This is a genomic window from Leucobacter weissii (assembly GCF_017565745.1).
Lineage (GTDB): Bacteria > Actinomycetota > Actinomycetes > Actinomycetales > Microbacteriaceae > Leucobacter > Leucobacter weissii.
In genome coordinates this window covers 168,498-224,941 of record NZ_JAGDYM010000005.1, presented here as the reverse complement: position 1 = coordinate 224,941, position 56,444 = coordinate 168,498, and the positions used below count along the sequence as shown (strand labels likewise).

General features: G+C 71.3%; 51 protein-coding genes, 1 tRNA gene and 1 pseudogene (2 of these 53 cut by a window edge). 28 read left to right on the top strand and 25 right to left on the bottom strand.

Annotated elements, in window-relative coordinates; translation table 11 throughout:
- From J4H92_RS05555 to J4H92_RS05540, 4 genes are all read left to right on the top strand, one after another.
- Positions 1–778, top strand: the 3' portion of a protein-coding gene (locus J4H92_RS05555; protein ID WP_279550016.1) for an acyl-CoA thioesterase. 146 nt of this gene lie to the left of the window's left edge; only the last 778 of its 924 coding nucleotides appear in the window; its start codon lies off the left edge, out of view; it ends in the stop codon at positions 776–778.
- The gene (cofE, locus tag J4H92_RS05550; RefSeq protein ID WP_243752021.1) at positions 775–1,644 is read left to right on the top strand and encodes a coenzyme F420-0:L-glutamate ligase; all 870 of its coding nucleotides are present in this window, start codon (positions 775–777) and stop codon (positions 1,642–1,644) included. Before J4H92_RS05555 ends, cofE begins: the two co-directional genes overlap by 4 nt.
- Positions 1,641–2,636 carry a 2-phospho-L-lactate transferase gene (gene cofD / locus J4H92_RS05545; RefSeq protein ID WP_208096968.1) on the top strand — a complete coding sequence of 332 codons (996 nt, stop codon included), beginning with the start codon at positions 1,641–1,643 and terminating at the stop codon, positions 2,634–2,636. The genes cofE and cofD overlap by 4 nt, the downstream gene beginning before the upstream one ends.
- Before the next feature lie 184 nt (positions 2,637–2,820).
- The gene (locus J4H92_RS05540) at positions 2,821–3,351 is read left to right on the top strand and encodes a TetR family transcriptional regulator (protein WP_208096966.1); all 531 of its coding nucleotides are present in this window, start codon (positions 2,821–2,823) and stop codon (positions 3,349–3,351) included.
- A gap of 42 nt (positions 3,352–3,393) precedes the next feature.
- Here the strand turns inward: J4H92_RS05540 and J4H92_RS05535 are convergent, their stop codons facing one another.
- From J4H92_RS05535 to J4H92_RS05515, 5 genes are all read right to left on the bottom strand, one after another.
- Positions 3,394–4,029: a hypothetical protein gene (locus J4H92_RS05535; protein WP_208096964.1), complete on the bottom strand. Its 636-nt coding sequence runs from the start codon at positions 4,027–4,029 to the stop codon at positions 3,394–3,396.
- A 224-nt stretch (positions 4,030–4,253) separates the two neighbouring features.
- Entirely contained in the window at positions 4,254–4,946 is a 693-nt protein-coding gene (nucS, locus tag J4H92_RS05530) for an endonuclease NucS (RefSeq protein WP_208096962.1), read from the bottom strand.
- Positions 4,947–4,977: 31 nt separating this feature from the next.
- Complete coding sequence (locus J4H92_RS05525) at positions 4,978–6,273, bottom strand: MFS transporter (RefSeq protein ID WP_208096960.1); 1,296 nt, start codon at positions 6,271–6,273, stop codon at positions 4,978–4,980.
- Between the two features lie 36 nt (positions 6,274–6,309).
- Positions 6,310–7,674: an MATE family efflux transporter gene (locus tag J4H92_RS05520; protein ID WP_208096958.1), complete on the bottom strand. Its 1,365-nt coding sequence runs from the start codon at positions 7,672–7,674 to the stop codon at positions 6,310–6,312.
- 66 nt (positions 7,675–7,740) lie between these two features.
- Positions 7,741–8,022, bottom strand: coding sequence for a putative antibiotic biosynthesis monooxygenase (locus tag J4H92_RS05515; protein ID WP_208096956.1), 282 nt, complete (start codon positions 8,020–8,022; stop codon positions 7,741–7,743).
- A gap of 96 nt (positions 8,023–8,118) precedes the next feature.
- On the opposite strand from J4H92_RS05515, the gene J4H92_RS05510 reads away from it, so the two are divergent.
- Positions 8,119–8,697, top strand: a complete 579-nt coding sequence (locus J4H92_RS05510) for a TetR/AcrR family transcriptional regulator (RefSeq protein WP_208096954.1) — start codon at positions 8,119–8,121, stop codon at positions 8,695–8,697.
- Positions 8,698–8,803: 106 nt separating this feature from the next.
- Positions 8,804–10,891 (top strand): M13 family metallopeptidase, encoded by a 2,088-nt coding sequence (locus J4H92_RS05505; RefSeq protein ID WP_208096953.1) that lies wholly within the window; start codon positions 8,804–8,806, stop codon positions 10,889–10,891.
- Positions 10,892–10,910: 19 nt separating this feature from the next.
- Here J4H92_RS05505 and J4H92_RS05500 read toward each other — a convergent pair whose 3' ends face one another.
- Entirely contained in the window at positions 10,911–11,576 is a 666-nt protein-coding gene (locus tag J4H92_RS05500; protein ID WP_208096950.1) for an SRPBCC domain-containing protein, read from the bottom strand.
- 25 nt (positions 11,577–11,601) lie between these two features.
- Positions 11,602–12,000 (bottom strand): metalloregulator ArsR/SmtB family transcription factor, encoded by a 399-nt coding sequence (locus J4H92_RS05495; protein WP_208096948.1) that lies wholly within the window; start codon positions 11,998–12,000, stop codon positions 11,602–11,604.
- A 355-nt stretch (positions 12,001–12,355) separates the two neighbouring features.
- Here J4H92_RS05495 and erm point away from each other — a divergent pair, with 355 nt between their 5' ends.
- Complete coding sequence (erm, locus tag J4H92_RS05490) at positions 12,356–13,117, top strand: 23S ribosomal RNA methyltransferase Erm (protein WP_208096946.1); 762 nt, start codon at positions 12,356–12,358, stop codon at positions 13,115–13,117.
- Positions 13,118–13,288: 171 nt separating this feature from the next.
- On the opposite strand, the gene J4H92_RS05485 is transcribed toward erm, so the two are convergent.
- Together J4H92_RS05485 and J4H92_RS05480 are read right to left on the bottom strand one after the other, a co-directional pair.
- A complete protein-coding gene (locus J4H92_RS05485; RefSeq protein ID WP_208096944.1) occupies positions 13,289–14,227 on the bottom strand; it encodes a rhodanese-like domain-containing protein in 939 nt (312 codons plus the stop codon).
- A gap of 88 nt (positions 14,228–14,315) precedes the next feature.
- Complete coding sequence (locus tag J4H92_RS05480; RefSeq protein ID WP_208096942.1) at positions 14,316–15,098, bottom strand: FadR/GntR family transcriptional regulator; 783 nt, start codon at positions 15,096–15,098, stop codon at positions 14,316–14,318.
- Positions 15,099–15,232: 134 nt separating this feature from the next.
- On the opposite strand from J4H92_RS05480, the gene J4H92_RS05475 reads away from it, so the two are divergent.
- From J4H92_RS05475 to J4H92_RS05455, 5 genes are read left to right on the top strand one after another with little or no spacing between them, the layout of a single operon-like run.
- On the top strand, positions 15,233–15,790 hold the full coding sequence (locus J4H92_RS05475) for a YbhB/YbcL family Raf kinase inhibitor-like protein (protein WP_208096940.1): 558 nt from the start codon (positions 15,233–15,235) through the stop codon (positions 15,788–15,790).
- Complete coding sequence (hisC, locus tag J4H92_RS05470; RefSeq protein WP_208096938.1) at positions 15,790–16,860, top strand: histidinol-phosphate transaminase; 1,071 nt, start codon at positions 15,790–15,792, stop codon at positions 16,858–16,860. The genes J4H92_RS05475 and hisC overlap by 1 nt, the downstream gene beginning before the upstream one ends.
- Before the next feature lie 52 nt (positions 16,861–16,912).
- Positions 16,913–20,698, top strand: a complete 3,786-nt coding sequence (locus J4H92_RS05465) for an aldehyde dehydrogenase family protein (RefSeq protein WP_208096936.1) — start codon at positions 16,913–16,915, stop codon at positions 20,696–20,698.
- A 34-nt stretch (positions 20,699–20,732) separates the two neighbouring features.
- On the top strand, positions 20,733–21,518 hold the full coding sequence (locus tag J4H92_RS05460) for a M15 family metallopeptidase (protein WP_208096934.1): 786 nt from the start codon (positions 20,733–20,735) through the stop codon (positions 21,516–21,518).
- A 6-nt stretch (positions 21,519–21,524) separates the two neighbouring features.
- Complete coding sequence (locus tag J4H92_RS05455; RefSeq protein ID WP_208096932.1) at positions 21,525–22,769, top strand: CapA family protein; 1,245 nt, start codon at positions 21,525–21,527, stop codon at positions 22,767–22,769.
- A gap of 51 nt (positions 22,770–22,820) precedes the next feature.
- Here J4H92_RS05455 and J4H92_RS05450 read toward each other — a convergent pair whose 3' ends face one another.
- Positions 22,821–23,300, bottom strand: a complete 480-nt coding sequence (locus J4H92_RS05450; RefSeq protein WP_208096930.1) for a GNAT family N-acetyltransferase — start codon at positions 23,298–23,300, stop codon at positions 22,821–22,823.
- 160 nt (positions 23,301–23,460) lie between these two features.
- Here J4H92_RS05450 and J4H92_RS05445 point away from each other — a divergent pair.
- Together J4H92_RS05445 and J4H92_RS05440 are read left to right on the top strand one after the other, a co-directional pair.
- Positions 23,461–23,542 (top strand) — tRNA-Tyr (locus J4H92_RS05445).
- A 229-nt stretch (positions 23,543–23,771) separates the two neighbouring features.
- On the top strand, positions 23,772–25,022 hold the full coding sequence (locus J4H92_RS05440) for an IS256 family transposase (RefSeq protein ID WP_424960862.1): 1,251 nt from the start codon (positions 23,772–23,774) through the stop codon (positions 25,020–25,022).
- Positions 25,023–25,572: 550 nt separating this feature from the next.
- On the opposite strand, the gene J4H92_RS05435 is transcribed toward J4H92_RS05440, so the two are convergent.
- A complete protein-coding gene (locus tag J4H92_RS05435) occupies positions 25,573–27,000 on the bottom strand; it encodes an SNIPE associated domain-containing protein (RefSeq protein ID WP_208096927.1) in 1,428 nt (475 codons plus the stop codon).
- A 271-nt stretch (positions 27,001–27,271) separates the two neighbouring features.
- Between J4H92_RS05435 and J4H92_RS05430 the strand changes: the two genes are divergently transcribed.
- Entirely contained in the window at positions 27,272–28,384 is a 1,113-nt protein-coding gene (locus tag J4H92_RS05430) for a Fic family protein (protein ID WP_208096925.1), read from the top strand.
- A gap of 530 nt (positions 28,385–28,914) precedes the next feature.
- On the opposite strand, the gene J4H92_RS05425 is transcribed toward J4H92_RS05430, so the two are convergent.
- The gene (locus tag J4H92_RS05425; protein ID WP_208096923.1) at positions 28,915–29,268 is read right to left on the bottom strand and encodes a VOC family protein; all 354 of its coding nucleotides are present in this window, start codon (positions 29,266–29,268) and stop codon (positions 28,915–28,917) included.
- Positions 29,269–29,346: 78 nt separating this feature from the next.
- Entirely contained in the window at positions 29,347–29,562 is a 216-nt protein-coding gene (locus tag J4H92_RS05420) for a helix-hairpin-helix domain-containing protein (protein ID WP_208096921.1), read from the bottom strand.
- A 93-nt stretch (positions 29,563–29,655) separates the two neighbouring features.
- Here J4H92_RS05420 and J4H92_RS05415 point away from each other — a divergent pair, with 93 nt between their 5' ends.
- Genes J4H92_RS05415 through J4H92_RS05395 form a run of 5 tightly spaced genes read left to right on the top strand, consistent with a single transcriptional unit; the run spans position 29,656 to position 33,158 of the window.
- Positions 29,656–30,261, top strand: a complete 606-nt coding sequence (locus J4H92_RS05415) for a helix-turn-helix domain-containing protein (RefSeq protein WP_208096919.1) — start codon at positions 29,656–29,658, stop codon at positions 30,259–30,261.
- On the top strand, positions 30,254–30,967 hold the full coding sequence (locus tag J4H92_RS05410) for a B3/B4 domain-containing protein (RefSeq protein WP_208096917.1): 714 nt from the start codon (positions 30,254–30,256) through the stop codon (positions 30,965–30,967). Before J4H92_RS05415 ends, J4H92_RS05410 begins: the two co-directional genes overlap by 8 nt.
- Positions 30,964–31,905 carry an EamA family transporter gene (locus J4H92_RS05405; protein WP_243752019.1) on the top strand — a complete coding sequence of 314 codons (942 nt, stop codon included), beginning with the start codon at positions 30,964–30,966 and terminating at the stop codon, positions 31,903–31,905. Before J4H92_RS05410 ends, J4H92_RS05405 begins: the two co-directional genes overlap by 4 nt.
- A complete protein-coding gene (locus tag J4H92_RS05400; protein WP_208096915.1) occupies positions 31,902–32,243 on the top strand; it encodes a hypothetical protein in 342 nt (113 codons plus the stop codon). Before J4H92_RS05405 ends, J4H92_RS05400 begins: the two co-directional genes overlap by 4 nt.
- A 3-nt stretch (positions 32,244–32,246) precedes the next feature.
- Positions 32,247–33,158: a dihydrodipicolinate synthase family protein gene (locus tag J4H92_RS05395; protein WP_208096913.1), complete on the top strand. Its 912-nt coding sequence runs from the start codon at positions 32,247–32,249 to the stop codon at positions 33,156–33,158.
- A gap of 25 nt (positions 33,159–33,183) precedes the next feature.
- On the opposite strand, the gene J4H92_RS05390 is transcribed toward J4H92_RS05395, so the two are convergent.
- Positions 33,184–33,933: an NRDE family protein gene (locus J4H92_RS05390; protein ID WP_208096911.1), complete on the bottom strand. Its 750-nt coding sequence runs from the start codon at positions 33,931–33,933 to the stop codon at positions 33,184–33,186.
- Between the two features lie 98 nt (positions 33,934–34,031).
- On the opposite strand from J4H92_RS05390, the gene J4H92_RS05385 reads away from it, so the two are divergent.
- Both J4H92_RS05385 and J4H92_RS05380 read left to right on the top strand, forming a co-directional pair.
- Positions 34,032–35,309 carry a bifunctional phosphopantothenoylcysteine decarboxylase/phosphopantothenate synthase gene (locus J4H92_RS05385; RefSeq protein WP_208096909.1) on the top strand — a complete coding sequence of 426 codons (1,278 nt, stop codon included), beginning with the start codon at positions 34,032–34,034 and terminating at the stop codon, positions 35,307–35,309.
- Positions 35,310–35,393: 84 nt separating this feature from the next.
- The gene (locus J4H92_RS05380) at positions 35,394–36,605 is read left to right on the top strand and encodes a trans-sulfuration enzyme family protein (RefSeq protein WP_208096907.1); all 1,212 of its coding nucleotides are present in this window, start codon (positions 35,394–35,396) and stop codon (positions 36,603–36,605) included.
- A 19-nt stretch (positions 36,606–36,624) separates the two neighbouring features.
- Here J4H92_RS05380 and J4H92_RS05375 read toward each other — a convergent pair whose 3' ends face one another.
- Positions 36,625–37,782, bottom strand: coding sequence for an FAD-dependent oxidoreductase (locus J4H92_RS05375; RefSeq protein WP_208096905.1), 1,158 nt, complete (start codon positions 37,780–37,782; stop codon positions 36,625–36,627).
- Between the two features lie 155 nt (positions 37,783–37,937).
- Here J4H92_RS05375 and J4H92_RS05370 point away from each other — a divergent pair, with 155 nt between their 5' ends.
- The gene (locus J4H92_RS05370) at positions 37,938–38,792 is read left to right on the top strand and encodes a DUF1684 domain-containing protein (RefSeq protein ID WP_208096903.1); all 855 of its coding nucleotides are present in this window, start codon (positions 37,938–37,940) and stop codon (positions 38,790–38,792) included.
- A complete protein-coding gene (locus J4H92_RS05365; protein WP_208096901.1) occupies positions 38,789–40,177 on the top strand; it encodes an MFS transporter in 1,389 nt (462 codons plus the stop codon). Before J4H92_RS05370 ends, J4H92_RS05365 begins: the two co-directional genes overlap by 4 nt.
- A gap of 67 nt (positions 40,178–40,244) precedes the next feature.
- Here J4H92_RS05365 and J4H92_RS05360 read toward each other — a convergent pair whose 3' ends face one another.
- The 7 genes and pseudogenes from J4H92_RS05360 to J4H92_RS05335 all read right to left on the bottom strand — a co-directional run bounded on the left by J4H92_RS05360 (position 40,245) and on the right by J4H92_RS05335 (position 48,598).
- Complete coding sequence (locus tag J4H92_RS05360) at positions 40,245–42,314, bottom strand: FAD/NAD(P)-binding protein (protein ID WP_208096898.1); 2,070 nt, start codon at positions 42,312–42,314, stop codon at positions 40,245–40,247.
- On the bottom strand, positions 42,311–43,327 hold the full coding sequence (locus J4H92_RS05355; RefSeq protein ID WP_208096896.1) for an ABC transporter substrate-binding protein: 1,017 nt from the start codon (positions 43,325–43,327) through the stop codon (positions 42,311–42,313). The genes J4H92_RS05360 and J4H92_RS05355 overlap by 4 nt, the downstream gene beginning before the upstream one ends.
- A gap of 62 nt (positions 43,328–43,389) precedes the next feature.
- Complete coding sequence (locus tag J4H92_RS05350) at positions 43,390–44,235, bottom strand: amino acid ABC transporter ATP-binding protein (RefSeq protein ID WP_208096894.1); 846 nt, start codon at positions 44,233–44,235, stop codon at positions 43,390–43,392.
- A gap of 12 nt (positions 44,236–44,247) precedes the next feature.
- Positions 44,248–45,225 (bottom strand): amino acid ABC transporter permease, encoded by a 978-nt coding sequence (locus J4H92_RS15305; protein WP_341783015.1) that lies wholly within the window; start codon positions 45,223–45,225, stop codon positions 44,248–44,250.
- A 216-nt stretch (positions 45,226–45,441) separates the two neighbouring features.
- Positions 45,442–45,885: pseudogene (locus J4H92_RS15300) on the bottom strand (GNAT family N-acetyltransferase); the annotation flags it as partial.
- Positions 45,882–47,318 carry an NtaA/DmoA family FMN-dependent monooxygenase gene (locus J4H92_RS05340; protein ID WP_208096890.1) on the bottom strand — a complete coding sequence of 479 codons (1,437 nt, stop codon included), beginning with the start codon at positions 47,316–47,318 and terminating at the stop codon, positions 45,882–45,884. The pseudogene J4H92_RS15300 and the gene J4H92_RS05340, both read right to left, overlap by 4 nt.
- Complete coding sequence (locus J4H92_RS05335; protein ID WP_341783005.1) at positions 47,315–48,598, bottom strand: LLM class flavin-dependent oxidoreductase; 1,284 nt, start codon at positions 48,596–48,598, stop codon at positions 47,315–47,317. Before J4H92_RS05335 ends, J4H92_RS05340 begins: the two co-directional genes overlap by 4 nt.
- A 207-nt stretch (positions 48,599–48,805) precedes the next feature.
- On the opposite strand from J4H92_RS05335, the gene J4H92_RS05330 reads away from it, so the two are divergent.
- Genes J4H92_RS05330 through J4H92_RS05315 form a run of 4 tightly spaced genes read left to right on the top strand, consistent with a single transcriptional unit; the run spans position 48,806 to position 51,281 of the window.
- Positions 48,806–49,297, top strand: a complete 492-nt coding sequence (locus J4H92_RS05330) for a flavin reductase (protein WP_208096886.1) — start codon at positions 48,806–48,808, stop codon at positions 49,295–49,297.
- A 39-nt stretch (positions 49,298–49,336) separates the two neighbouring features.
- A complete protein-coding gene (gene cysK / locus J4H92_RS05325) occupies positions 49,337–50,302 on the top strand; it encodes a cysteine synthase A (RefSeq protein ID WP_279550000.1) in 966 nt (321 codons plus the stop codon).
- Positions 50,299–50,739: a thioredoxin family protein gene (locus J4H92_RS05320; protein ID WP_208096884.1), complete on the top strand. Its 441-nt coding sequence runs from the start codon at positions 50,299–50,301 to the stop codon at positions 50,737–50,739. Before cysK ends, J4H92_RS05320 begins: the two co-directional genes overlap by 4 nt.
- Positions 50,736–51,281, top strand: a complete 546-nt coding sequence (locus J4H92_RS05315) for a DUF4395 domain-containing protein (RefSeq protein ID WP_208096883.1) — start codon at positions 50,736–50,738, stop codon at positions 51,279–51,281. Before J4H92_RS05320 ends, J4H92_RS05315 begins: the two co-directional genes overlap by 4 nt.
- A gap of 725 nt (positions 51,282–52,006) precedes the next feature.
- Here J4H92_RS05315 and J4H92_RS05310 read toward each other — a convergent pair.
- From J4H92_RS05310 to panC, 3 genes are all read right to left on the bottom strand, one after another.
- Positions 52,007–55,315, bottom strand: a complete 3,309-nt coding sequence (locus J4H92_RS05310) for a thioester domain-containing protein (RefSeq protein ID WP_208096881.1) — start codon at positions 55,313–55,315, stop codon at positions 52,007–52,009.
- Between the two features lie 131 nt (positions 55,316–55,446).
- Positions 55,447–56,358, bottom strand: coding sequence for a 3-methyl-2-oxobutanoate hydroxymethyltransferase (panB, locus tag J4H92_RS05305; RefSeq protein ID WP_208096879.1), 912 nt, complete (start codon positions 56,356–56,358; stop codon positions 55,447–55,449).
- Positions 56,355–56,444, bottom strand: partial view of a pantoate--beta-alanine ligase gene (gene panC, locus J4H92_RS05300; protein ID WP_208096877.1) — the 3' end only. It continues 768 nt past the right edge of the window; 90 of the gene's 858 nt are visible here — the last part of the coding sequence; the start codon falls outside the window, past its right edge — the gene reads right to left on this strand; its stop codon occupies positions 56,355–56,357. Before panC ends, panB begins: the two co-directional genes overlap by 4 nt.

Below are 56,444 nucleotides of genomic sequence, written 5' to 3'. Positions count from 1 at the left end.
CGGCGGGGGCGGGAACGCTTACGGAGGCTCCCTCCTGGCTCACATGATCCACACAAGCGTTCGGGACGTCCGGGCGACCTTCCGCCTCCAGTCGGTTCACGCCCACTTCCACGCGCCGGCCACCGTCGACGACCCGGTGCGTTACGAGCCAACCACGCTTCAACGATCTCGGAGATTCTCCTCGTTCGGCATGGCAGCGATGCAGAACGAGCGACTGGTGGCATCGGGCACGGTCTCATTCCACGCAGATGAGGATTCGCACCAGCATGCGGCAGTCGGCCCCGCGGGCTGGAGCCGACCGGAGGCGTCCGCGCCTGCGCATGGCGCGATCTGCCCGGAACCGAATGCCCCGATACGCCGACCCTTCGACGTGCGCCGAGCCGTCTCGTCGATTCCGCAGCAGCAGGGCGGACGCCCGCTGCTCGGACTCTGGGTCCGCACGGTCCATCCGTTGATCGGATGGCACGAGATCCACAAGGCTGCGCTCGCGTGGGTCTCGGACTTCTCGCTCACCAGGGTGGTCGATCTCGGACACGAGCACGAGTCAGGCATCTGGTTCGCCGCGACACTGAACCACGCCATGTGGTTCCATCGACCCGTGGATGTGAACGAATGGATCTTCTACGAGTTGCACAGCCCGAGCTACCGCGCGGGCATCGCGCATTCGAGCGGGCGATTCTTCACGCAGAGCAACGAACTCGTGGCAAGCGTCTCCCAGGACTGCGTCGTACGGAAGCCGACGAACCGAGGCTCGCCCGAGCATGGAGGCCGAGTATGATCCTCCGTAACGGCAAGTTCTCCGAGAGCAGCGAAATGAGCACTTCAGGCAGTGACGCGGCGCGGCAGCTCCACGTGTTCCCGGTGCTCGGAATCGGCGAGGTCGAGGCCGGCGATGATGTCGCGGGTCTGATCCACGCCGCACTCGACCGGCCGGTCATGAGGGGCGACATCTTCGTCATCACCTCGAAGATCGTCTCGAAGGCCGAAGGGCGCGTGTTCGCCGGAGCGGATCGGGAGCAGGCGATCGACGCGGAAGCCATGCGCACGATCGCCTCGCGTCAGAATCCTGGCGGCTCCGTGACGCGTATCGTGCAGAACAGATTCGGTTTGGTCTCCGCGGCCGCAGGGGTGGACACCAGCAACTCGCCGGGCGGCCGGCTACTGCTGCTCCCGGAGGATCCGGACCGGAGCGCACGGGACATCGCAGCGACGTTGCGAACGATCTACCGCGTGGATGTGGGCGTCGTCATCTCAGACACTCTCGGTCGACCGTGGCGAGAAGGCCAGACCGACTGCGCCATCGGAGCCGGCGGCGTCCGAGTGCTCGAGGATCTGCGCGGCGACCTGGACACCGAAGGCACCGAGATGGCGGTCACCGTGCCGTGCGTCGGCGACGAGATCGCCGCCGCGGGAGATCTCGTCAAGAGAAAGACCACTCGCGTCCCCATCGCCGTCCTCAGAGGAAGAGGCGACCTCGTCGGTCCGCTCGACCTACCCGGTGCATCCTCGATCGTGCGTCCGCCCGACCGCGATATGTTCAGTCTGGGAGCGCGCGAAGCCTACGAGGAGGGCTTCGCAGCCGGCCTCGCCGCGGCTGATCCGGCCGCCGACCCGCCGCCATCCGACCCGCGGAGGTCCTCATGACCACGGTACCGCGCATCACCGTCCTGACCGGCGGGGTGGGGGGCGCGAAGTTCATCGTCGGACTGCGGAACGCCTTTGCCGCCCGCTTCGGAGAACGCCCCGATTCGGCCATCACGGCCATCGTCAACACCGGCGATGATCTGTGGCTCAGCGGCCTGCGTCTGCAACCCGATATCGACTCCGTCATGTATGCGCTTGCGGGAATCAACGATCGTGAGCGTGGGTGGGGGCGGAAGGGGGAGAGCGAGGTGGTCTCCGCCGAGCTTCGAGGATACGGTGCGGCTTGGCCGTGGTTCGTCCTCGGCGACCTCGATCTCGGAGCGCATATCGCCCGTACGGGTTGGCTGCGAGAGGGATGGACCGTCTCTCAGGTGGCTTCCAAGCTGGCCGCGCGATGGGATCTCGGAGCGCGCATTCTCCCCATGACCGACACCGAGGTGGACACCGAGGTCGTCGTCCGAGTTGACGGCACCGAACATTCTATGCACTTCCAGGAATGGTGGACCAGGTATCGCGGGAGCATGCCGGCACTCGCCTTTGAGAACCCCGGAATCGATCGCGCCGAGCCGTCGGCGGGCGTCATCGACGCGCTCAGCACCGCCGATGCGATACTTCTGGCGCCGTCCAACCCTGTCGTGTCGATCGGACCCATCTTGCGGACGCCCGGAATTCGCGAAGCTGTAGTCCACTCCGCCGCCCCCGTGCTGGGCATCTCACCGATAATCGGAGGGCGAGCGGTCCGAGGCATGGCTGATACCTGCCTGCGGACGCTCGGAGTCGATGTTTCCGCGGACGGAGTGGCGGCACACTACGGGACCCGAACAAGGGGCGGCCTGCTCGACCACTTCCTCATCGACGATGCCGATGCAGCACTCGCGCCTCTGCTCTCCGACTTCGGACTCCACGCACATGTGCGCTCGATCTGGATGCGGGATGAAGCGGAGGCTACGGACCTGGCCGCGGCCGTACTCGGAATCGTCTCCCGCTCGTGATCCTGGCTCAGTCCTAGCCGAGATCACACCGCTCTGCCAATCGTCCTGCCAGGTCTGGAACGCAGAATGAGCACTCCAAAAAAGAAAACGGCGAGGAGCGCCGTGAAAGGGCGCTCCTCGACATGCCCGAGGAACCGGAATCCCACGACCTGAACATTGTTCTGGTTAGCGGTAGAATCGGGTGATGCGCAACACCCGGGCCGACGTGATCGCGGCGGCCCTGCGGGTGCTGGACGAGCACGGGCTCGAGTTCTGCTCGATGCGGCGCGTCGCGAGCGCGCTCGGCGTTCAGCCGAGCGCGCTGTACCACCACGTGCCCGACAAGCAGACCCTGCTGGCGCTGATGGCGGACGAGATCATCCGCGGGGTCGGGGGCGACGATGCGGCGGGCCTGTGCCGCTCGCTGCGCTCGGCCCTCCTCGCCGTTCGGGACGGAGCCGACGTGGTCGCGACCGCCGCCGCCTTCCGGCTGGGCGCATCGGGCCTGGAGCAGCGGCTCGCCAGGCTCGTCGGCCCCGACGGGGCGAGCACGCTGCTGTTCTACACCTTCGGTCACGCGCAATCGACCCAGACCCGACGGCAGGCGGAGCGGTTCGGGGCGCTCCCCGGGACCGATCCCGACGCGGTGGCCGCCGGATCGGCGCCGTCGCAGGAGGCCGACGCCTCGTTCGAGCGCGGGCTCGACATCATCCTCGCGGGACTCGGCCGTCGATGATCCGCGCGCGGGCCCGGGGCAGCCGGGCACGCGCGACGCGTCTCAGGACACCGCCCACGTCACCGCGCCGGTCTCCCCCGAGTCCAGAGCGGAGTCCAGCGCCGCATCGTCCGCCGAGCTCTCGCTCGCGCTCGAGTCGCCCGTGTCCGACCCCTCACCGGATCCGCCGTCCGGCAACGTCTCCTCACCGGGAGCCGTGCCGCTCTGGGTGCCCGGACCGCCGCTCCGGGACCCGTCCTCCGACCCCGGAGGACCGGAGGGTCGCCCCTCGCCGTCCTCGAACGACGGCGGGAACTGCCCGGAGCCGGGCCCCTGGGAGGCGGAGGCGGCCCCGACGGCCGCCGCGGTCCCCGCTCCGCCTGCGAAGGCGAGCACCGCGATTCCGGCGGCGACGAGGCTCGCGCGGAGGGGGGTCAGCCAGGAGACGGGCTGCTTCGCCTGCCTGGCAGCTCCCGATGCGACCGGCTGGGCGAGCTGCTCGGACGGAACCGCCTGAGCCGGGGAAGCCGGCTGGACGGCAGGCGGGGCCGTCGTCGACTGGAGCGGGACGGTTTCCGCGGCCGGCGGCGGTGCCGCGGAGGCGGCCGCTTCCGGCGGCACGGCGGCGGTGCCGGGGAGGACCGCGGTGGGGAGATCGGCTGGCTGGGGGGACTGCTGGGGGGTGTGCTCGTTGCTCATGCCTCGATTGTGCGCGCGCACCCCATGAGCGGACTATGATTCCGGTGCACGCTCGCCGACAATGCGGCGCCGACCCGTCCCACCGGTGGGACCCTCCTTCGCGAGCGGGACCCTGCCCGACGGTTAAACGGTGTCCCTCTCGTGAGCGAGGGGACCGCTCGTGGAGAGCGGCAGGCTCGCGCGGAGCGTCACGCTCGCGGAGCGAGGCGCGAGCGGCGCAGCCCTCAGAAGAGCGTGTTGAGGTCCTGCATGCCGCGCATCACGTCGTAGTCGAGCACGACGCAGCGGATCCCGCGATCCTGCGCGAGCGTGCGCGCCTGCGGCTTGATCTCCTGGGCGGCGAACACGCCCCGCACGGGCGCGAGCACCGGATCGCGGTTCATCAGCTCGAGGTAGCGCGTCAGCTGCTCGACCCCGTCGATCTCGCCTCGCCGTTTGATCTCCACGGCGACCGAGGCGCCCGCCGAGTCGCGGGCGAGGATGTCGACGGGACCGATCGCGGTCATGTACTCGCGGCGCACGAGCGTGTGGCCCTCGCCGAGCAACTCGATCTGCTCGGCGAGCAGCTCCTGCAGATGGGCCTCGACACCGTCCTTGATCAACCCGGGATCCACGCCCAGCTCGTGCGACGAGTCGTGCACGATGCCGAACACCGAGACGACGAGCTGATCGGCGGTCTTGGCGTGCGTCACCCTCCAGACCTCGGAGACGCCCTCCTCCCGCTGCTCGGGATCGGGGTCGACGGCGACGAAGGAGCAGGGCGGGCTCATCCAGTTCAGCGGCTTGTAGCTGCCGCCGTCGCTGTGCACGAGCACCGAGCCGTCGCTCTTGAGCATGAGCACGCGAGTCGCGCGCGGCAGGTGCGCGCTCAGCCGCCCCGCATAGTCCACCGAGCAGTCCGCCACTACGATTCGCACGGGGCAAGCCTACCCTCTACCGCGCTACCCTCTACCGCGGTCCCGAATCGGTGGCGGACGCCTCGGCCGGCGGGCGCAGCGCCCCGGCGATCGCGACGCAGAGCGCCATGAACGCGACCAGCGGCCAGAAGGCGCGCAGCAGCCCCAGATGCTCGCCGAGGAAGCCGATGATCATCGGGCCGAGCAGATACGCGCCGTAGGCGATGGCCGAGACCGCCGCGACGCTCCTGACCGCGGTCGAGGGGTCGTCGGCCGCCGCGGAGATCCCCACGGGAAAGCCGAGCGCGCAGCCGGCCCCCCAGAGCATCGCGCCGAGCACGGCGGCCCAGGGCGCCGGCACGAGGATGACCACGAGGACGCCGGTCGCGCAGATCAGCGCGGATCCCCGGATCGCAGCCACCCGTCCGAAGCGCATCAGCAGCGCGGATCCCGAGAGCCTCACGAGGAGCATGGCGACGAAGAACGCGCTCACGGTCAGGGTGGCGGAGCTGTTGTCGAAGCCCCGGCCGTCGACGAGAGCGAGCGGGATCCAGTCCGCACCCGAGCCCTCGGCGAGGCTCATGCTCATGGCGACGAGACCCACGAGGTAGATCCGGGGGTCGCGCCAGGGATTGTAGGGCCGTGCGGCCGGGGCGGGGCGGGGCGACGCGATCTGCGGGATCGGCCCGGTCAGCACGGAGACGGCGCCTCCCGCTGCGGCCGGCTCCCCGCCCTCGCCGACGGGCACGGACCCGCCGCCCCGACCGCCCGGGATCCGGCGCAGCGCCCACAGCGAGCAGACCGCGACCAGCAGGAGCGCGATCCCGATGTGCAGCGGGGCGGGCACGGCGGCCGCCTCCGCGGCGGATCCGACACCCAGGGCGGCGACGCTGCCGAAGCTGTAGGCGCCGTGGAACAGGGGCATCCGCGGCCGCCCGAGCGCGCGCTCGGCCTCTGCGCCCGAGACGTTGATCGCCACGTCGGAGACGCTGAACGCGAGACCGTAGGCGAACAGCACCGCGACGCCGCCGCCGACCGGACCGGCCCACAGCAGCAGCAGGGCGCCCGGCAGCAGCAGCCCCTGCAGCGACATGCCGAGGGCGAGCGTGCGCTTCGGCCCCAGCCGGGTGACGATCCTGCCGGAGAAGACGAGACCGGTGAGCGAGCCGAGTGCGAGGCAGAGCCCGTAGAGGCTCATCTCGAACGTGCTCGCGTCGAGCCGGTCGCGCACCGCCGGGAGCCGGCTCAGCCAGGAGCCGAAGCTGAAGCCCAGCGCGGTGAACACGACGATGGTCGCGCCGATCCACTGTCGAACGCGCTGCTGCTCAGGGGAACGGCGGCCGGCCACGACCCCACACTACGGCATGCCCGGACCACCGGCGGATCACGGCGCTCCGAGCACCATCCAGCGCCCTCCGCGTATCCGGAGGCCCAGCGTGGCCGCGCGCGCGAGCATGAACGCGATCGCGAACGCGGCGGTGAGCGCGATGAGCGCGGGCGCGCCGGAGGGGGCGAGCACGGTCGCGGCCCAGAGCACCGGCAGGTAGGCCGCGAGATTGACCAGGCTGGTCCAGGCGAGGTAGCGGGCGTCCCCTCCCCCCATGAGCACGCCGTCCAGCACGAAGACGAAGCCTCCGAGCGGCAGGGAGAGACCGAGCGCCAGGAGCGCCGCTGGCAGCACGGCGAGCACCTCCTCGTCCGCCGTGAAGATCCGCCCGATGAGGGGGCTCGCCGCCGCGGTCAGGACTCCGAGGGCCGCGCCCGAGACGAGTCCCCAGAAGACGCTCCGCCGAACGATCAGGCGCGCGCGCTCGGGGTTCCGTGCGCCGAGCGCATCGCCGATGAGCGCCTGCGCCGCGATCGCGAGCGCGTCGAGCGCGAACGCGGCGATGGAGAAGACGGTGAAGACCACCTGGTATCCGGCGGTGACCGCCGTTCCGTGCGAGGCCGCCGCGGCCACCGTCGCGAGCAGCGCTGCGCGCAGGCCCAGGGTACGGATGAACAGCCACCCGCCGCTGCGGCCGGCTCGGGCGAGGCCGTCCCTCTGCGGGCGGGCGCTCGCGCCGTGCCTGCGCGCGTGCCGCGCGATGACGGCGACGTAGACCGCGACCATGCCCCACTGGGCGATCACCGTGCCCCAGGCGCTGCCGGCGATGCCCCAGCCGAGTCCGTAGATGAACCACCAGTTGAGCAGCGCGTTCGCGGTGAAGCCGATGCCTGCGACGACCAGCGGCGTGCGCGTGTCCTGCAGGCCGCGCAGCAGCCCGGCGGCGGCGAAGACGACGAGCATGGCCGGCAGTCCGGCGCAGGAGACGGCGAGGTAGATGCCCGCCTGCTCGGCCACCGCCGCATCTGCGCCGAAGGCGCGCACGAGCGCACCGCCCGCCGCTCCGAGGCCGACGGCGAGCGCCGCGCCGATCCCCAGGGCGAGCCACAGCCCGTCGATGCCCGCCTGCACCGCCCCGCGCGGATCGCCCGCGCCGCGGCGTCGCGCGACGAGGGGGGTGGTGGCGTAGGCGAGGAAGACCATCAGCCCCACCGCGGTCTGCAGAATCGCCGCCGCGATCGCGAGACCGGCGAGCGGCGCGCCGCCGAGGTGCCCGACGAGCGCGGAGTCGACCGCCAGGAACAGCGGCTCGGCGACCAGCGCACCGAGCGCCGGTACCGCGAGCGCGGCGATCCGGCGATCGATGCGGCGCGATTCGCGGCGGTCGGTCGCGGCGGGCTCGCTCGGCTCGGGAAGGGGCATGGCGACCACGCTACCCAAGTCCTCCCGGGGCGGCACGCGCCCGGGGGCGCGCAGCGCCGGCCGGTCTCAGCCCCGGGAACGGCGTGCGAGGGCGCCGTAGGCGCGGAGCAGCCACGGCACCACGAGGTAGACCGCGAGCGGCACGACGACCACCGTCAGCACGAGAGCCCGGAGCACCGGGGGCCAGGAGTCGCTGATCGGGGCGATCACCGCGAGCCCGATCGCGACCAGCGGGAAGATGGCGATCCAGGTGATCACGGCTCGCACGTGGATGCTGGGCGGCGCGGGCCGGGACGCCGGGGAGCCGTCGGCGGGGGCGGTGGCGGGGAGGTCCGGATGGGCGGGCATATCATCTCCAACTATTCGTTTGGGGTTTCGATGACGACGATAGACGGCCCGCCGAGAATATGCAACTGAACGGTTGGGATCGGTTAGACTTCCGCCATGGCCTGGGACACCGAGCGGACGCGGCGGCGGCTTCTGGACGCGGCGACCGCGGAGTTCAGCGAGCACGGGCTCGCGGGAGCGCGGGTGGATCGCATCGCGGCCCGCGCCGGGGTCAACAAGGAGCGCATCTACCAGTACTTCGGCGGCAAGGAGCAGCTGTTCGACGCGGTCGTTCAGGACGGGCTCTTCGAGGTGGCCGCGGATGTGCCGCTCGTCGGCGAGGGGCCCGAGGCGGTCGGCGGGTACGCGGCCGCACTCCTGGACCGGATCGTCGACCGCCCCGAGCTCGCGCGCCTGATGGCCTGGGAGGGGCTGGCCCGGGGCGCGGAGGTGACGGGACGGATCGAGCGGCACGCGCACTGCCTCGACAAGATCGCCGCACTGCGGCGTGCACTTCCGGGGATCACCGCCGCGGCCGCCGGCCAGCTGCTGCTGACCATCATCACGCTGACCAACGGGTGGGCGGTGTTCCCGCAACTCGCCGAGATGTTCACCGGAGGCGACCCGGACGCCCGGCGGGAGACGGTCCGACGCCTCGCGGTCGGCGCCGCCGCCGACGCCCTCGCGGCCGCCTGACCCCCGGGCGGCGGTTGCCTCTGGACGCGACCGTCCTCCCGTCGGTATCGTTCACGCGAGCGTGACGGGGCGTCATACCGTCGGCGCGAATGGGTAGGCTGGTCGCATGACGGATCCCAGCGCGAACTCCCCCGGCAACTACGGCCCCGCCGGCATCGATCTCGCCGAGCTCGACCCGGCGATCCGCCCCCAGGACGACCTGTTCCGGCACGTCAACGGCAGGTGGATCGAGCGCACCGAGATCCCCGCCGACAAGGCGCGCTACGGATCCTTCGCGGTGCTGGCCGAGAACGCCGAGGCGGCCGTGCGCGACATCATCACCGGACTGTCGGCTCCCGCCGCGGCCGACGATGCCGCGAAGATCGCGGCGCGCGGTGTCGATGACGCGGCGAAAATCGCCGCGTTGTATCGCAGCTTCATGGACGTGGAGCGGATCGACGCGCGGGGCGCCGCCCCCATCGCCGACGACCTCGAGCGGGCGCTCGCGGTGGCCTCTATCGACGAGCTCGTGAGCCTCGTCGCGCGCCTGGAGCGCGAGGGCCTCGGCGGATTCTTCGGCCTCTACGTCGACAACGATCCGGGCGATCCGCACCGCTACATCGTGTTCGTGCTGCAGGGCGGCATCGGCCTGCCCGACGAGTCGTACTACCGCGAGGAGCAGTTCGCCGAGATCCGCGAGCAGTACCGCGCCCACATCGCCCGCATGCTGGAGCTCGTCGGGATCGATCCGGGCCGGGCCGGGCGCCTGGCCGGGGACGCCTACGAGCTGGAGCGCCGCATCGCCGCCACCCACTGGGATCGGGTCGACAGCCGAGACATCCAGAAGCTCTACAACCTGCGCAGCTTCGCTCAGCTGCAGGAGCTGACCCCCGCGCTCGACTGGCGCGCCTTCCTCGCGGCCTCGGGCGCTCCGGAGGCCGCCTTCGCCGAGGTCGTCGTCGGCCAGACCGACGCCGTGGCGGGGCTCGCCGGGCTGCTGGTCGAGGAGGAGCTGCCGGCCTGGCGCGCCTGGCTCGTCTGGCAGATCGTGCGCGGCTCGGCGGCGCTGCTCTCACAGGAGATCTCGCGGACCAACTTCGAGTTCTACGGCACCGCGCTCACGGGCGCGCCCGAGCAGCGGGATCGCTGGCGCCGCGGGGTCTCGTTCGTGGAGGGCGCCGTCGGCGAGGCGGTCGGCCGGCTCTACGTCGAGCGCCACTTCGACGAGTCCGCCAAGGCGTCGATGGACGTGCTGGTCGAGCATCTGATCGAGGCCTACCGCGAGTCGATCCTCGCGCTCGACTGGATGGGCGAGGAGACCAAGCAGCGCGCGCTCGAGAAGCTCGAGAAGTTCACCCCGAAGATCGGGTATCCGGTGAAGTGGCGCGATTACTCCTCGCTGGAGGTCGACGCCGAGGATCTGCTCGGCAACTCGCGCCGGGTGGCCGAGTTCGAGTTCGCCCGCGAGCTCGGCAAGGTCGGCAGGCCCATCGACCGCGACGAGTGGTTCATGACGCCGCAGACGGTCAACGCCTACTACAACCCCGGCTTCAACGAGATCGTGTTCCCCGCCGCGATCCTGCAGCCGCCGTTCTTCGACGCCGCCTGGGATCCGGCCGCGAACTACGGGGCGATCGGCGCCGTGATCGGGCACGAGATCGGCCACGGCTTCGACGACCAGGGCTCGCGCTACGACGGCGACGGCAAGCTCAGCGACTGGTGGACGGAGGAGGATCGCGCGGCCTTCGAGACCCGCACGAAGGCGCTGATCGCGCAGTACAACACGCTCTCCCCCGAGGGCGCCGACGGCCAGACGGTCAACGGCGAGCTAACGATCGGCGAGAACATCGGCGATCTCTCCGGGCTCGAGATCGCGTGGAAGGCGTACCTCATCTCACTCGACGGCGAGGAGCCGCCCGTCGTGGAGGGGGCGCGGACAGCAGAGCAGCCCGCACCCAAGCACGGTCCTCATGGTGAGCCCATCATCGATGGGCTCACCGGCGCCGAGCGCTTCTTCCTCGCCTGGGCGCAGGCCTGGCAGCAGAAGTCCCGGCCCGAAGAGACGGTGCGCCTGCTCACGATCGACCCGCACTCGCCGAACGAGTTCCGCTGCAATCAGATCGTGCGCAACCTCGCGCCCTTCCACGAGGCCTACGGCACGCAGCCGGGCGACGGCCTCTGGCTCGACCCCGCAGAGCGGGTCGGCATCTGGTAGGCCGCCGCCAAGCGCGGGATCATCCCGGGGGCGTCTGGCCCGTGTAGAAACCGTAGGTGGCGTCGGCGCCGCGCGCCGCGGTCCCGGGATCGGCGCCCGCGGCGGCGTGCGCCTCGCCCCAGCGGTCGGCGGCAGACCGGTAGAAGGATCTGCCCTCGTCGGTCAGGGCCCACGCGGCCGCCTCTGCCGGCGAGATCGCGCCCTCGGATGCGCCCAGGTGGAGCGCCAGCCCGAGCAGGCCCCCGTCCCAGCCCACGCCCGTCGCGCCCGGCCCGAAGGTGTCCCACATCTCGGCAGGCACATCGGCCACGCGGGCGATGTGCTCGAGCTCGAATCGGGTGCGATCCGGTCCCTGTTCGGTGAGGCGCACGGTCAGCCAGGTCACTCCCCCGCCGAACTCCCAGGTCACCCGGTATTCCGCGGTCCCGTCGCTCGGGGGTGCGCAGGCGAGGATCTCTCCACCGGCGTTGCCCTCGAACTGGTAGCGACCGCCGAGGCTGAGGTCTCCGCTGACCGGGAGGAACCAGCGCGCGATGCGCTCGGCGCTCGTGGCCGCATCCCACACGTCTTCGATGCCGGCGGGATACTCCTGGGTGAGCGTCTGGATGCGCGACGGCTCGCCATCCATCTGCTCGGTGCGCAGTTCGCGCACCACTCCGTCGATCTGCTTCGGTACGTCGACCATGATCATTCCTTGTCTCTGCGGGTGTTCAGGGGACGGGAGGTCTGTCGTCCTCGGGAGCGGGCCGGGCCGGGCGCTCGGCGGCGTCCCGCTCGGTCGCGAGGCGACGCTGCCGCGCGCCGCGCGCGAGCTCGGTTCCGAGTGCTGCGAGCGGGCCGCGCCAGTATCGCTCGAAGGGGCTCAACCACTCGCTCGCCTCGCGAGGCCCCTGCGGATCCACCGCGTAGAGTCGCCGGGTGCCCTCGGGCCGCACGGTCACGAACCCGTTCTCGCGCAGCACCCGCAGGTGCTGGGAGACGGCGGGCTGGCTGATCCCGAACTCCTCCGCGATGGTCTTCGCGATCGCGCCGGCCGGAGCCTCGCCCGGAACGACCAGTTCGAGGATGCGCCGTCGCACCGGGTCTCCGAGAACATCGAGGGCGTGCACGCCGTCCATTATTCATCAACTGCTTATATAAGTCAAGACAAAAACTCATCTGCCACCGCCCCGGCGCGACTGGTAGGATGCCTCGCATGGGAAATCTGATCAGCGCGTTCGCGACGACGCGCGTCTTCCCGATCCGCGACCGCCGCGCCTGACGGCGCGCTCGATCCGCACGCATCAGCGCGCCGTCCATCCGAGACCCCGGCGCCTCGGAACGGCGATGCCCGTCTGCAACTCGCTGACCGATCCCGTGACCGGAATCGGGACATACGGCGCGCAAAGCGGTGCTTTGCACCGAGCGCCTTGGTCCCCGCACCCTCGTCCGAGGCGCTCCCCGACTCGATCTTGGAGCGCACCCATGCCCCGTTCCCTTCACGGCGGCCGACACGAACTCGGCCAGAACTTCCTCACCCACCGTCCCACCGTCGACCGCCTCGCGAGTCTGGTCTCGCGGTCCTCCGGTCCCATCCTCGAGATCGGCGCCGGCGACGGCGCCCTGACCCGCGCGCTCGCGCGACTCGGCCGACCCCTCACGGCCATCGAGATCGACGAGCATCGGGTCGAAGAGCTGCGGCGATCGCTCGGGGGCGTGCGGGTCGAGCACGCCGACGCGCTGCGCTATCCGCTGCTCGCGCCCGTGCTCGTCGGCAACATCCCCTTCCACCTGACCACCCCGCTCCTGCGCCGTCTGCTCGTCACGGGCGCCTGGGAGCGCGCGATCCTGCTCACCCAGTGGGAGGTCGCCCGCAAGCGCGCCGGAGTGGGCGGCGGCACCATGCTCACCGCGCAGACAGCCCCCTGGTTCTCCTTCGAGCTCCACGGACGGGTGCCATCGTGGTGCTTCCGGCCGCGTCCGAGCGTCGACGGCGGGATCCTCGGCATCAGCCGGCGCGAGCGGCCCCTGGTCGCCGCGGCCGAGCGCGGCGCGTACGAGCGCTTCGTGAGATCGCTGTTCACGGGACGGGGCCGCGGCCTGGGCGGCGCGCTGACGCACGCCGCCCGTCTGAGCCGCGGCGACGCGCTCCGGCTGATCCGGCGCGCGGGGATCGACCCCCGGGCGCTGCCGCGCGATCTCGACGCCGCGCAGTGGGCGGCGCTGTGGGCGGCGCTGCGATCCTGAGCGGATCGGCCCACAGCGCCGCCCCGCCATCCTGCTCACGGTACTCTCCGCCCCCCCCCCGAGACAGCATGCCTTTCGCGAAACAGCACGCGTCAGGCGGCACAACCCATGCTGTCTCGCGAAAAGCATGCTGTCTCGCGGGGGCGGGAGGGGCGGGGACTGCGGGAGGCGTCAGGGGCGCGGCGCGCAGTCCCGGCAGGCCGCCCCGGGATGCCGCTCGCACGCGACGAAGCGCGTGCGGCACGCTCCGTCCGCGCAGTCGGCGAGCCGGTTCGACGGCGCTCCGCAGAGCGCGCAGCGACCGAGCACCGCGGCGCCCGGGGCGAAATCGATCGACTCGCGCCCGTCGAACACGGCGAGCGATCCCTCCCAGAGTCCGGAGTTGCCGAAGGCCTCGCCGTAGCGCACGACCCCGCCGTCGAGCTGGTAGACCTCGGCGAAGCCGCGGCGGCGCATCGCGGCGGAGAGGATCTCGCAGCGGATCCCGCCGGTGCAGTAGGTGACGACCGGACGGTCCTTGATGGCGTCGAAGTCGCCGCGGTCGATCCGCCCGATGAAGTCGTGGGTGGTGCGCACCTCGGGCACCACGGCTCCGCGGAACCGCCCGATCTCGGCCTCCCAGGCGTTCCTCCCGTCGAAGAAGACCACCTCGTCCCCGCGCTCGTCGACCAGTGCGTTCACCGCCTCGGGGGTCAACCGAACCCCGCCGCCGACCACCCCGCGCCCGTCCACCCGGGTCTCGTCCGGAATGCCGAAGGCGACGAGCTCGTCGCGCGCCTTGACGCTGAGCTTCGGGAAGTCGGCGCTGCGGCGCCAGGGCGCCGAGCGATCCTCGCCGTGCAGCAGCTCCGGTGCGTCCGGTTCGAAGCCGCTGCCGTCGCTCCACTTCGCCTCGAGCCCGGCGAACGGAGCATACTCCCGGGTGCGCCGCAGGTAGCGCTTGCAGGCGTCGAGCTCGCCGCCGACCGTGCCGTTGATGCCGTGCGGCGACACGATGACCCGGCCCCGGAGGCCGAGGGAACGGCACAGCTCCAGCTGCCAGAGGCGCACCGCCTCCGGGTCGGAGATCGGGGCGAAGGCGTAGTACAGCAGGATCTTCGACTCGGGCACCCCACCATGCTACGCCCGCCCGATCACGGCCTCGGCAGTGCGCGACAAGGGGAGCTGCGGGACGACGGTGCCCGCGCGCGGAGCGCCCTCAGACCGAGGTGAGCCGCTGCTCGCCGGCCTCGCGGACGACGTCGATGCGCTGCTGCTGCTCGGGCGAGCGCGCCAGGGCCGGAACCGCCTCGTGCTGATCGTTGACGATCACCACGTCGTGATCGACGTGGTCCGCCATCGCGTGCACGGTGTCGATGAAGTCGCGCCGGCGGATGGCGTCGAGGATCCGCTTGTGATCCAGCTCCACCTCCTTCGCGGAGGCCACATTGGCGAGCCTCCCGCGGTGGGCCGGCGAGCGGAGCTGATCGTTCGTCCCGGCGTAGAGGGCGGCCAGCAGACGGTTCTTCGCCGAGTCGAAGAGCAGGCGGTGGAAGCGGCTGTCGAAGGCGGTCGCCTCGGCGCCGCTCAGCAGCACGGGGCAGCGGGTGCATCCCTGCTCGTCCCGGATCGCCTGTTCGAGCGCGGCGAGGTCCTCCTCGCTGCGGTGGATCGAGGCCTGCTGCGCCGCCTCGATCTCGAGAGCTCGCCGGTAGCTCAGGATCTCCTCGAGCGTGAAGTCGTTGAGGAACTGGTTGAGCAGGGTGCTGGTGGGCGCCGCGGAGCGGACGAAGGTGCCGCGCCCGGGCAGCGTCTCGAGCATGCCGATCGAGGCCAGGGAGCGCACGGCCTCGCGAACGGTGCTGCGGCCCACCCCGATCTGCTCGGCGAGCTCGGGCTCGATCGGGATGCGGCTGCCCACCGGCCAGGTTCCGGTCGTGATATGGCGGCGCAGATACGCGAGCGTCTTGCGCGCTCGCTCGGATCCGGTTGCAGCGGCCATGCCATCACCTCGCTTCGACCTCGGGGGCCCCGGCGTCGGTCGGGGCACTCGTGTGCGGCCAGTATAGCGAGTCGTCCTGTTCACGCCGTAGTCTTGAGTCATCTGAACGAGGTCGGAGCAGACAGGAGCCGCAGATGACGCACGCGAACCCCGCCCGCGGAGTGATCGATCCCTACGCGTCGATGCGCCAGGTGCCTCATTTCGAGGTGACGAGCGCCGACATCCAGGACGGCGAGCCCCTTCCCGCGGAGATCTACGGCTTCGACTCGGGCGGCCAGAACCGGTCCCCGCAGCTCGCGTGGTCGGGGTTCCCGCCCGAGACCCGCAGCTTCGCCGTCACCTGCTTCGACCCGGACGCGCCGACCGGCTCGGGCTTCTGGCACTGGGCGGTGGCGAACATCCCGGCGGGCGTCACCTCGCTGCCCGCGAACGCGGGGGACCCCTCCCGGGGCCTGCTGCCGGAGGGCGCGATCACCCTGCCGAACGAGCTGCGCGCAGCGGAGTTCGTGGGCGCGGGGCCGCCCGAGGGCACCGGCGTGCACCACTACTGGTTCGTGGTGCACGCGCTCGGGGTCGAGCGCGTCGACATCGACCCGCAGGCCACCCCGGCGGTGCTCGGCTTCCTGTTCCGCGACGCGGTGCTCGCCCGCGGCGTCCTGGTGGCGACCGGGGCGTACGGCCAGGCCGCCTGATGGCGCGGCCGCTGGAGGAGCCGGGCGAGGTCCGCGGGCGGCCCGGGATCGAGGATCTCCCGGTGTACGTGCAGGGGAAGAGCGCGCCGGACGCCGTCAAGCTCTCCTCGAACGAGAACCCCTACCCGCCTCTCGGCCCGGTGCTGGACGTCGTGCGGGAGGAGGCCGCCCGGATCAATCGCTACCCGGACATGGGCGCCGTCGAGCTGCGCGGCCGCATCGCGGCGCACCACGGGGTGCGCGCGGATGAGATCGCCGTGGGAACGGGCTCGGTCGAGGTCGCGCAGCAGCTGGTGAACGCCAGCGCGGGGCCGGGCGACGAGGTCGTCTTCGCCTGGCGCTCATTCGAGGCGTACCCGATCCTCGTCCGGATCGCCGGGGCGACCCCGGTGATGGTGCCGCTCGCCCCCGACGAGCGGCACGACCTCGACGCCATGGCCGCGGCGATCACCCCGCGGACGCGCCTGGTGCTGATCTGCACGCCGAACAACCCGACCGGGGCCGTCGTGCGCACCGAGGAGTTCGAGCGGTTCCTCGCCGCCGTGCCGCGCGACGTGCTCGTGGTCGTGGACGAGGCCTACGTGCATTTCGATCGGGATCCGGATTCGATCGACGGGGTGGATCTCTTCCGCCGCCATCCCAACGTCGCCGTGCTGCACACGTTCTCCAAGGCCTACGGGCTCGCGGGGCTGCGCGTCGGGTACGCGATCGCGCCGGAGCGGATCGCGACGAATCTGAGGCGCGTGGCGGTGCCCTTCGGGGTGAGCGGTCTCGCGCAGGCGGCGGCTGCGGCCTCGCTCGACGCGGAGTCGGCCCTCGCGGAGCGCGTGGATCTGGTGGTGTCGGAGCGCGCGCGGGTGCTGGCGGCGGTGCGCGACCGGGGCTGGCGGCCGGTCGAGTCCTCCGGCAATTTCGTCTGGCTGCGCACCGGTGCGCGCACCGATGCGGTCGGGGAGGCTCTGCGCGGCGGCGGCGTCCTCGTCCGCGCCTTCTCCGGCGAGGGCCTGCGCATCACGATCGGCACGCCGGAGATGAACGAGCGCCTGCTCGCCGCCCTGCCCTCCGCGTGACCCGCCCGCGTGCCCGACCGGCGAGGCGCCGGGCCGGCTCTACAGTGGAGGAATGGCAGAGGATCGCGGCGGCACGGAGGAGGATCGCGTTCGCGCGAGCCTGGCCCGCGTCGAGGGCTGGCTCGCCGCGCTGGCTCCCGCCGACGCGACGACGCCGGGGAGCACGGCGCCGGCCGAACGCGAGGAGCACGGGATCCTCGACGGTCTCCGCGACGACGCCGACAGCTTCGACTTCCTGCGGCGGCTGCTCGACGCGCTGGCGGGCGAGGCCGATCCCTTCGCCGCCGCGCTGAGCCTCCGCTCCGCCGCCCAGGAACTGCCGCCCTCGCTGCCGGCCCGGGACCGGCTCGCGGTCCGGGCCGGCGGGCTCGCTTCGCTCGGGCTGCCCTGGGCGGTGCTGCCGCTGGCCCGGCGTCGGCTGCGCGAGCGGGTCGCGCACCTGATCCTCTCGGCCCGGCTGCCCGGCCGGGAACCGGAGCAGACCGACGCGAGGCTGCGGGAGACGCTGCGCGCGAACGCGGCGGCCGGCTTCGACACCCTGCTCGCTCCGTCCGGGGACCCCGTGCTCGGCCCGGAGGGCGCGGCCGACGAGATCGCGCGCCTCGCCGCCCTCGCCGCGCTCCCCGGGGCGACCAGCATCGCCGTGGACCCCGCGCGCGTCGTCCCCGGCGGCTCCTGGTGGTCTCTCGACGCCGACGCCGCGCGCGCCGCGGATCTGGCACCGCTGCTCGACGTCGCCGAGGAGCACGGCACCGTCGTCGTGTTCGAGGGGCACGACCATCGCAGCGCGCTGCTCGCGACCGAGCTCGCGCTGCTCGCGCTCGGGCCGCACGAGCGGGCCGCCGTCCGGGCGGGCGTGCACCTGGCCGCCGACCTGCCGGAATCCGCCGACGCCGCGGAGCGCCTGGCCGCGCTCTCGCGGGCGAGGGTCGCGCGCGGCGGCGAGCCGTTGGAGCTGATCGTCGGACGGGGCGGCTTCGCCGGGCAGGCGCGGATCGACTCCCTGCTGAGCGGTCTCCCGGTGCCCGTCTTCGACTCGGAGGACGAGGCCCGGGCCGGTCTTCTGCGCCTCGTGCGAAAGCTCGCCGGCCACGCCGGCGCGGTGCGCACGGTGATCGCCACCGAGGATCCCCTGCTGCTCGCCGCCGCGACGGTGCTCGCGGAGGCTGCGGCGCGACCGGCCGTGCAGCTGCGGGCCGGGACGGTTCCGGCTCTCGCCCGCACACTCGCGGACCACGGCTTCGCCGTGCGCCTGCGCCTTCCGGTGTTCGCTCCGAAGACGTTCGGCAGCGCCGCGGGTCCGCTCGTCAGGCTGGCCGCCGAGGCGGCCGACCCGGAGTCCGATCTCAGCCGCGCGGCCCGCGTGCTGCACCGAGCGCCGCGGGCCGATCCCGCGGAGCGGGAGGAGCTGGCGCGCGCGTTCGAGCTCGCCGACCGCCCCGCTCCCCCCTCGCATCGGACGCAGCGCCGCAGCCGGGAGTGGAATCCCAGCGAGCGGGACAGCGCACTGTTCTACCGCCCGCCCGCGGAGACCGGCCGTTTCGACACGGGGGGCCTCACCGCCGCGGTGCTCGGACTCGGGGCGGACGACACCGGGCGGATCGTGCTGGAGCCCACCGGGGAGGTGCGCGCCCTGCCGGTCGTCTCGGGAACGGGGTTCGCGAACGAACCGGACACGGATGCATCGAGCGCCGAGAACCGCGACTGGGCGCGACGGCTGCTCGCCCGGGCGAGCGCCGCGCGGGGCGTCGAAGCGGCCGCCGTGGCGCAGGCCCGCGAGGCCGCCGCCGACACCGGCGCCCTGCTGGATCTCGCCGCCGCCGCCGCGGAGCCCTGGCGGGCCCAGCGCGCCGCCGAGCGGAGCATCCGGGTCGCCCGGCTCGCCCTCGGACTCGCCAGCGCGCGCGACCGCCTCATCGAGGAGTCGGTCGCGGAGAGCGGGGCCCCGATCGCATCGGTCGACGCCGACGTCTCCGGGGCGATCGACGCCACGCGCTACCTGGGGCAGCTCGCGGCAGGACTCGGCGCGGTGCGCGGCGCGGAGTTCGTGCCCGGCCGTATCGCCGTCGTCGTCGCCGACGCGGGCGTGCCGCTCGCCGAACGCGCGGAGGCCGTCGCCGCGGTGCTCGCAGCCGGCTCCGCGGCGGTGCTGGTCGCCCATCCGAGCCTCGCCCGCTCCTCGGCGGCGCTCATCGAGGAGTGGCGCGCCGCCGGGCTGCCCGAGGGCACGGTCTCGCTCGCCGTGGCGTCCGAGGCGGCCTCGGGCACGGGCGGTGCGGATGCCTCGGAGGAGACCCCGGACTCGGCGGGCGCCGCCTCGGACCCGCACATCGCGCTCGCGGCCGGGCTCGCGGCCGATCCGAGGGTCGACCGCGCCCAGGTGCTGGGCCGCCGCGAGACCGCGCGCGCCCTGCTCCGGCGCCGCCCCGATCTGAGGGTCGAGGGCCGCTTCCGCGCGCTCGGCTCGACGCTCATCGCGCCGAACGCCGACCTCCCCGCCGCGGTGCGCGACGCCGTCCGCTCGGCGTTCGGGGGCGCCGCCGCCGACGCGCGGAGCGCCCGGGTGCTCGTGCTGCTCGGCTCGGCCGCACGGTCGAAGCGGCTGCGCCGGCTGCTCGCCGACGCCGTCCGCAACCTGCGCGTCGGGGATGCGGCCGCGGCGCCGGAGGCCGCGGGCACCGACCCGCTCGTCTTCGACCTCGGCCCGCTCGCCTCCCCGCCGGGCCCGGCGGGCCTGCGTGCGCTCACGGAGCTCCAGCCGGGCGAGGAGTGGCTGGTCCGGCCCGAGCAGCTCGACGACGCGGGCCTGCTCTGGCGACCGGGCGTGCGCACGGGAGTGCGCCGCGACGCGCGCTTCTGGGCCGACGCGATCGGAGTCCCCGTGCTCGGCGTCGTCTCGGCGCACAGCCTCGACGAGGCGATCCGCCTGCAGGGCGCTCTGGGCGGCGGGTCCACGGCGGCGCTGCACGCGGGCGGCGAGCTCGAGATCATCCCCTGGCTCGACGGGGTGCGGGCGGCGGCGCTCGTCGTCGGCCGGGCCACGGTCGACGCGAGGATCGAGCGGCACCCGGGCGGCGGCTGGGGCGGCGCCGGGACGGGCGGCGATGCCCTCACCGGCGGTCCGAACCGCCTGACGGGCCTCGGATCCTGGCGCTTGCGCGAGGGCACCCCGAGCTCCACGCTGCACCTGCGCGGCCTCGACCCCCGCGTGCGGTCGCTCATCGAGACCGCCCAGTCGTCGCTCGGCTACGAGGAGTTCGACCGCGTCCGCCGGGCCGCGCTCTCCGATGCGCTCGCGTGGCGCACCTCGCTCGGCCGCGTGCACGACGAGGTCGGGCTCGGCATCGAGCGGAACGTGCTGCGCCACCACCCGGTCCACGGGCACGTGCGGCTCGCGGAGCGCGGATCCTCCGCCGAACTGGTGCGGGTGCTCGCCGCCGGCCTCCTCGTCGGCGCGCCGCTGACGGTGTCCACCGGCGAGGTCCTCCCCCCGGAGCTCTCGCGCTTCCTCGAGGAGCAGGAGATCCCCGTCTCGCTGGAGCGCGACGACGACTGGCTGGAGCGCACGGTGGCCACCGAGACGCTCGAGGGCCCCGAGGCGATGGCCGACCGGGTGCGCCTGATCGGCGGCGATCCGCGGCGCACCGCGGAGTGGCTGGGCGGCCTGGATCGGGTGCCGCTCTGGACCGAGCCGGTGACCATGGCGGGACCGGTCGAGCTCCTGGTGTTCCTGCGCGAGCAGTCCGTCTCGATCGCCGCGCATCGGCACGGCTTCGCGGCGCCGCCGCCGGGCGTGGACGAGTGGCTCGACGCCCTCGATGCCCGGGTCGACCCCTGAGCGCCGCGCGCCCCCGCGGCGCTAGGATTGCCCCATGAGCCTCCGCGCCCTCCGCCAACCGACGCTCGCGGCGATCCTCGGCGTCGGCGCGCTTCTGCTCGTGGCCGGCTGCGCACCGGCGTCCACGGCTCAGCCCGCGCCGGCCCCGGAGTCCCCGACGGCTCCGGCTCCGACGGTCGAGCCCACCGCGGAACCGGAGCCCGAGCCGAGCTTCGACGCCTCCGCCCGCTCGATCGACGATCCCGACTCGATCTGGGTGGTCTCCAACAAGCTCCGCCCCCTCGATCCCGCGGATTTCGCGCCCGACGACCTGGTGATCCCGGAGAACGTCGAGAACGAGTGGGGTCAGCCGCTGCGCCGACCCGCCGCACGCGCGGTCGAGAAGCTGGTGGCGGCGGCCGAGCGCGCCGGCCACGGGCTCTGGATCATCAGCGCCTACCGCGACTACGGCACGCAGCAGAGCCTCTACGACGGCTATGTGGCCCGCGATGGGCGGGACGCGGCCGACACCTATTCGGCCCGTCCCGGCCATTCGGAGCATCAGACGGGCCTCGCCGTCGATCTCGACGATCACGGCGACTGCTATCTCGCGGCCTGCTTCGGCGAGACCCCGGCTGGCGCGTGGATCGCCGAGCACGCCCAGGAGCACGGCTTCGTGATCCGCTACCCCGAGGGGTCGGAGGAGATCACCGGCTTCACCTACGAGCCCTGGCATCTGCGCTACGTCGGCGAGGATCTCGCGCGGGAGATGCACGAGACCGGCACCGAGACCCTGGAGGAGTTCTTCGATCTCCCCCCGGCCCCCGGATACGCGGAGTGAGGCCCGATGGCTCCTGAGCAGCGCGCGCGACGCCGCAACCGACTGATCGCGATTCTCGCGCTCGGGGCCCTCGTCCTGAGCACCGTCGTCGTCGGCGCCGTCCTGCTGCTGAACGGCGGCCGCGACGCCGCGCCGGTCTCCTCCGCCCCGATCCCGTCGGCGCCCGGAGCGGGCGAGGAGCCTGCTCCCGAGCCCGCGACGGAACCGGAGGCGGAGCCGCCGATCCGCATCGCGGCGATGGGCGACATGCTGCCTCACGACTCGGTGAACGAGAACGCGAGGCGATCCGAGGGCGGATACGACTACGGGCGCTTCTTCACCGGCATCCTGCCCCTGCTCGACGACGCCGACGCGGTGTTCTGCAACCAGGAGGTGCCGAGCGCCGGAGCCGATCTGGGCATCAGCGGCTACCCGACGTTCAACGCGCCCGCCCAGTTCGCGAAGGATCTGCGCGAGGAGGTCGGCTGCGACCTGATCAACCTCGCGAACAACCACATGGCCGACAAGGGGACCGCGGGGATCGCGGCGACCCGCGAGGTGTGGGACGGGCTCGACCCGCTCTCGATCTCGGGCGCCAACCGCTCGGCCGAGGAGCAGTCGACGATCGAGTACGGCGAGGTCCGCGGCGTGACCACCGCGCTCGTGTCGTTCGCCGAGTACTCCAACGCGCCGGTGGACGGCACGTCTCTGAACATGATGGGAGACACGGCGCTGGTGGAGCGTCTGATCGGCGAGGCGCGGGAGCGGGCCGAGCTCGTCCTGGTCTCGGCGCACTGGGGCACCGAGGACTCGCATGAGGTGAACGAGCAGCAGCGGGCCTTCGCGCAGCGGGTCGCGGATCTCGGCGCCGATGTGGTGCTCGGCACCGGGCCCCACGTGCTGCAGCCCGTGGAATGGCTCGACCGCGAGGACGGCGGCCGCACCCTGGTCTGGTACTCCCTCGGCAACATGCTCAGCACGCAGCTGGCGCTGCCGCAGCTGACGGGCGTGGTGGCCTCGTTCGAGGTCGTTCCCGGCGAGGGCGACGAGCCGGCGACGGTCTCCGACCCCGCGGCCGTGCTGACCTACATGCACTACGAGTGGAGCGCGGAGGAGGAGGCCGCGGGCGACCTGCTCGCCCGCCGCGAGCTGAGCCTGACTCCTCTGTCCACTGCGGATGATCTCCTCCGGCAGACGCGTTTCGGCGTGAGCTCCGCCGATCAGATCGAGGCGATGACCGAGATCCTCGGCTCCGACGTGCGCGTGGAGTAGGGAGGGCGGGTCCCCCGATTCCGCAGCCTGTGCGGAGTCGCGGGACCCGCCCTACTCGCGCCGCATCGGCGTGTGCGGGATCCCGTCCTCGACGAACTCCTCGCCCGAGGGCGCGAAGCCGAAGCCCGCGTACCACCCGGCGAGCTGGGATTGGGCGTGGATGAGGACGGGATGCCCCTCGCAGGCCTCGATCGCGGCGTTCAGGAGCCGGGCCGCGATGCCGCGACCGCGAGAGGACCGTGCCGTGACGACGCGCCCGATCGAGCGCAGTCCCGGCTCGCGGTCCGTCTCGTCCAGGATCCGCACGGTGCCGATCACCTCTCCGCCCTCGCCCGACGACGTCGACGGTTCGGCCCACAGCTGGATCGCGCCCGGCTCGAGGTCGCGACCGTCGAGATCCAGGTACACGCACGCCTGCTCGACGACGAACACCTCCTGGCGCAGCCGGGCGATGCCGTAGAAGGTGCGGGGAGGGATGTCCTCGATCCGGTCCGCCCGATGGAGGACGATGCCGTCTGATCGCGTGCTCATGCACCCATCCTGGCACGGCCGCCGCGGGTGCCCCGGCGAAGACGCCGCGAGCGGGCTCCCGGGCGGGCTCCCGAGGAGACTTCCGGGGCCTGATTTCCCCTGCGCCTGCCGAGGCGGTATTGTTGACTCTTGGCTGTGCCCGGTGCCGGGCGCTTCCCACGGCGGATTACCCGAGCGGCCAAAGGGGGCTGACTGTAAATCAGCTGGCAATGCCTACGGGGGTTCGAATCCCTCATCCGCCACCGACAGGAAATAGCCCCTGACCAGGCACTTAGCTGCCGAGGTCAGGGGCTTTTTCTATTCCATGTGCCGTTTCATGTGCTAGGCCTGGTCGAGAAGGGCTGAGAACCGATTGGCAGCGGCGCGCTGCATGGTCGGGTTCGGGACTGTCAGAAAAACGGTGTGTGAGGGTCCGGCTTGATCCGAAAGGAGATGGCCGTGGCTGACACGACCGAACTATTAGAAGACGAGATCATTGATCCTGTGACCGGGGAAATCATTGATCAGAAAGACCTCGCCGAGCGGCTGCTGGCGCAGGCGAAGGAACAGGGCGTGAGCCTGATCGGGCCGGGTGGCCTGCTGAACCAGCTCACGAAGAATGTCTTTGAGACCGCGCTGAATGCGGAACTGTCCGAGCACCTCGGACATGATCACGGGGGCACCCCGATTGGTGAGAACATGCGTAACGGGACCCGGGTGAAGACGGTGCTCACCGAGATCGGCCCGGTCGAGATCGAGGTCCCCAGGGATCGTGACGGCTCGTTCGAGCCGGTGATCGTGCCCAAGCGGAAGCGCCGACTGGACGGGGTCGACCAGATCGTGCTCTCCCTCAGCGCGAGAGGTTTAACGACCGGTGAGATCGCCGCGCACTTCGACGAGGTCTATGGGGCGAAGGTCTCTAAGGACACCATCAGCCGGATCACCGAGAAAGTCGCCGGTGAGCTCGCGGAATGGGCGAGCAGGCCGTTGGATGCTATCTATCCGGTGATCTTCGTCGACGCGATCGTCGTGAAGGTCCGCGACGGACAAGTCCGGAATACCCCGTTCTATGTCGTCATGGGCGTCACGACGAACGGGGAGCGTGACATTCTCGGGATCTGGGCCGGGGATGGCGCGGAAGGCGCGAGGTTCTGGCTGCAGGTGTTCACCGAGCTGAAGAACCGAGGTGTCGAGGACGTGTTCATCGCTGTGTGCGACGGGCTGAAAGGTCTCCCGGAGGCGATCAACACCACCTGGGAGCAGACGGTCGTGCAGCAGTGCATCGTCCACCTGATCCGCAACTCGTTCCGTTACGCCGGGCGGCAGCATCGGGATGCGATCGCGAAGTCCCTCAAACCGGTCTATACGGCTCCGAGCGAGGCTGCGGCGAAGGATCGGTTCGAGGAGTTCGCGGCCGAGTGGGGTGAGCGGTATCCGGCGATCGTGCAGTTGTGGCGGACCTCCTGGGCGGAGTTCGCGCCGTTCCTGGAGTACGACGTCGAGATCCGCCGCGTGATCTGTACGACCAACGCGATCGAGTCGATCAACGCGAGGTATCGCCGAGGAGTTCGCGCCCGCGGTCATTTCCCGAATGAGGCTGCGGCGCTCAAGTGCCTGTATCTCGTGACCCGGTCGCTTGGCCCAACCGGCGGCGGCAGGGCACGCTGGGTGATGAGGTGGAAGCCCGCGCTCAACGCGTTCGCGATCACCTTCGCCGGACGGTTCGAGAGAACCACTCACTAATGAAACCCGCCGGACCCCACACACCGTTAATCAGACAGACCCAACCACTGAGCCGGCCGTTGTACTTAATGTTGCTATAAGCATGGGCGTTTGATTCCCATGCTCTTCGTTAGTGCGTTGAATCTTGATCATCAGGAACGATTCCTCGCTCGCGGGGTACGACTCAATGGTGGCGTCTTCAAGGACTTGGTAGTCATCACCTATGAGCGCGCCCGTGAGTTCAACTGAACCTGTTTCGTGTGCAGTGGGGTCGGCTGCGCACGATGTGATTGAAGCGAGGCACGTAGCTGCAACAAACAGTATTCGGCGCATGCGGCAATACTAGAGGCATTCGATCCGATTGCATTGCGGGGTTCCGCATTGCCTTGGGGGCAGGTCGCCCCCAGTCGCACCGCTTGCCGCAACACTGCGAACGCGTCTGAAAGAGCGGCTGTAAGTTACCAACACTTGTACCCTCTCCTCATGCACCCAGAAAAACCAGCCTCAGGCATGACGGGTGCCCTCTGCGGGGAGCCCTGGGGCCTTTCCCTCTGGGGTTGCAGGGGTGCGCCTACGCTCGCTCAGCATGTCGTGCCGGTTGTTCTGGAAGTAGGGCAGTGCGTCGAGCAATGCTCTCAATATACTCTTCAGCTGGTGCCTCTACTCGGAACTCCAATACTTCGACGGCGTGCTTCTTCAGTACATCAAGCACCGCGTCTGGAGTGGTCTCGAAGTACTCACGGCGCATATTGACCTGGTTGATTCTGACGTGTGAGAACTCTTTATGCAGCATGTTCTCGATTGCTACCGCGTCGTCAGCGAAGAACAGCGCGTGCACATCAAAGCGGAACGGTACCGAAGCATCTCCGAGTTCGCGAACTCGATCCATCGGGTCGAGCCGTCGAGTCATACCGATCTTGACAACCTTGGGGCCGAACGAACCGACATTCGAGATAACGTAGACGTAGCCGGCCCGGATGTTGGCGACGCGATAGTCGACGTCGACGATCGCGCGTTCGACATCCTCGAGTTTTGCGAGCATTCGCGCGACACCTTCTTCGTCCCCTTTTGCTCGCAAAGCTATGAGGGTCGCTTGGTAGTGGGCCTTCTCTTTCTCAAGGCGCTCTTGCTCGCGTTTGAGTTCTTGTTCTGCCTTGCGCTGTTCTCTGAGCTCAGCGCGACGTTCGCGTTCCAGATCTTTCTCCTGTTGGAGCGCCTTCATGTGACGATGCGCGAGTTCGATCTCCTTGAGCCTCAGACGATGAAACTCGGGAGAGATACGGAGGTCAATCATCTGCCCGTTCTTCGCGATCTGATCGGCGGCTCGAGAGAGCCGAGCCTGCGCGGTCTGCAGATTCCCGGCTTTCGTGGCCTTGATGGCATTTTCTGCCTCCGCGTTGTAAGCGCGGAGCATCAACCGAGTGAGCGCATTCACAAAGCGCTTGCCTTGTGCCGTTGAGTTGTTGAACGTGAAGCTGTAGTTGTAATCGGCTGCCGACTTGTCTCGGATCATGTCCTTGATTCTGCTTCGCACATGCTCAAGTTCCGTAGCAAGCGTTGTGGAGGCTTCTGCCGGATGCTCGAATTCAAAGTAGCCGACATCCTGAAAGTCTCGCGTGGAGGATAGCGCCACTACGTCTCGTTTAAGCTCCGTGATCTTCTCGATGAGCGAGGCCTTCTCACTCTGTCGACGAGAGACTTCCTCCGCGACGTCTGCGTGATACTTATTCAAGCCGTCGAGGCGCTCTTGTCGCCAGGTCGTGAAATCTTCGTACTCGCGAAGGCCGTGACGGTTGATGACATCCTCAAGTGAGCGAATGGTGTCCTGAAGCTGCGAAATCGTCGCTCTGGCTTCCCGCTTCGATAGTCGGTTAACGTCTACTCCACTGAAATCGGTGTGCTCAAGCGTTGACCAGTTGCTTCCGTCCCACCATCGCACCGTGTCGGAACGTGCAGGATCAGGATGGGGGTACCAGCCGGCAGGAACGTCATTGCTCATGAGCGAGAGCTTAGCGAGCCTGTGCGAGGAGCTTGATCGGGGTTATCGATTCGATACGTTCGAGGGGCCAGCTTTCGGACTGAGGCCCCGCTGCAAGTGCGCAAAATTGAAGTAACTTTAGCTCGCTAGAACAAATGATGTCTGCAGAGTAGACTAATTAGTTGGTGGCGAAATGGCCGTTCTGCGTTGAAATTGAGCCGCAGTAGACAAATAGTTGTGGATTGTAATGCAAAATGATGATCTCCCTCTGGGTAAATACGAGTTCCCCTCTGTGGCCACTGACTCGGAGTTGATTATTCGCGCATTCGAGTTGGAGCGCCTCCGAGGCAACTTTGGTGTCACTGCAACTACCCCACCTGAGTTTCTGGTGTCACTTCATACGCTTTTTCAAGTGCTGATGAGTGTTGTGTCTGCTCGTATTGAAGGTAACCGTACAACTATTTATGAGGCAATCCGCGCAATCTCTGAACCGGATCCTTCTGAAGGGCAACGTGAAGTTGACAACATACAAAAGGCCATGAGTTTTATCGATCAGATGGATCCGGAGGGCCCGCTTACTCACGCGATTGTGAGAGAACTCCACCGGATCTCGGTTGATAATTTGACTAGGGAAGGAGATCCCAACCCAGGGAAATATCGAGGGGTGGATGTCGAGATCAGCAAGGCCGATCATCTTCCACCCTCCCATCTACAAGTGCACGCTGAGATGAGTGACTGGTTGGACTTCGCTAATCGTAGTCTGCCAACTTCGCAGCACATGCTCCATGTTGCGATAGCTCATCACAGGTTCTTATGGATACACCCTTTTCGCAATGGAAATGGGCGTGTATCAAGACTCCTTTCATACGCGATGCTTAGACGACACGGCTTCGTAAGCCCGATCGGATTGCGAGCCGTAAACCCAACTGCTGTTTTTGGTAATGACAGAGATGGCTACTACGCCGCTTTGGCCGCAGCGGATAATTTGACAAATCAAGGAACTGTAGAATGGTGCACTTTTTTTGTGCGAGGAATTCATACCGACCTTGAACGGTTGTCGAAGCTTCAAGACTTTGATTTTGTGCAGAACTCCTTGGTTGGCCCTGCAATCGATCGTCTTGTTGCGTCGGGTGGAGCGAGTCTCTCAGAGGCGTATGCACTTAGAATCGCAATGCAGAAAATATTAGTTAGGGCAGGCGATTTGCAACCTGCTTTCCCTGGAACGGCATCTCAGCGATCTATCGCAATTCGAGGGCTGCTGGAGAAGAACCTCCTAGCACAAGAGCGACCAGGTGGAAGAACTTACCACTTAAATCTGCTGGGTGGGAGGCTGGGGCCTCTCCTCGTCCGTCAACTTGATGATCTTGGGTATCTTCCGCATATCCTGAAAGATGATGCTGGTTAACTTGGGATGCAGCTATTGATGCATAATCCCGGAATTATACGGTGGCGATACGTATAGATGGTTGAGCGCCGGAGACCCCGCACCTCTCATGTGCTAGACGATGTGCTACCGGCTGGGTAATTGCTTGTAGCTAGGCGCAGTTATCCACAGATGTACACCTGAGAATCGTTGAAATCATGCGGCGTGAGGTAGCCGCTTGGAGCAGCAAGTTCCCGTGCCCTCGCGAGTTCGAATCCCTCATCCGCCACTCCCGGCCCCCGCTCACGCGGGGGCCTCTCGCATCGGAAGAGGGCTCAACCTGAACCCCAAACGCTGCGCGAAAACGCGCGGCGCGCCGTGGCCGCGCAACGCGATGCGTCGCCCCAAACGGCAGGGCGGGGTTCGAATCCCCCATCCGCCGCTCGATGCCTGCGCCTCCCCGTTCCCGGGACGGCACAGGCATCTCCGCGTTGACGCGGGAGTCGGACCGCCAGCGGCACGGGTGAGCTCGGCGGGTTCGCGCAGTGGACGCAGGATTGGCGAGACGCACCCTAGTCCCGGGACCACACTCCGAGCTCGTTCCCGGAGGGATCCGTGAAATGCAGCCGCCGGCCGCCGGGAAACCCGTAGGGGCCGTCGACGATCGTCCCTCCCGCGCGTTCGATCGCCCGGCCGCTCTCCTCCAGATCCTCGGAGAAGAGGAGCACGAACGGTCCTCCGTGAGGGCGCGCTTCCGCAGCCTCGTACAGCCCTCCGGCCTCTCCGTCCCGCCCGCGGATGCCCGCGTAGCCGGGCCCGTATTCGTTGAACTCCCAGCCGAATGCGGCCGCGTAGAACGCCTTGGCCGCGGCCAGGTCGGTCACGGTGAGCTCGACGTAGTCGATGCGGTGATGCGTTGCGGTCATGATCGGAGGCTAGCACCGACGGGCCGCCCGGCGCCGCGCGGGCCGGTGGATCCGCGCCGAGGGCCGGGCGCGAACCGTCTACGGCCCCGCAAACGACCGTCCGTCCTCCTCGAGCGCCTCGCGCAGCAGTCGGATCGCCTTCGGGCCGACGCCGTGCAGCGCGGCCAGTTCGGCCTCCGTCCGCCCGGAGAGTTCCTCGAGGGTCGATATGCCCTCGGCCGCGAGCGCCGACGTCGCCGGCCTCCCGATGCTCGGCAGATCGCCGAGCCGGGCGGGCAGATCGCGGGTGCTCATGGGCCCGAGTGTACCCGCGGACGAGCGCCTCGGGCGCCGGTCGGTCGATACCGAGCACTTGCCGTTGCACCAGAGATGCAATATCGTGCACCTATGGACTCGGATGCGCAACACCTCGCGACCGCGATCGGCGCACGGGTGCGCGGCGAGCGGACCGCGCGGGGCTGGACGCTGGACCGCCTCGCCGAGGTCGCCGGGATCAGCAGGCGGATGATCGTGAACGTCGAGCAGGGAGCCGTGAATCCGAGCATCGGGACGCTGCTGAGGCTCAGCGATGCGCTGGGGATCGGCCTGCCGTCCCTGGTGGCCCCCCTCGAGGGGAACCGGCCGAAGCTGACTCGCGCCGGTTCCGGCGTCGTGCTCTGGTCGAGCCCGTCGGGAGGCCGCGCCGTGCTGGTGGCCGGGACCGAACCGCCCGACGTGGTGGAGCTGTGGGAGTGGCTCCTCGCCCCGGGGGACGCGCACGAGAGCGAGGCGCACGCGAGCGGCACGCGGGAACTGCTGCAGGTGATCGAGGGACGGCTCGCCGTGACCCTCGCGGACGAGTCGTTCGTGCTCGACGCCGGAGACGCCCTGACCTTCGCGGGTGACGAGGCGCACGCCTACGCCAATCCCGGCACGACGACCACCCGCTTCTCCATGACCGTGTACGAGCCCGGCGTGGGCGCCGGCCGACGAGGGGAGTCCTCTCATGTCTGACCGCTCCCCGAGCCGGTGCGCCGCGGTCGACCGCGCCTCCGTCGCCCCGGAGGTCTTCGCCCTCCGGCCGGACTACCGGGTGCTGCTGGTCGCCGCAGCCGGGATCGCACCGGGGCCCGGCGATGCGGCGAGCGAGGCGCTGTTGAGCGATGCCGAAGCGGCCGCCCGGCGCGCCCTGGCGGACCGGGAGGTGACCGGGATCCCGCAGGTCTCGGCCTGGCGCGAGGCCTACCGCGCGTTCGGCGCGAATCCGCAGCGCACCCGGAACAGCCTGGAGGCTCTGCTGCGCCGCGCCGCATCTGGCTTGCCCCGGGTCAACCGGCTCACCGATACCTACAACGCGATCTCGGTGCTGCACCGGGTGCCGCTCGGCGGGGAGGATCTGGATCGCTATCGCGGCGCCCCGAGACTCGTCCGAGCGACGGGCTCGGAGGAGTTCGACACCCTCGCGGACGGCGAGCCCGTCCTCGAGCACCCGGAGCCCGGAGAGGTGGTCTGGCGCGACGATGCGGGGGTGACCTGCCGGCGGTGGAACTGGCGGCAGGGCCGCCGCACCGCGCTCTCCCGGGAGACCACGACGGCGCTCTTCATCCTCGACGCGCTCGAGCCGATGAGCGACGGGGCGCTCCGAGCCGCGGCGGAACATCTCGTCGATGCGCTCGATGCGACGGCGACCGTCGACTCGCGTCTGATCGCGGCGCCATGAGCGCGCGGATCCCGGGAACCGGGCTGCCGCCCTGGTCGATGGCGGTCGCGGCGATGCTGATGATCCAGCTCAGCAGCGCGCTCTCGGTCGGTCTCATCGCCGAGATCGGAGCGGCCGGCACCTCGTGGCTGCGCCTGACCATGGGCGCGGTGGTCCTCGTCCTGATCGCCCGCCCGCCGCTGCGGCGGATCCGGCGCGGGGATCTGGCCCCGCTCATCGGCCTGGGCATCGCGAGCGGGCTCATGACCACCGCGTTCCTCTCGGCGATCGAGCGCATCCCCCTGGGCACCGCGGTCGCGATCGAGTTCCTCGGCCCGCTCTCGGTCGCCGCGCTCCGCGGCAGCGACCGCCGGATGCTCGTCTGGCCGCTGCTCGCCCTGACCGGGGTGATCCTGCTCACCGAGCCGTGGCAGGGCGGGATCGATGCGCTCGGCATCGCCTGGGCGATGCTGGCGGGCGTCGGCTGGGGGGCCTACATCCTGCTGACCCAGCGCGTCGGGGATCGCTTCTCGGGCATCAGCGGGCTGTCGATCACCATTCCGATCGCCGCCGTCGTGACCGCGGCCGTCGGGGCGCCCCAGGCGTTCGGGCAGCTCGACGCGCGGGTGCTGCTGATCGCGCTCGGCCTCGCCCTGCTCTCGCCGGTGCTGCCCTTCGGGCTCGAGATGCTCGCCCTGCGCCGCATGACCCACACCGCGTTCGGCACGCTGATGGCCGTCGAACCGGCGATCGGCGTGCTGATCGGCGCGGCGGTGCTGCACCAGCTCCCCTCTCCGGTGCAGTGCGCGGGCATCGCGCTGGTCGTCCTCGCAGGCGCAGGCGCGCAGCGGCGGGGCGTCCGAGCCGCCGGCCCCGACGCGGCGGCACCGGAGAGCCGCGCCGGGCGGGGGCCCGATTCGAGACCCGAACCGAAACCCGAGCCGGAGGAGGCGCCGTGAGCACCCGACCGAGATACAGCTCCACCTTCATCTTCGAGACGAAACGACTGGACGACCGGTTCCATCGCCTCGACGACGAGATCGCCGAGCGAGCGCGACGGATCCCGGGCTTCCTCGGCGAGGAGGCCTGGCACGACGAGGAGACCGGCCTGCACGCCGAGGTGTACTACTGGTCGAGCCTGGAGTCCCTCGGCGAGCTCGTCGGCATGGACGCCCACGGCGTGGCGAAGCGCCGCCATACGGAGTGGCTCGGCCGGTACCGCGTCGTCATCGCGGAGGTGCGATCCGTGTACGGCGATCCGGCCCTCGGCCTCGCGCACGTCCCGGACGGAGCGTAGCCGATGTCCCCGGGCGCGCCGTTCACCGGCCTCAGCGCCTTTCCGCTCACGCCCCTCGCCGACGACGCCGTCGACGAACCCGCGTTCGTCCGCATCGTGGAACGGCTCGCTACGGCCGGGGTCGACTCGATCACCGCGCTCGGGTCCACCGGATCCTACGCCTACCTCTCGCGCGAGGAGCGCGCCCGGGTGGCGCGACTGGCGGTCGACCACTCGGGAGGCGTGCCGGTGATCGTCGGCGTCGGCGCGCTCCGCACCTCCCGGGTGCTCGAGAACGTCCGCGACGCCGAGGCGGCCGGCGCCCGGGGCCTCCTGCTGGCGCCGGTGAGCTACCAGCCGCTCGCCCCGGAGGAGGTGCTCGAGCTGTTCCGGGCCGTGACGGAGCACACGGACCTGCCGGTGATCGTGTACGACAATCCCGGCACCACCGGCTTCGCCTTCACGACCGGCCTCTACGCCCGGATCGCCGAGCTGCCGGGGATCGCCTCGATCAAGATCCCGGGCGTGCCCGAAGACGCCGCCGCCGCTCGCACGCGCGTGCGCGAGATCCGCGACGTCGTTCCCCGCCGCGTCACGATCGGGATCTCCGGCGACGCGCGCGCCGCGACGGGCCTGAACGCCGGCTGCGACGCCTGGTACTCGGTGCTCGGGGGCATCCTGCCCCAGCCCGCGCTCCGGATCGCCCGCGCGGCTCAGGCCGGAGATGCCGGCGAGGCGGAGGCCGCGTCGGCGCGCCTCGCGCCGATCTGGCGGCTGTTCGCCGAGTGCGGCGGAAGCCTGCGCGTCGTCGCGGCGATCGCGGAGGATCTGGGGCTCGCAGCACGGGACTGCCTGCCCCGGCCCCTTCTCGGTCTGAGCGCTCCGCAGCGGAGCCGCGTCGCCGCGGCCCTGCGCGAGCTCGCTCTCGGCGACTGACCCCGACGGAGGGGGCGGCGGCCGGTCACAGCCGCGTCGTCGCGAAGTCGAGCCGCCCCAGGCGGGCGGGCTCGGCGAGCGTCGCCGCGTCGAGCCGCAGGCCCGCTCCGGCGGGCTCCGGATCCAGCTCCGCCAGGCAGACGAGCAGCGAGAGCGTCGGATAGCCGTGCGAGCGGTTGTCGCGGATGATCGCGCGGTCGTCCTCGGGCGCGAATGCCGCGCTGCGGCGCAGGATCGACAGCCACCGCTCCCGCCATTCCGGCCCGGGAGCACCGGCGAGCGCCCGGAACTCCGGCAGCCATCTGGCGATCCGCGGCGTGCGCGCCGCGTCGTCGACGTCGTGGTGCGCGATCATGTGCACCCCGGGGGCGAGTCTGGAGGATGTCAGCTCCGCGCCGTCCCACCCCGTCACGCTCGCGCGGGTCCCCTCGACCGATACCAGGTTGAAGTTCGCCGTGCGCGGCCGCCGGAGCCGCGCCCCCTCGACGTCGTCCAGCACCAGTTCGCCGCGGGAGGCGAGACGATTCGACGCCTCCGGGCGGCCATGGGCGTCCGACGCCGCGCGGTTGAGGATGACCGCCAGCCGCCCATGCTCCGCGGACGCGGCCAGCCAGGCGCCGTTCGCGCGCCGGTCGCGGACCCCGACGGTGCCCGGACGGTCGGGCCACCATCTGCCGGGCGGATCCCAGGCGCGGCCCGGCTCCTCGTCCCGCACCGCGAGCAGCCGCAACGACCCGTCCGGCGATGCGGGCACCTCGACGACCACTGTGCACATGCGCTCTCCCGATACCCCGAGCCCTCGACCCCATCGAGCGGGCGATCGGGCTCGGTCCGACTGCTCGGCTGTGTTGAGGATTGTGTAAGGATGAAGTCATGAGAATCGTACTCGGTGTGTGCGGCGGCATCGCGGCGTACAAGGCGGTGGGGCTCGCCAGGCTGCTGGTCGAGGCCGGCCACGAGGTGCAGGCGATCCCGACCGCCGAGGCGCTCCGCTTCGTGGGGAGGGTGACGTGGGAGGCGATCACGGGCCGCCCCGTCACCGACTCCGTGTTCGACGACGCCGCGGAGGTGCGCCACGTGCGCCTGGGCCGGGAGGCCGACCTCGTGGTGATCGCCCCCGCCACCGCCAGCACGATCGCGCGACTGGCCGCCGGGATCGCGGACGATCTGCTGGGCAACACCGTACTGACCACCCGCGCGCCGATCCTGCTCGCCCCGGCGATGCACACCGAGATGTGGGAGCACCCGGCCACCCGGCGGAACGTCGCGATCCTGCGCGAACGCGGCGTCGTGCTCGTCGGCCCCGCGAGCGGCCGTCTGACCGGGACGGACACCGGCCCCGGGCGCATGAGCGAGCCCGAGCAGATCTTCGCGGCGATCCGGGACGCGGCGGCGCGGCGGACGCCCGACGCGCGATGGAACGACGGCGGCGACGAGGATGACGATGCCGGCGCGGCCGTCGACGCCGCCGACCGGCCCCTCGGCGGCGTGCGCCTGGTCGTGAGCGCGGGGGGCACGAGGGAGCCGATCGACCCGGTGCGGTTCATCGGCAACCGCTCGAGCGGCAGGCAGGGCGTCGCCATCGCGCGCGCCGCCGCCGAGCGGGGCGCCTCGGTCGAGCTCGTCGCGGCGAACGTGGAGTCCGCGGTGCTGGAGGAGCTCGACGGCGCCCCGGAGGTGCGGATCACCCCGGTCGGCACGGCGGCCGAGCTGCAGGCGGCGATGGAGGCGGCGGCGGCAGCGGCCGCGATCGTGATCATGGCGGCGGCCGTCGCGGACTACCGCCCGGCCGGGGTCTCCCCCGGCAAGATCCGCAAGGCGGACCATCCGGACGCGCCCCCGACGATCGAACTGGTGCAGAACCCCGACATCCTGCGCGGTCTGGTGGCCCGCCGGCAGCCGGGTCAGACCATCGTCGGATTCGCCGCGGAGACCGCGGAGAGCGAAGAGGAGCTGCTGGGGCTCGGGCGGGCGAAGGCCGAGCGCAAGGGCGCGGACCTGCTCGTGGTCAATCGGGTCGGCTGGACCGAGGGCTTCGAATCGGTGCGCAACGCCGTGCGCGTGCTCGATCGGAGCGGCGAGCCGGTGCTGCGGGCGGAGGGCTCGAAGCGCGAGATCGCCGCCGCGCTCCTGGACCTGCTCGGGCGCTGAGTCCGGTCGCGCGGGCCGGAGCAGGCCACCTACACAGTTCGTCACGATGGGGCGCCGGGTCCGGGCGGGCGGTAGCGTGGAGCCATGACCGAGTCCCGCGACCTGCCCGACAAGCACGCACCGTCCTCGCTCTCCTTCGCGACGCGCGCGGTGCACGCAGGCAACCGCGTGGACGAGGGGACCGGGGCGATCCGGACGCCGCTGGTGCTCGCCAACTCCTACGCGCTGCCCGATGATCCCTCGACCGTCGACTGGTCGGGCACCGAGCTCCCCCTCTACGCCCGCAACTCCCACAGCAACCAGCTGGCGCTCGAGGAGAAGCTCGCCGCCCTCGAGGAGGCCGAGGCGGCGGCGGTCTTCGCGACCGGCGTCGCGGCGCTGCACGCGGTCTTCTTCACCTTCCTGCGCGCGGGCGACCACGTGCTCATCACCGACGTCAGCTATGAGGCCACCTGGCGGCTGTTCGCCGAGCTGCTGCCCGAGAAGTACGGCATCTCGGCGACGTTCGTCGACGCGTCGGATCCGGCTGCCGTGCGTGCGGCGATCCGCGACGACACCCGCCTGATCCACGTCGAGACGATCGGCAACCCCACCACGAAAGTCGTGGACATCGCGGCGATCGCGGCGATCGCGCACGATGCGGGCGCGCTGCTCACCGTCGACTCCACCTTCACGCCGCCCCCGCTCTACCGGCCGCTGCAGGACGGCGCCGACCTCGTCGTGCACTCGCTGACCAAGTTCATCAACGGTCACGGCGATGCGCTGGGCGGCGCGGTGATCGGGGATCGCGCCGCGGTCGCGCGGATCAAGTCGGAGGCGCTGGTCGACGTCGGGGGCGCCATCTCGCCCTTCAACGCCTGGCTGATCGGCAGAGGATCGATCACCCTGCCGCTGCGTCTGCGCCAGCACCTCGCCAGCGCGCAGCGGATCGCCGAGTTCCTGGCCAGAGATCGGCGGATCGCCTACGTCGCCTACCCCGGCCTCCCGGGTCATCCGCAGCACGAGCTGGCGTCGCGCCAATTCGGCGGGCGCGGCTACGGCAGCGTGCTCTCGTTCGCGGTGGACGGGGACCCGGACGCGCAGAACCGGTTCGTGTCGCATCTCCGCGTCGTCACCTCCGCGGTCTCCCTGGGCCATGACGAATCGCTGATCGCCCACGTCGGAACGGAGGGGCCCCGCGTCGCCGCGTATCCCGAGGAGTTCCGCAGATACGGGCACCTGCGCTTCTCGGTCGGTCTCGAGGACCCGGAGGATCTGCTGCGAGATCTCGAGCAGGCCCTCGACCGCACGTTCTGACGTCCGAACCCGAACGAGCTCACCGGCCGTGCGCCGCGAGCCGGAAGCGGCCCGGAGGGGCATCGAGCCCGAGGCTCGCATCGGCGAGGATCCGGCCCACGGCCGGCGCGAACTTGAAGCCGTGCCCGGAGAACCCGGTGCCGACGGTCACCGGGCCGACGCGGTCCAGCACGAAGTCGCCGCTCGCCGTCGAGGTGTAGGTGCAGCTGATCTCCGCGGCGGAATCCGGGTCGAGCCCGGGGAACCATTCGGCGACGTAGGCGCGCAGCTGACGGCGCTTGGCCGCCGTCGCCCCGAAGGGGCGGCGGTCCGGATCGACGGTCTCGCCCACCGCGTGGAAGCCGACCTTCACGCCCTCGCCCGGCGTCTCCATACCGTAGATGTGCCCGCCGCGGAGCTCCAGCTCGGCGTCGTGCGCGATGTGGTTGAACGACGGCCAGGGCAGCCCGGCATCGCGCGCCCGGAAGTGGGCGGGATGCTCCTCGGTGACCGTGAGCTCCGGCAGCCGCACGAGGCCGTCGCACCCGGCACCGCCGAGCAGCGGAGCGCTCCACGCCCCCGCCGCGACCACGACGCCGGCGGCCTCCGCCAGGATCCGCCGCCCCGATCCGGTCTCGACGGTCACCGCGACCCGCTCGTCCGAGGCGGCGTCGATGCCGACGACGCGATGCCCGAAGCGCAGCTCCGCCCCGTGCGCCACCGCCGCTTCGGAGAGGGTGTCGAGCGCTTCGGCGGCCCGCACGACCCCGGCATCGAGGCCCACCAGCGCGTCCCCCGCGAAGCGCATGCCCGGCCAGCGGCGTCCGGCTTCGACCGCGCTCACCAGCTCGACCCTCGCATCACGCGCCCGCAGCGCCGCATGGATCGCCGAGACGGTCTCGTCCGGCCCGTGCGTGACGAGGCCGCCAAGGTCGAGCAGTGCGCGCCCGGTCTCCGCCTCGAGGCGCCGCCACAGCCCCCGGGCCTCGGCGAAGAGGTCGAGGTAGTCGGCCTCCGCATAGGCGTTGTTGAAGTTGCGCGTGGCGCCGTGCGAGGCGCCGCGCTCGTGGTGCGGCTCGAAGCGCTCGAGGAGGAGGACGGACGCGCCGCGACGGCCGAGCTCCGCCGCGGCGGCGAGCCCCATGACCCCGCCGCCGACCACGATGCGGTCGGCGCGTCGTCGTTCTGCCCGCGTCATGCATCCATGTATGCCATGCCGGGCGCCCGCGCCGCAAGCGCACTCGCCGGGGCGGGGCCCTCGGGCGACACACGGCGACATACTCGGAATCCTCTTGCACGGGCCGTGGTTGTCTACCGGCGTACCCCTGCATATCGAGGAGACCGGGAGCCACCATGCCGACGACCGAACACGCAGCGCAGCCGGACGACTTCGCGGCCGCTCACGAGGCCTGGCACGCCGAGGTCGAGCGTGGCAGGGTCGCGCCGCACGGACCGCTCAGCGCGACCGCGCTGCACTGGCTCACGGACGCCCCGCAGGAGTTCCCCGGCGTACCGGGGCGGTGGAGCGCCGACCGCGACGGGGTCGTGACCGTCGTGCTCCCCCCGGATTCCGCCGTGCGCACCTCCTCCGGCGCTCCGCTACAGGCGGCGTCGGAGGGCGTCGCGCGTCTCGGGCCGCTCTCGGGCATCGAGTCGCTGCAGCTCGACTGGGGGGAGAAGCGGATCGAGCTGGCCGCGCGCAGCGGACGGATCGCGCTGCGACCGCGGGATCCCGCGTCGCCCGACCGCACCGGATACGCGGGGACCGCGACCTTCCCCCCTCGCCCGGACTGGCTGGTGACGGCCCGCTTCGTCCCCGCGCCGCGCGACGCGGTCGAGGTCGCCTCCGCGGCGGGCCCCGAGGCGAAGCAGCACTATGATTCGCCGGGCACGGCGGAGTTCGAGATCGGCGGGACGACGCTGCGGCTCACCCTCTTCGGCGATCCGGACGCGCAGTCCCTTCGCGCGATCTTCGCGGACCGCACGGGGGAGGATCTCACCTTCCCGGCCGCGCGTTTCGTCTCCGTCACCCGCGTCTCGGAGCACACCGTCGAGATCGATTTCAACCGCACCACGAATCTGCCCTGCGCCTATTCGGCGAGCGCGACCTGCCCGTTCCCGCCGCCGGAGAACCGGCTGCCCGTCCGCATCGAGGCCGGCGAGCTGCGCCCGGGCATCGCGCCCCCCTCCGCACCGGCCGCGGGGTGACCGACCGCGGCGGGTCCGCGGCGCTGTGGTGCTGCGTCGGGGCCGGCTTCGCCACGCTCGTCGACTCCGCCGTCATCGCCTACGCGGCCCCTGCGGTGACCGCGGGGCTCGCCGGATCCGCCTCCGACGTGCAGTGGTTCCTCGCCTCCTACTCGCTGACCTTCGGTCTGGGCCTCGTTCCGGCCGGACGCCTGGGCGACGCCTACGGGCGCCGCGGGCTGCTGCTCGCCGGGCTCGCCCTCTTCCTGCTCGGCGCCCTGCTCTCGGCCGCGGCGCCCGGGATCGCCCTGCTGGTCGGGGGACGGCTGGTGCAGGGACTCGGCGCCGGATTCATCAGCGCCCAGGTGCTCGGCCTCATCCAGGACCGCTACGCGGGCAGCGGGCGGGTGCGCGCGCTCGGCGCCTACACCGCGGCCGGCGCGGCCGCGGCGGTCGCCGGGCCGATCCTCGCGGGCGCCGCGCTGCTCGCCCTGCCGCCCGAACTCGCCTGGCGGGCGATCCTGCTCCTGCCCGCGCCCTTCATCGCCGCGACCATGTGGGTCGCCTGGCGCCGGCTGCCCGGTGACGCGGCACCCGCCGTGACCCGCGTATCGCTCGATCTGCCGGGGATCGCTCTGCTCGGCGCGCTCGTGGTCGTCGTCACGCTCCCCGCCGTCGAGCCGGGGCTTCCGGCGTCCGCGCTCCCGGCGCTTGCCGGCGCGGTCGTCGGGCTCGGGCTCGGGCTGGTCTGGTGGGAGCGGCGCTACCGCGCTTCGGGCCGGATGCCCCTCTTCGCGCCGCCACTCATGCGCTCGACCGGCTTCCTCGCCGGCAACCTCGTCGCCCTGCTCTGGTTCGGGAGCCTGCTGGCCTCCACCACCGCCGCGACCATCTACCTGCTCCAGGAGCTCGGCGTCCCCGCGCTCGCGCTGGCGCTGATCCTGCTGCCGAGCGCGCTGGCGCGGATGATCGCCGCGCGCTTCAGCTCCCGCGTCTTCACCCGGCTCGGCCCGAGCGCGGTCACCTTCGCGGTCGGGGCGGAGGCCGCGGGACTCGGAGTGCTCGCGCTCGCGACGACCGCGCTCGGGGGCTGGGCGTTCGCCTCGGTGCTGGCCGCGGTCCAGACGGCGCTCGGCGTGTGCAGCGGACTCGGCGAGCCGGCGATCCGCGCCGTCACCCTCGGCCATGCGCCGCGGGGCATGAGCGGCGTCGCCGCCTCGTTCCTGCAGCTGACCCAGCGCCTGGCGGCCACCTTCATGGTGGCGCTGGCCACGGGGCTCCTCCTCGCCGACGGCGTCTCCGCGCCGTCGCTGCGCGACGTGCTCCTGCTGTGCGGCGCCCTGACCGCGGCATCGGCGCTGGCGAGCGGCCTGCCCGCCTTCCGCGCTCGATCATCCGCGCGATGATCCGGCAAGCCGTCGTCCGCGTTCGAGGCGCCGGAGCATCCCGCTACCGACGGATCGCTGGGCGCGGTCAGGCGGTCTGCGCCGTCTGACGCCGGGCGCCCGCCGCCTCGGCCGCGCCCAGCGCCTCCTCGAGGATCGCGCGCGCGACCCGGTCGTGGACGCGGAACGGCAGCGAGTCGATGCCGGGGCGGGTGAACGCACCCGCCCCGGGCACCGAGGTGAAGGGGCCGAGAGCGAACTGACGGGGGGCGCCGGGCAGCGCCCCGCCCTCGAGCACCTCGATCTGCCCGGTGCTGCCGCGATGCGCGGCGTCGGCCAGCCGGAGCTCCGCGACCACCCCGTCCGCCACCAGTCGGCGCAGCAGCGGGTTGTCGCTGCGCGCGGCCTGCGCCTCCGGCAGCCACGCGTCGATCAGCGTCCGAGCCGAGCGCCGAGCGAGCGCCACGCCGGCCCGCGTCCGCGCAGATCCCTCCGCGACGAAGCGGCCCGCCTCATCGTCGAGCGAGAGGCGGAGATCCCCGCCCAGGAAGCGCACCGCCCCGGCGTCGGCGAGGGCGAGCAGCTCCTCCAGCCGGTGTCCGGGCGGGCCGCTGGCGAGATAGCTGAAGAAGGTGTGCCAGCGCTTCGGCAGCGAGCGGGTGCGGCTCACCGCGTTCCAGCGCTCGGGAGGCACCTCGGCGAGGGACGCATAGGCGAACAGCGCCGCGAAGAACAGGCCCTGCACCGCGCTGCGGCGCTGCTCGGTGCGCAGGGAGAGATCACGGACGATGTGCTCGCGGACGCGCGCGGTCACCGCGTCGGCGGGATCGGCGGCGTCGGCCGGGCTCCGACCCGGCCCGGCTGCAGCCCCGGCGGCCACGACGTCCCCGACGTCCGGCGCGAAGACGAGCGGACGGTCGAAGGAGGCGAGATCGAAACGATCGGCGGGATCGGGGACGTGCGCGCGGATCAGCTCCGCGAGCCGCTCCGAGGCGTACCCGCCCGTCTCGGCCAGCACCCGGCGGAGCCGCGGCGCGAACGCCGACCAGTCGCCGACCACGCGCTCGGGATGCCCGGTGAAGAGCTCGCGATAGTAGCCGGTCAGCAGTTCGGCGGCGACGAGCGGCCAGACATCGCGATCGAAGTCGAGCGGCGCGTCGCTCGCGGCGACGCGATCGTGGAAGTCCGGCCCGAGGTACTCGAGCGCGACGGGGTCGCCCACGAGTTCGCTCGTGATCTTGGAGCGGTACGGCACTCCGCGACGCGAGCCGAGGTGCAGGACCGGCTCGCGTCCGCTCGGCAGATACCGCAGCGCTCCTTCGGCATCGCGCGCGAAACGGCCGCCGCGCCCCTCGGTGAGGAGCACGACGAGGTCGACCGCGGCGAGACCCATGCCGCGCACGATCACGTCCTCTCCGGCCGGGACCCAGTCCAGCTCGAGGTCGGCGGTGAAGGCCGGGGCGACATAGCCGAGACCGTGCGCGGCGGCGAACTCCGCGAGCAGGATCGCCTCGTCCGACGGCTGCGCCCCGTTGTGGCCGAGCGCGTAGACGACGATGTCGGCGACGATCCGGGCGCCCGAGGCGAGCTCGACGGCGTACGGGCCCCCGTCGCCGGCATCCTCCGCGGCGGAGACGGCGACCGCCGTGTCGCGCTGCCAGACGACCGACGCGGCCGGGGAGGATCTGCGGCGGACCTCGTCGTAGGCCCAGCCCAGGTAGGCGTTGTTCAGCCGCCGCGTGGGGAAGTCCCGGCCGTTCGAGGTCTCGACCTCGTGGCGGAGCAGCGCATCGGCCCACTCCGGCAGGTCGATCTCGCCCGCGCGCACCAGCTCGACCCACTCGGCGAGCGAGGGGCCCGGTGCGACCGGACCCTCGATGCGGCACGAGGCGTCAGTGAAGAACGCGACGTCCTCGAACATGGAGTTGAGCTTGAGCAGCGGCGACTGATTCCGACGCCAGATCCGTCCGCCGCCGGGCTCGTGCGGGTCGACCAGCCTGATCTCGAGGCCGAGGTTCGGCGACACCGCCGCGTGGTTGGCGAGGAGGCGTTCGAGCAGCATGACGGCGGCGGGGCCGGCACCGATGATGACGATGCCGACCCCGCTGCCGCCGGGTGTCCGGCCGACGCCCGGCGAGGGACGAGGGGCCCGGGTCACGAGCGGGGCAGCCCCGGCGGGTTGATCAGCGCCTCGTCGACCGCCTCGTCGGTCAGGTTCCAGCGCTCCAGCACCTTCGCGTAGTCGCCGCTCTCGATGGCGTGGTTCAGCACGATCGCGACCGGCTCGATCAGCCCGTTGCCCTTGGCCGTCGCGACGCCGATCTGCGCGTTCTCGGGATAGCCGCCGTTGAGGGTGCCGACGACCTTCGTCTCTCCCGAGACCGCGGCCTGGAACGCGGCGGTCGGGTTGGGTCCGAGCGTGGCGTCGACGCGCCCCGAGGAGAGCGCCAGCAGCGCGGCGGCGTTGTCGTCGTAGTAGACGGCCTCTCCCGGCTCCAGCCCGTTCTTCTCGTTCTCCTCGATCCAGCCGAGCAGCACCTTCTCCTGGTTGGTGCCGCTGCCGACGACGACCTTGAGTCCGGCCACATCCTCGGCCTGGGAGATGGAGGTGATGTCGCTGTCGGCCTTCACCGCGAAGGCGAGCACGTCGTCGCGATGCACGGCGAAGTCGAAGAGATCCTTGCGCTCCTCCGTGACCGTGACGTTGGAGATCACCGTGTCGTACTTGCCCGACTCCACGCCGAGCGGCCAGTCCGCCCAGGCGACGTTCTGGGGGTTCAGCTCGAGGCCGAGGCCGTCGGCGACGAGCTGGGCGATATCGGGCTCGACGCCGATGAGCGTCCGGCTGTCGTCCGAGGCGAGCAGGCCGAGCGGTGCCTCGTAGGGCGAGACGGCGACCGTGAACTTGCCCGCCTCGATCGGGGTGAAGCCGCTCGCCTCCAGCGCCTCGACGGCCTCCGGGACCGGATCGATGCGGACCCGGCCGTCGACGTTCGCCGAGGTCAGGTCGAACGGGGACTCCGGCGCGCTCGTCTCGGGATCCTGGACGGCGGCGGTGTCGCCGTCCGCCGGGGTGGCGCAGGCGGTCAGCGCGATCAGCGCGCCCGTGGCGAGGAGCGCCGCCGCCGCGCCGCTGAGGCGGCGGAACCGGCCGTTGGTGATGATGGTCATGGTGTTCCTATTCTTGGGTTGGGAGTGACGGAGGTCTCGACGCGGAGCTCGGAGTTCGGGGCTCAGAGCACCTTGTCGAGGAACTCCTGGGTCCGGGGGTGCCGGGGCGAGCGGAGCACCTGTCGCGGCTGCCCCTCCTCGACGACGCGACCGTGGTCGAGGAAGACCACGTGGTCGGCGACCTCGGCGGCGAAGCCGATCTCGTGGGTGACGATGATGAGCGTGGTGCCGCTGCGCGCCAGATCCCGGATCACGTCGAGCACCTCGCCGACCAGTTCCGGATCGAGTGCGCTCGTGGGCTCGTCGAAGAGCAGGACATCGGGCTCGAGGGCGAGCGCCCGGGCGATCGCGACCCGCTGCTGCTGGCCACCGGAGAGCTGCCGCGGATAGTGACCGGCGCGATCCGACAGGCCGACGCGCTCGAGCAGCCTCAGGGCGCGCTCCTGGGCGGCCTCCCTGCCCTCTCGTCTCAGCGCGATCGGCGCCTCGGCGATGTTCTCCAGGGCCGTCAGGTGGGGGAACAGGTTGAAGTTCTGGAACACCATGCCGACGCGGGTCCGGCGCTGCAGCACCTTCTTCTCGGGCAGCTCGTGCAGACGATCGCCGCGGATCTCGTATCCGATGAACTCGCCGTCGATCGTGATCTCACCGCGATCGATCGTCTCGAGATGGTTGATCGCGCGCAGCAGCGTCGACTTGCCCGAGCCGGAGCGCCCGAGCAGCGCGACCACCCGGCCGGGCTCGACGGTGAGCGAGATGTCGTGCAGCACCTCGTGCGCGCCGTACGACTTGAACACGCCGCGGATCTCCACGAGTCCGGTGGTGCCGGCGGGGCGGGCGCGCCCGAGCGTCGCGCCCGACTCGTCGAAGGAGGGAGGAAGCGAGGCGGTCTGGGCCGATGCGTTCATATTCGGTGCCTCCTACTTCACTTCTGCGGCGATGGCCGCCTGGACGGATGCGGGAACCTCGTCGCGGCCGGCGCGGAAGCGCGCGGGCAGGTCTCGCAGCCACCGCCTGGCGCGCTGGATCGGGGTCGGCGGCAGCTCGCGGGTCGCCCCGCGGGCGAAGTGACGCTCGATGTAGAACTGGATCACGCTGAGCACCGAGGTGAAGATCGTGTACCAGACGGTTGCGACGAGCAGCAGCGGCACCACCTGCGCGTTGCGGTTGTAGATCACCTGCACCGTGTAGAACAGCTCGGGCAGCGCGATGATGAACAGCACCGAGGTGCCCTTGAGCAGGCTGATGATCTCGTTGAAGGCGTTGGGGAGGATCGCGCGGGCCGCCTGCGGCAGGGTGATCCGGAAGAACCGGCGGGCCCGTGGGATGCCGAGCGCCTTCGCCGCTTCGAGCTGCCCCTGATCGACCGAGAGCAGCCCGCCCCTGATGATCTCGGCGGAGTACGCCGCCTGATGCAGCGAGAGTCCCAGGATCGCGGCGGCCACCGCGGAGATGAGCTGCACCGTGTCGAACTCGGCGACCCAGAAGTCGTAGGTGAAGGGCCAGCCGATGCCGAGCGTCGGGAAGAGGTAGCCGAGGTTGTACCAGAGCACGAGCTGCACGATGAGGGGCACCGAGCGGAAGAACCAGATGAAGCCCCAGGCGAACGAGTTGAGCAGCGGGGATCCGGAGAGCCGCGCGACGGCGAGCAGCGAGCCGAGCACGAAGCCGATCACCGAGGAGACCGCCGTCATCCACAGGGTCAGCCAGAGGCCGCGGAGCACGGCGTCGTTGAAGAAGTACTCCGCGAACACGGGCCAGCGCCACTGGGGGTTGGTGAAGAATGTCCAGACCAGCTGGGCGAGCAGGAACACGACGATCGCGCTGATGATCCAGCGCCACCAGTGCCGGAGCGGCACGACGCGGCGGACCGCGCTGGGCTCGTGCGCCGACGGCACCGGGGCGCTCGTTCCGCCGGCCCCCCTCGGCGGCGCGTCGCCCGAGCCCGTCGTCGGCGCCTCCGATTCCTTCGCCGGCGCCGCGGAGGCCGTGCCCGGCACCTCGACGACGACGCCGCGCGGACGCACCGGATGATCGGCGAGCGACTTCTCGAACGGGTGCGCGCCGACCTCCTCCGGCGGCTTCGAGGCGTCGAAGAGGCGCGTGTAGCCGTGCCCGGTGTAGAGCGCCACGGCTTCCGGCTGGCGCGGCCCCGTCGTGAGGTAGACGCGTTGATAGCCGAGGCGCTTCGCCTCGTGCTCCAGCTCGGTCAGCACGAGGCGCGCCAGCCCCCTCCCCCGGAGATCGCTGCGGGTCCAGACGCGCTTGAACTCCGCGGTCGTCTCGTCGTAGCGGAAGAAGGCGCCGCCCGATACGGGCACCCCGTCGCGGAGCAGGAGCAGGAACGCCCCGTCCGGTTCGGCGAACGACGACTCCGGGTAGCGGTTGATCTCGACGGAGGCCGGCTCCCCGAACACCTCGACCCCGTAGCGCGAGTCGTATTCCCGCTCGAGGTCGTCGAGCAGCGGCTTCGCCAGCGGGTCGCTCGAACGGACATAGGCGAAGGTGTACCCGGCCGCTCGACTGGGGCTTCCCTTCGGCGCGGTGACCGTGCTCATACGGCGACCTCCTCTTGCTCGCGCTGCGACGGATCGGACGACGGCGGTTCGGATGACCGGGGCGCGGAGGACCGCGGTGCGCGCAGGCCTAGGTTGGCCCGCAGGGTGGTGGTGCCGGTCGCGGGGTCGATCGGGTATTCGCTGCGGAAGGCGCCCCGCTCCTGGAGCAGGGGCACCACGCGATCGACGAACTCGTCGAGGCCGGTCGGGGTGAGATGCGGCACCAGCACGAATCCGTCCGAAGCTCGCTGCTGCACGTGGCGCTCGATCTCGGCGGCGATGTGCTGGGGCGTGCCGACGAAGGTGTGGGCCTCGGTCTCCGCGATGACGAGTTCGCGCAGGTTCAGGTTCTCCGCCTCCGCGCGGGCGCGCAGCTCGGCCACTCTGGCCCTCCGGTCGGCGACCTTCGTGGCGACCTGTCCCTCGCGCTGCTGGCCGTCGCTCGGCTCCTCGGCGGGGAGGGGGCCCTCCGGGTCGAGACCGGGGAGCGCGCGCCCCCAGATCGCCTCGATCCAGGCCACGGCGGTCTGCGGGCTGATCTGCTGGAACGCGATCGCGCGCGATCGCTCCCGGGCCTCCTCGGCCGAGTCGCCGATCACGAAGGTGGCGCCGGGGAGGATCAGCAGCGAGTCCTCACTGCGCCCCAGGCCCGGGAGCCGCCCCTTCAGATCGCGGTAGAAGCTCTGCCCGTCGGCGAAGGACGTGTGCCGCGAGAACACCACCTCGGCGTTGGCGGCGGCGAAATCCCGTCCGTCCGCCGAGTCGCCCGCCTGCACGATCACGGGACGGCCCTGCGGACTGCGCGGCACGGTGCTGGTCGCGGAGACGTCGAAATATCGTCCCCGGTGGGTCACGCTGCGCACGCGGTCCGGATCGAGGAAGCGGCCGGCCGCGCGGTCGGCGAGCACCGCGTCCCCTTCCCAGGAGTCCCAGAGCCGGGCGGCCAGGCCCACGAACTCCCCGGCGCGCTCGTAGCGCTCCGCGTAGGGGAGGAAGCCGCCGCGCCGGAAGTTGGCGCCGTGGAAGGCGTCGGGCGAGGTGACCACGTTCCAGCCGACCCGCCCGCCGGAGAGGTGGTCGATCGTCGCCAGCTGGCGGGCCAGCTCGAACGGCTCGTTGAACGTGGCCGAGAGCGTGCCGACGACTCCGATCCGCTCGGTGACCGCGGCGATGGCGGCGAGCGCGGCGAGCGTGGCCGGCCGGCCGGCGACATCGAGCTCGTGGATGCGGCCGCCGTGCTCGCGCACCCGGAGTCCTTCGGCCAGGAAGATGTAGTCGAGCAGCCCGCGCTCCGCCGTCTGGGCGAAGCGGCGGAAGGAGGAGAAGTCGATCTGGCTGCCGGAGTCGGGGTCGCTCCAGACGGTCGTGCTGTTCACCCCCGGGAAGTGGGCGACCAGATGCACCTGTCGCCGATCGTTCGCGGCGGCGCTCATGCGGCCCGCTCCTCTGGGACGACGCTCCGGTAGCGGTTCTCGGCCGGGCCCAGGCCGAAACGCTCGCGCAGCGAGGGCCAGCCGGCTCGCTCCCCCGTGTCGGCCGGCGGCCTCGCGGCTGCGAGGCCGCGCGAGCGCAGCGCCGGGAGGAGCGCTTCGGCGATGAGATCGAGGTCGTCGGGCAGGGCGAGCGGGCGCAGCCGCACGCCCTCGATCCCGGCCCGCCGCCACTCGGCGATGAGCTCGATCGCGTGCTCGACGCCGCCCGCGAAGATGCGGGCGTCGCTCGCGAACGGGCGCTCCAGGAGTTCGTCGAGACGGAGCAGCCGTGCGGCCGCGCCCTCGGCGTCGCCGTCGAGGGCGACGACGAGGTCCGCGACGATCCGCAGAGGCGCGAGCCCCCGCGAGGCGCGGTCGTGCTCCCGCTCGGCGGTGCGCACCTCAGCGACGATCTCGGCCGCGCTCTTTCCGCTCGAGGCCCCGGCGTTCGGCGAGGCGTTGTCGGGCGTCACGAACACCACGTCCGCCGAGCGGGCCGCGAGCCCGAAGATCTGGGGCGCGTGCGCGAGCAGCGTCACCGGAGGCTGTCCCTGCGGGCTGCGCGGCACGATCGACGGCCCGGCGACCGAGAAGCGCTCACCCGTGAAGTCGATGTGGTGCAGACGATCCGCGTCGAGGAACCGGCCCGTCTCGACGTCGCGGATGATCGCGTCGTCCTCCCAGCTGTCCCAGAGCCGGCGGGCGACCTCGGCGGCATCGGCCGCCTCGTCGAGCAGCGCCTCGAGCCCCGCATCTGGCGCCCCGGCGACGACTGCGGCGGCGTCGATCTCCGGTGCGGGCCGCCGGCCGAAGGCCGCCGCGTCCTCGGCGCCGGCGGAGAACCGCAGTTGCCAGCCGGCACGGCCCAGGGTGACGTGGTCGAGGGTCTGCAGCGCCGTGGCGACGTGGAACGGCTCGGTGTAGGTCGTCGTGACGGTGGGCACGAGGCCGATGCCGCGGGTGTTCGGCCCGAGCCAACTCGCGATGAGCAGCGCGTCGAGCCGGCCCTCGACGAGGCCGGGGCGCGGGCGCGGGGGCACCTCGCCGTCGAAGAGCCGCTGCCCGCGCAGGTGGAGGGAGTCGTCGATGGTGGCGTAGTCCAGTCCGGCCGTGTCCGCCGTGGACACGAGGTGCTGCCAGTACCGGGCGGTGAACAGCTCGCCCGGACGCGCAGCGGGTTCTCGCCACGCGGCGGGGTGCCAGCCGGCGCCGTCGAGGGCGACGCCGACCGTGAACGGCACGGTAGGATCAGATGTTATGGGAGACATGCGAACAGCTTATGAACGGCACCGGGGGCCGTGGCAAGCGTGTGACGGAGGATGACACGGTGCTGCACCGGTCGACTCGCCGCCCCCGCACCCGCGTAAAGACGCGTAACCTCCGGCCGGTCTCCCACGAGGCGGGCGTAGCATTGTCGAGCTACAGAGACGAAACGGAGTGATGCACAGGTGACCGAACTGCTCGACGCATTCAAGGGGGCCTTCCGCGCCCACCCGGCCGGGGTCGCCATCATCACGGCCGACACCCCTGAGGGTCCCGTGGGCCTCACGGCCTCGAGCGTCGCCTCGGTGTCCGTGGAACCGCCGGCGCTCTCGTTCTCGGTGACGAAGTCGGGAGGGTCCGCGGGAGGGGTGCTGCGGGCTCCGAGTTTCCTGGTGCACCTGCTCGGCGCCTCGCAGGCGCCGATCGCGGAGGCGTTCGCGACGTCCGGCGCGGATCGCTTCACCCCGGAGCAGGGCTGGAGCTTCCTTCCCAGCGGCGAGCCCCATCTCGTCTCCGCGCCGGTGGCGCTGCGCGCGCGCCCCATCGAGATCGTCAGCGTGGGCCCCTCCCGCCTGGTCCTGGCGGAGGTGCTGAGCGTGCACCCCGGGCCCGAGGAGGATCGGCTGCTGTACCAGAACCGCCGGTTCCACGTGCTGCCGCTCGTCCAGGCCGCGTGACCCCGCGGCGGAGAGACACGGAGACAGGAGAACCCGAAGATGACTGATCCCCGGGCGCTGCGCGTCGCAGACGATCTGACCGGGCTGGTGGGCGGCACGCCGCTCGTGCGCATCAACCGGCTGGTACCGGGATCCGGCGCCACGGTGCTCGGCAAGCTCGAATCCGCGAACCCGGCCTTCAACGTGAAGGATCGCACCGCGCTCGCGATCGTCGAGGCCGCCGAGGCCGACGGGCGGCTGAAGCCGGGCGGCACGATCCTCGAGGCCTCCAGCGGCAACACCGGGATCGCGCTCGCCTGGATCGGCGCCGTGAAGGGCTACCGGGTGATCATCGTGCTCCCCGATGACGTCTCGCTCGAGCGACGGGCGCTGCTGCGCGGGCTCGGCGCCGAGATCGTGCTGACCCCCGGCCCGGAGGCCATGGCCGGAGCCAACCAGGAGGCCGGGAGGATCCTGGAGCGGCTGCCCGACGCCTTCCTCGCGGGGCAGGGCGGCAACCCGGCCAATCCGGAGGTGCACGAACGGACCACCGGCCCCGAGATCTGGGAGGCGACCAAGGGGAAGGTCGACGTCTTCGTCGCCACCGTCGGCACGGGCGGCACCCTCACCGGGGCCGGCCGCTTCCTGAAGTCCCGCAACCCCGACGTGCGGGTGGTCGCGGTGGAGCCCGCCGAGGCGCCGGTTCTGTCGGGCGGCGAGTTCCAGCCGCACAAGATCCAGGGCATCATCGGCGGGAACGGCTTCCCGCCCGTCCTCGACCTGAGCATCGCCGACGAGATCATCGGCGTGCCGCAGGACGATGCGATCGCCTTCGCACGATCCGCGCTCGCGCTCGAGGGCCTGCTCGTCGGCATCTCGTCGGGCGCGGCGCTGCTCGCGGCGAAGGAGCTCGCGCTGCGGCCCGAGAACAGCGGCAAGACCATCGTCGCGGTGCTGCCGGACACGGGGGAGCGCTATCTGTCGACCGAGTTGTTCGCGGGGCTCGGGGAGGGCGAGCCGACATGACGCCGATCGCCGCGCTCGGCCTCGTCCTCGCGCTCCTCGCCGTCGCCGCGGTGGTCGGCTGGCTGCTCGCGAGACGGGGCCCGCGCGTGCGCGCCCTGGACGCCGGGGACGGCGGTGAGGGCATCGACCCGCACGAGTTCGGCGCCGAGGAATTCGGTCTCACCGGCACGGTCGTGCAGTTCAGCACGGTGTACTGCACCCGCTGCCCGGCGACTCGACGCACGATCTCGCAGCTGGTCGAGCATCGCCCGGGCGTCGACTTCGTCCACGTGGACGTGACCGATCAGCCGGACCTCGCCTCGAAGTACCGGCTGACGCAGACGCCGACGGTCCTCATTCTCGACGGCGCAGGGGTGGCCCGCACCCGGCTGTCCGGCACGATAGACCGGGCCACGCTCACCAGAGAACTCGATACGACCATCGGAGGCACCAGATGACCGAGCACACGACCGCGGAGACCGCCCAGAAGCCTCCTCCCGGCACCGTCGATCCCCGCTCCCCCCGCTTCGGTGCGGCGATCACCGCGCTGCTGCTGCTCGTGGGCACCTATCTCTCGCTGATCGGCACCTCGGCGCAGGCCGGCCTCGGAGCGCTGCCGCTGAGCGAGCGGATCGCCGACCCGGGCTTCGTCCTCCTCACGATCGTGGCCCTGCTGTTCGCCTGGTCGCTGGTCTCGGCGCGCACCCACCCGTTCCCCGCGCTCTTCCGCGCGGTCGTGCGGCCGCGGCTCGGCCCGCCGAGCGAGTGGGAGGATCACCGACCGCCGCGCTTCGCCCAGCTGGTGGGACTGATCGTGGTGGGCGTCGGCCTCGTCCTGCACCTGATCGGGGTGCCTTGGGCCCTCGTGATCGCCGGCGCGGCGGCGTTCGTCGCGGCGTTCCTCAACGCCGCCTTCGGGTTCTGCCTGGGCTGCGAGCTCTACCTGCTGCTCGTGCGCGCGAAGGCGATCCGCCCGAGCCGCCCGATCTACCACGCCTAAGGGATCGAGCCGGCGGCGCGCTCGTTCCCGCCGCGTCCGCAGCGCTCACGTCGCGCAGCACGAGGGGGACCGCGCGAAGAGATGGACGCGAGGGCCGAGGTCGCGTCGTCGTGCGGGACCGCAGATTCACCAGGGCGGGTCGGGTTCGAGCCGGATCGTTTTCGCTGGTGCTGCCGACCCTGACGGTCGGGTTCCGATGCCTCTGCGCGGTCGGTGAGGCTTCCCGCGCTCGCTCGGCGCCCGGCGTCAACCTGGCGTGTGCAGCGCCCAACCGGTTGCCGGCCGGGCGGTTGCCGGCCGGGTGGTCGGTCGACGTGTTCGCGGCCGGTGGGGCTGCGCCGGCGGAGCACACCGCCGGGTTCCGGGGTCGCTTCCCAATCGCTGTGGTGTTCGAGGGTGTGATCCGGGTCGCAGCGCCTTCCCGTGCCCGGGCCTCATGCAGCCGACGGGCAGTGGCCCGTCGGCTGCGGCGTCCGGCCGGCCGGAGTCGGGGTCGAGGTCTGGAACGTTCATGACACCAGTACAACCCCGCCACCGACATCCGCCGAGCTGCACCCGATCCGACCCCCGAACGGAATACCGAGATCCGGATGCCGATCGGAGGCACGGGCCCGACCACCTGGATCGGTGGAGCGAGTCGGCGAGCGCCCGACCAGACCCGGAGATCCGGGCCGTTCGTGCGGACTACGGCGGCGGGGCCGCCCTGAGGCGATGACGGGGCACGATCAGCGGCGCGCGCCGCGCCGCGCGCCCACGAGCACCGCGCCGACGCCGAGCGCCGCGAGCGCGAGCCACCCGACGAGATCGAGCGGCGCCGAACCGGTGTCGGCGAGCTCCTTCTCCCCGTCCTCCTCGTCCGGGGTCCGCTCCGGCGCCGGCTCGTCGTCGGCCGGCGGATCGGACGGGGGCGCCGGGGCGGGCGCCGCCTCCGCCTGCTCCACGAGGACGCGCGCTCGGGCCAGCTCCACGTTCTGTCCGTCGTGGACGGCCAGAAGGTCGTGATCACCGGGAGGAGTGTCAGCGGGGATCCGACCGCGGAACGCTACCGAGCCATCGGCCTGGACCGTCGCGGTGCCCAGCACCGGCCCCTCGGCGGCCGCTGCCTGCGAAGTGCTCACTGCGGAGTTCGCATTCGCGGCTCCGGCGGTGGTGCCCGTGCCGGCGTGCAACTCGAACCGCACGAGATCGCCGGGTCGGAAGTCGATGCCGCTGGCGTCGAAGACCCCGCCCTGCGGCACCACCTCGGGTGAGAGGGTCAGCACGGGAGCGGGAACCACGGAGAGCTGGGTGTCCGCGGTGCGCCCGGAGGCCGCGCCCGTCGCGACGATGCGGTGCGGGCCCGGCGCGGCGTCGGCGGGCACGGTGATGGTCGCCTCGAAGGCGCCGTGCTCATCCGCGACGAGCGGATCCGGCTCGCTCAGGATCGGCGCCGCCGGATCGCCGAACGCGAGGGTGATCGTCTCGCCCGCCCGGAAGTTCGCGCCCGTGAGGACGACCGTCTGGCCCGGCTGCGCTTCACCCGCATCCGGGGCGAGTGTGGACTCCCCCAGGAGGCCGAACGCCAGCTCGAGGGTGTCGACCGCGCTCAGCGACTGGACGCCGAGTCCGGTGAGGACCGGTCCCTGCGCGCCCTGCCGGACCCCGTCGAGGGCCCGCGCGGTCACCCAGCTCTGCGCGGTCGTCCGCGCGGTGAGGGTGATGTCGCCCGTCTCCCCGTCGAGGGGTGCGAAGTAGAACTGCTGCCCATCGGCGAGGTCGAGGAAGTCCGCCGGCGTTCCGAGCGGGTCGGTGACGAGGCCGGCGCCGGCGGAGTGACCGGAGACGGTGACCCGGGCGGAGAGCGGATCGCTCGGCGCGAGGCTCGCCGCGAGGGTGAACGGCCCGATCAGCTCATCGCCGCTTTCGCGCTGCACCAGCGTGTCGCCGGAGAGCTCGGTCTGCGGCTCGGGGTTCGGGATCGGATGCGAGGCCGCGCGCGCCAGCAGGTGGGTGTAGAGGTGCACGACGTTCGTATTGTTGGCGTACTGCCGGAACGACTCGTTCGGCTGAGCGCCGAAGACGCCGAAGCCCTCGAACGACACCGCGCCGATCTCGACGGGCTGTTCGGGGTCGTGCGCGCCCGTGAAGACCAGACGGAGATCCGTCGTCCAGGATCCGTAGCTCGCACCCGGCGGGATGTTTCCGCTGACCCGCGTCTCGGCGCTGCCTCCCGCGAAGGAGTGCGTCACCGCGCTCGTGGACACGTCCTGGTAGGTGGCGCCGCCGTCGAAGCTGCGCTGCAGTTTCCAGCCGGTCGGCGTGTTCGCCTGGGCGCCGCCATCGAGCGAGGCGACCGAGTAGGATCGCGGCTCGAACCTGGCGGGGAACGTGAAGTCGAGGGTGGCCTCGCCCGCCGCATTCGCGCGCCACCCCGAGGCGGACTCCGCGTTCAGCACCCTCTCCGCGGAGAAGCCGTCGGCGGTCGACGAGGCCGTCACGGCGACCGGGTCGGCGTATCGGGTGGTATCGAGGTCCTTGCCGTCGGTGAAGTGCCAGATCGCCGCCTGAGCGCCCGCGTAGGCCTCCCAGGACTTGATGTTGCCGGCGCTCGGCGCGACCAGGCCCGCGTTCTTGAGCGCGGCCGTGAGATTCGCGAGGCTCGTGTTCGGATAGGCGTCGCTGAGGATCCGAGCGACCTCTTCCTGTCCGTCGTTGTCGGCGAGCTTCGCGGCGGCGTTCCAGTCCTTCTCCGTGAACCTGGTCTGGTCGGCGACGTTCGGCCCCAGCGGCGTGTTCGCGCCGGTGCCGGGGAAGTCAGCCGAATAGGCGTCGAGGCCCGGCGTGCCGATCCCCGCGAGGCCGATGGCGTCCGTGGTCGTCGAGGTGCCGTCGGTGAAGACGATGTTCTGCAGGGTCGCGCTCTGCTCGCCGGGCTGGTTGTAGACGAACTCCCGCTCGGTCGCGGAGCCGTCGGGGTCGAAGTCGCCCGGGTTGCTCTGGTCGAGCACCCAGCTCGCGGTGAGCGCGTGGGTGGCGTTCTGCGTGTCGGTGGAGGTGACCGCCAGCGTCTCCCGCACCGCGTTCGGCGAGACGTGCTGCCGCCCGAAGGCCGCGTTCACCACGGTGCTCGTCACGTCGACGGTGGTCGCGGTGACCGTGGCACTGCCCGGCGCCGCGGGCGACGCGGTCGGCCGCAGCCAGAATCGCGTGCCGGGGGCCTGGGGGCCGGAGACCGCGACGCCCTGCTCGTCGATGACGACGGCGGGACCGCTGACGCTCAGCGTGGCGTTGACGCTCGACTCGAGCGCGAAGGGGCCGAACGACGCTCCGGGTTCGACCGAGAACGGATCCCGGCCCGTCTCGGAGACGACCTCGACGGTCGGCGGATCGGGCGTGCTCGCGACCGCATCCGCGGACTGTTCGAGCAGGTAGCGGTAGAGGATCTTGATGCGGTCGTTGTTCGGGGTCGTGTTCGCGAGGTCGAGGTCGACGCCGTCGGTCAGATGCCAGATCGCCGCCTGCGTGCCGGCGATGCCCTCGGCGACCTGCCACCAGCTGGCGGTCGGGAAATCGGTGTAGCCCGCGGCGCGGATGTCGTCGCGCAGCGCGTTGAGGCTGGAGGAGGTGCCGACCGCCGGGTAGGAGTTCTTGAGGATCCACTCGATCCGGCCCCGGTTCGCCTGGGCCGTCGCGGAGAGCGCGGCGGCCCCGTGCGGCGGCGCGTCGCTCACCCAGTCGGCCTGCGTGTACTCGTTGTTCGTCGTGGGCGAGGTGCCGTGGAAGTCCACCGAATAGCTGCTCTGCGTCGCCGCGCCGCTCTGCCCCTGGAGCGTCCAGAGCCGCGTGACGGTGTTGGAGCCCGAGCCGTCGAAGCGGATGCTCGTTCCGCTGTTGCTCGTCGGATTGATGATCCGGTAGGTGTCGCCGACGGCGGCGACGGCGGGGCTCGCCGCGATGCCGATCGCGGGGAGCAGGAGCAGGGCTCCCAGTGCGGCGGCGCCGATGCTGCGGAGTGTCGGGCGTGTCCCGTTGCGGGTTCTGGTGTGTGCGCTCATCAGAGAAGCAGCTTATGGGAACGCGAAGCAATACTTATAATTCGCCTGTCATATTTCGTGATGTGAACGCGCCCTCCGCACGCGGCGCGGCGCGCGGGTCGCCTCCCCCACTCCTCCCGACCGGCGGGTCCTCAGGACACCGAGGCGGCGGCCTCCAGTGCGGCGCGCACGGCCTCCGGCGACGCCGGATACTGGTGCTCGGGCGCCGGGAACGCCCCCGAGCGGACCTCGGCGGCGTAGGCCTCGATGCCGCCGACGACGGCATCGCCGAGTTCCGCGAACCGCTTCACGAATCTGGCTTGGCGTCCCTCGGTGATCCCGAGCAGGTCGTGGAGCACGAGCACCTGCCCGTCGGCCGGCCCGGCGCCGATCCCGATCACTGGGATCTCGAGCCTCGGGAGCACCGCGGCGACGACCTCGCTCGGCACCGCCTCGATCACGAGCGCGCTCGCGCCCGCGGCCTGCACGGCCAGCGCGTCGGTCACGACGCGGCGAGCGCTCTCGGCGGTGCGGCCCTGCGCCCGCAGTCCGCCGAGCTGGGTCGCCGTCTGCGGCGTCAGCCCCACATGCCCGACGACCGGGATGCCGGCGGCGACGATGGCGCGGATCCGACTGGCCCGGTCCGGGTTGCCGCCCTCGAGCTTCACGGCGTCGGCTCCGGCCTCGCGCACGAAGCGCACCGCGGTCTCGACGGCCTGCGCGTCGGACGCCTCGGTCGAGCCGAACGGGAGGTCGCACACGACGAGGGCGCGGTCGGCGCCGCGGCGCACCGCCGCGGACAGGGTGATCATCTCGTCGACCGAGACCCGCACGGTGGCGTCGTAGCCGAGCACCACCTGCGCCCCGGAGTCCCCGACCAGCAGCATGTCGGCCCCGGCGCGCTCCGCGAGCCGGGCGCCCGGATGGTCGTAGGCCGTCACCATGACGATGGGTTCGGCCTGCGCCTTCATCTCAGTCAGGCGGGTGAGCGTGATCCTGGCGGCGGGCGCAGCGGGCTGCGACAGGAGAGGCGTTGGCGCGGGGGTCGTCGGCACGGGGGTCATCCTTCGATCGGAGCGGGGTCGAGCAGTTCGTTGTCGATCAGCCGGGTCGCGCCGATGCGCACGGCCACCGCGAGCACGGTGGGCGC

Coding starts and splice junctions, on each gene's coding strand:
- cofE (WP_243752021.1), top strand. CDS start 775: ATGATCCTCCGTAACGGCAAGTTCTCCGAGAGCAGCGAAATGAGCACT.
- cofD (WP_208096968.1), top strand. CDS start 1,641: ATGACCACGGTACCGCGCATCACCGTCCTGACCGGCGGGGTGGGGGGC.
- J4H92_RS05540 (WP_208096966.1), top strand. CDS start 2,821: ATGCGCAACACCCGGGCCGACGTGATCGCGGCGGCCCTGCGGGTGCTG.
- J4H92_RS05535 (WP_208096964.1), bottom strand. CDS start 4,029: ATGAGCAACGAGCACACCCCCCAGCAGTCCCCCCAGCCAGCCGATCTC.
- J4H92_RS05520 (WP_208096958.1), bottom strand. CDS start 7,674: ATGCCCCTTCCCGAGCCGAGCGAGCCCGCCGCGACCGACCGCCGCGAA.
- J4H92_RS05515 (WP_208096956.1), bottom strand. CDS start 8,022: ATGCCCGCCCATCCGGACCTCCCCGCCACCGCCCCCGCCGACGGCTCC.
- J4H92_RS05510 (WP_208096954.1), top strand. CDS start 8,119: ATGGCCTGGGACACCGAGCGGACGCGGCGGCGGCTTCTGGACGCGGCG.
- J4H92_RS05505 (WP_208096953.1), top strand. CDS start 8,804: ATGACGGATCCCAGCGCGAACTCCCCCGGCAACTACGGCCCCGCCGGC.
- J4H92_RS05500 (WP_208096950.1), bottom strand. CDS start 11,576: ATGGTCGACGTACCGAAGCAGATCGACGGAGTGGTGCGCGAACTGCGC.
- erm (WP_208096946.1), top strand. CDS start 12,356: ATGCCCCGTTCCCTTCACGGCGGCCGACACGAACTCGGCCAGAACTTC.
- J4H92_RS05480 (WP_208096942.1), bottom strand. CDS start 15,098: ATGGCCGCTGCAACCGGATCCGAGCGAGCGCGCAAGACGCTCGCGTAT.
- J4H92_RS05475 (WP_208096940.1), top strand. CDS start 15,233: ATGACGCACGCGAACCCCGCCCGCGGAGTGATCGATCCCTACGCGTCG.
- hisC (WP_208096938.1), top strand. CDS start 15,790: ATGGCGCGGCCGCTGGAGGAGCCGGGCGAGGTCCGCGGGCGGCCCGGG.
- J4H92_RS05465 (WP_208096936.1), top strand. CDS start 16,913: ATGGCAGAGGATCGCGGCGGCACGGAGGAGGATCGCGTTCGCGCGAGC.
- J4H92_RS05460 (WP_208096934.1), top strand. CDS start 20,733: ATGAGCCTCCGCGCCCTCCGCCAACCGACGCTCGCGGCGATCCTCGGC.
- J4H92_RS05455 (WP_208096932.1), top strand. CDS start 21,525: ATGGCTCCTGAGCAGCGCGCGCGACGCCGCAACCGACTGATCGCGATT.
- J4H92_RS05450 (WP_208096930.1), bottom strand. CDS start 23,300: ATGAGCACGCGATCAGACGGCATCGTCCTCCATCGGGCGGACCGGATC.
- J4H92_RS05435 (WP_208096927.1), bottom strand. CDS start 27,000: ATGAGCAATGACGTTCCTGCCGGCTGGTACCCCCATCCTGATCCTGCA.
- J4H92_RS05425 (WP_208096923.1), bottom strand. CDS start 29,268: ATGACCGCAACGCATCACCGCATCGACTACGTCGAGCTCACCGTGACC.
- J4H92_RS05420 (WP_208096921.1), bottom strand. CDS start 29,562: ATGAGCACCCGCGATCTGCCCGCCCGGCTCGGCGATCTGCCGAGCATC.
- J4H92_RS05415 (WP_208096919.1), top strand. CDS start 29,656: ATGGACTCGGATGCGCAACACCTCGCGACCGCGATCGGCGCACGGGTG.
- J4H92_RS05410 (WP_208096917.1), top strand. CDS start 30,254: ATGTCTGACCGCTCCCCGAGCCGGTGCGCCGCGGTCGACCGCGCCTCC.
- J4H92_RS05405 (WP_243752019.1), top strand. CDS start 30,964: ATGAGCGCGCGGATCCCGGGAACCGGGCTGCCGCCCTGGTCGATGGCG.
- J4H92_RS05395 (WP_208096913.1), top strand. CDS start 32,247: ATGTCCCCGGGCGCGCCGTTCACCGGCCTCAGCGCCTTTCCGCTCACG.
- J4H92_RS05390 (WP_208096911.1), bottom strand. CDS start 33,933: ATGTGCACAGTGGTCGTCGAGGTGCCCGCATCGCCGGACGGGTCGTTG.
- J4H92_RS05385 (WP_208096909.1), top strand. CDS start 34,032: ATGAGAATCGTACTCGGTGTGTGCGGCGGCATCGCGGCGTACAAGGCG.
- J4H92_RS05380 (WP_208096907.1), top strand. CDS start 35,394: ATGACCGAGTCCCGCGACCTGCCCGACAAGCACGCACCGTCCTCGCTC.
- J4H92_RS05375 (WP_208096905.1), bottom strand. CDS start 37,782: ATGACGCGGGCAGAACGACGACGCGCCGACCGCATCGTGGTCGGCGGC.
- J4H92_RS05370 (WP_208096903.1), top strand. CDS start 37,938: ATGCCGACGACCGAACACGCAGCGCAGCCGGACGACTTCGCGGCCGCT.
- J4H92_RS05355 (WP_208096896.1), bottom strand. CDS start 43,327: ATGACCATCATCACCAACGGCCGGTTCCGCCGCCTCAGCGGCGCGGCG.
- J4H92_RS05350 (WP_208096894.1), bottom strand. CDS start 44,235: ATGAACGCATCGGCCCAGACCGCCTCGCTTCCTCCCTCCTTCGACGAG.
- J4H92_RS05340 (WP_208096890.1), bottom strand. CDS start 47,318: ATGAGCGCCGCCGCGAACGATCGGCGACAGGTGCATCTGGTCGCCCAC.
- cysK (WP_279550000.1), top strand. CDS start 49,337: ATGACTGATCCCCGGGCGCTGCGCGTCGCAGACGATCTGACCGGGCTG.
- J4H92_RS05320 (WP_208096884.1), top strand. CDS start 50,299: ATGACGCCGATCGCCGCGCTCGGCCTCGTCCTCGCGCTCCTCGCCGTC.
- J4H92_RS05315 (WP_208096883.1), top strand. CDS start 50,736: ATGACCGAGCACACGACCGCGGAGACCGCCCAGAAGCCTCCTCCCGGC.
- J4H92_RS05310 (WP_208096881.1), bottom strand. CDS start 55,315: ATGAGCGCACACACCAGAACCCGCAACGGGACACGCCCGACACTCCGC.
- panB (WP_208096879.1), bottom strand. CDS start 56,358: ATGACCCCCGTGCCGACGACCCCCGCGCCAACGCCTCTCCTGTCGCAG.